At 73.6% G+C, this 53,864-nt stretch carries 52 protein-coding genes, 1 tRNA gene, 1 other RNA gene and 1 pseudogene (1 of these 55 running past the window's edge); 31 read left to right on the top strand and 24 right to left on the bottom strand.

The window, feature by feature from the left end; genetic code table 11:
- Together ACFVHB_RS29515 and ACFVHB_RS29510 are read right to left on the bottom strand one after the other, a co-directional pair.
- Window positions 1–396: the 5' portion of a LytR C-terminal domain-containing protein gene (locus tag ACFVHB_RS29515; protein WP_380328309.1), read on the bottom strand. Its footprint begins 267 nt before the window's first position; only the first 396 of its 663 coding nucleotides appear in the window; the start codon lies at window positions 394–396; its stop codon lies beyond the left edge, outside the window.
- 237 nt (window positions 397–633) lie between these two features.
- Complete coding sequence (locus ACFVHB_RS29510) at window positions 634–930, bottom strand: type II toxin-antitoxin system VapB family antitoxin (RefSeq protein WP_030061387.1); 297 nt, start codon at window positions 928–930, stop codon at window positions 634–636.
- Between the two features lie 156 nt (window positions 931–1,086).
- Here ACFVHB_RS29510 and ACFVHB_RS29505 point away from each other — a divergent pair, with 156 nt between their 5' ends.
- Window positions 1,087–2,769 (top strand): helicase HerA-like domain-containing protein, encoded by a 1,683-nt coding sequence (locus tag ACFVHB_RS29505; RefSeq protein ID WP_380328291.1) that lies wholly within the window; start codon window positions 1,087–1,089, stop codon window positions 2,767–2,769.
- 161 nt (window positions 2,770–2,930) lie between these two features.
- On the opposite strand, the gene ACFVHB_RS29500 is transcribed toward ACFVHB_RS29505, so the two are convergent.
- Complete coding sequence (locus ACFVHB_RS29500) at window positions 2,931–4,097, bottom strand: hypothetical protein (protein WP_380328289.1); 1,167 nt, start codon at window positions 4,095–4,097, stop codon at window positions 2,931–2,933.
- Between the two features lie 121 nt (window positions 4,098–4,218).
- Window positions 4,219–4,938: a rhomboid family intramembrane serine protease gene (locus ACFVHB_RS29495; protein WP_380328287.1), complete on the bottom strand. Its 720-nt coding sequence runs from the start codon at window positions 4,936–4,938 to the stop codon at window positions 4,219–4,221.
- 106 nt (window positions 4,939–5,044) lie between these two features.
- Here ACFVHB_RS29495 and ACFVHB_RS29490 point away from each other — a divergent pair, with 106 nt between their 5' ends.
- Window positions 5,045–5,563 carry a YbhB/YbcL family Raf kinase inhibitor-like protein gene (locus ACFVHB_RS29490; protein WP_380328285.1) on the top strand — a complete coding sequence of 173 codons (519 nt, stop codon included), beginning with the start codon at window positions 5,045–5,047 and terminating at the stop codon, window positions 5,561–5,563.
- Between the two features lie 159 nt (window positions 5,564–5,722).
- Here ACFVHB_RS29490 and ACFVHB_RS29485 read toward each other — a convergent pair whose 3' ends face one another.
- Complete coding sequence (locus ACFVHB_RS29485; RefSeq protein WP_380328283.1) at window positions 5,723–6,694, bottom strand: helix-turn-helix transcriptional regulator; 972 nt, start codon at window positions 6,692–6,694, stop codon at window positions 5,723–5,725.
- Window positions 6,695–6,787: 93 nt separating this feature from the next.
- On the opposite strand from ACFVHB_RS29485, the gene ACFVHB_RS29480 reads away from it, so the two are divergent.
- Together ACFVHB_RS29480 and ACFVHB_RS29475 are read left to right on the top strand one after the other, a co-directional pair.
- Window positions 6,788–8,284, top strand: coding sequence for an MFS transporter (locus ACFVHB_RS29480; protein ID WP_380328281.1), 1,497 nt, complete (start codon window positions 6,788–6,790; stop codon window positions 8,282–8,284).
- Between the two features lie 86 nt (window positions 8,285–8,370).
- Window positions 8,371–8,583, top strand: coding sequence for a KTSC domain-containing protein (locus tag ACFVHB_RS29475; protein ID WP_380328279.1), 213 nt, complete (start codon window positions 8,371–8,373; stop codon window positions 8,581–8,583).
- 16 nt (window positions 8,584–8,599) lie between these two features.
- Here ACFVHB_RS29475 and ACFVHB_RS29470 read toward each other — a convergent pair whose 3' ends face one another.
- The 3 genes and pseudogenes from ACFVHB_RS29470 to ACFVHB_RS29460 form a co-directional block, all read right to left on the bottom strand.
- On the bottom strand, window positions 8,600–8,875 hold the full coding sequence (locus tag ACFVHB_RS29470) for a DUF2087 domain-containing protein (protein ID WP_380328278.1): 276 nt from the start codon (window positions 8,873–8,875) through the stop codon (window positions 8,600–8,602).
- Between the two features lie 102 nt (window positions 8,876–8,977).
- A pseudogene (locus ACFVHB_RS29465) lies at window positions 8,978–9,121 on the bottom strand (TetR/AcrR family transcriptional regulator); the annotation flags it as partial.
- A gap of 145 nt (window positions 9,122–9,266) precedes the next feature.
- Window positions 9,267–9,857, bottom strand: a complete 591-nt coding sequence (locus ACFVHB_RS29460; protein WP_380328276.1) for an HhH-GPD-type base excision DNA repair protein — start codon at window positions 9,855–9,857, stop codon at window positions 9,267–9,269.
- A 318-nt stretch (window positions 9,858–10,175) separates the two neighbouring features.
- Between ACFVHB_RS29460 and ACFVHB_RS29455 the strand changes: the two genes are divergently transcribed.
- From ACFVHB_RS29455 to ACFVHB_RS29440, 4 genes are all read left to right on the top strand, one after another.
- A complete protein-coding gene (locus ACFVHB_RS29455; protein ID WP_380328274.1) occupies window positions 10,176–10,517 on the top strand; it encodes a DoxX family protein in 342 nt (113 codons plus the stop codon).
- Window positions 10,518–10,834: 317 nt separating this feature from the next.
- Window positions 10,835–13,483: a germacradienol/geosmin synthase gene (locus ACFVHB_RS29450; RefSeq protein ID WP_380328273.1), complete on the top strand. Its 2,649-nt coding sequence runs from the start codon at window positions 10,835–10,837 to the stop codon at window positions 13,481–13,483.
- A 233-nt stretch (window positions 13,484–13,716) separates the two neighbouring features.
- Window positions 13,717–14,523, top strand: coding sequence for a VOC family protein (locus ACFVHB_RS29445; RefSeq protein ID WP_380328271.1), 807 nt, complete (start codon window positions 13,717–13,719; stop codon window positions 14,521–14,523).
- Window positions 14,523–15,011, top strand: coding sequence for a DinB family protein (locus tag ACFVHB_RS29440; RefSeq protein WP_380328269.1), 489 nt, complete (start codon window positions 14,523–14,525; stop codon window positions 15,009–15,011). Before ACFVHB_RS29445 ends, ACFVHB_RS29440 begins: the two co-directional genes overlap by 1 nt.
- 93 nt (window positions 15,012–15,104) lie before the next feature.
- Here the strand turns inward: ACFVHB_RS29440 and ACFVHB_RS29435 are convergent, their stop codons facing one another.
- Window positions 15,105–15,800 (bottom strand): ArsR/SmtB family transcription factor, encoded by a 696-nt coding sequence (locus ACFVHB_RS29435; protein ID WP_380328267.1) that lies wholly within the window; start codon window positions 15,798–15,800, stop codon window positions 15,105–15,107.
- Between the two features lie 65 nt (window positions 15,801–15,865).
- Between ACFVHB_RS29435 and ACFVHB_RS29430 the strand changes: the two genes are divergently transcribed.
- Window positions 15,866–16,687, top strand: coding sequence for an isocitrate lyase/phosphoenolpyruvate mutase family protein (locus ACFVHB_RS29430; protein WP_380328265.1), 822 nt, complete (start codon window positions 15,866–15,868; stop codon window positions 16,685–16,687).
- A gap of 157 nt (window positions 16,688–16,844) precedes the next feature.
- Here the strand turns inward: ACFVHB_RS29430 and ACFVHB_RS29425 are convergent, their stop codons facing one another.
- A complete protein-coding gene (locus ACFVHB_RS29425) occupies window positions 16,845–17,390 on the bottom strand; it encodes a carboxymuconolactone decarboxylase family protein (protein WP_380328263.1) in 546 nt (181 codons plus the stop codon).
- A gap of 261 nt (window positions 17,391–17,651) precedes the next feature.
- Between ACFVHB_RS29425 and ACFVHB_RS29420 the strand changes: the two genes are divergently transcribed.
- Together ACFVHB_RS29420 and ACFVHB_RS29415 are read left to right on the top strand one after the other, a co-directional pair.
- Window positions 17,652–18,578 (top strand): NADP-dependent oxidoreductase, encoded by a 927-nt coding sequence (locus tag ACFVHB_RS29420; protein ID WP_380328262.1) that lies wholly within the window; start codon window positions 17,652–17,654, stop codon window positions 18,576–18,578.
- 55 nt (window positions 18,579–18,633) lie between these two features.
- Window positions 18,634–19,578 (top strand): AraC family transcriptional regulator, encoded by a 945-nt coding sequence (locus tag ACFVHB_RS29415; protein WP_380328260.1) that lies wholly within the window; start codon window positions 18,634–18,636, stop codon window positions 19,576–19,578.
- A gap of 230 nt (window positions 19,579–19,808) precedes the next feature.
- Here ACFVHB_RS29415 and ACFVHB_RS29410 read toward each other — a convergent pair whose 3' ends face one another.
- Window positions 19,809–21,122 carry an MFS transporter gene (locus ACFVHB_RS29410; protein WP_380328258.1) on the bottom strand — a complete coding sequence of 438 codons (1,314 nt, stop codon included), beginning with the start codon at window positions 21,120–21,122 and terminating at the stop codon, window positions 19,809–19,811.
- The gene (locus ACFVHB_RS29405) at window positions 21,119–22,354 is read right to left on the bottom strand and encodes an aminotransferase class V-fold PLP-dependent enzyme (protein ID WP_380328256.1); all 1,236 of its coding nucleotides are present in this window, start codon (window positions 22,352–22,354) and stop codon (window positions 21,119–21,121) included. The genes ACFVHB_RS29410 and ACFVHB_RS29405 overlap by 4 nt, the downstream gene beginning before the upstream one ends.
- On the opposite strand from ACFVHB_RS29405, the gene ACFVHB_RS29400 reads away from it, so the two are divergent.
- The 3 genes from ACFVHB_RS29400 to ACFVHB_RS29390 all read left to right on the top strand — a co-directional run bounded on the left by ACFVHB_RS29400 (window position 22,353) and on the right by ACFVHB_RS29390 (window position 25,945).
- Window positions 22,353–23,774, top strand: a complete 1,422-nt coding sequence (locus ACFVHB_RS29400; RefSeq protein WP_380328254.1) for a PLP-dependent aminotransferase family protein — start codon at window positions 22,353–22,355, stop codon at window positions 23,772–23,774. The two genes, ACFVHB_RS29405 and ACFVHB_RS29400, sit on opposite strands and share 2 nt — an antisense overlap.
- Window positions 23,775–23,870: 96 nt before the next feature.
- Window positions 23,871–24,833 (top strand): NAD-dependent epimerase/dehydratase family protein, encoded by a 963-nt coding sequence (locus ACFVHB_RS29395; protein ID WP_380328252.1) that lies wholly within the window; start codon window positions 23,871–23,873, stop codon window positions 24,831–24,833.
- Window positions 24,834–25,039: 206 nt separating this feature from the next.
- Window positions 25,040–25,945, top strand: coding sequence for an RNA polymerase sigma-70 factor (locus tag ACFVHB_RS29390; RefSeq protein WP_380328250.1), 906 nt, complete (start codon window positions 25,040–25,042; stop codon window positions 25,943–25,945).
- A gap of 53 nt (window positions 25,946–25,998) precedes the next feature.
- Here ACFVHB_RS29390 and ACFVHB_RS29385 read toward each other — a convergent pair whose 3' ends face one another.
- The gene (locus ACFVHB_RS29385) at window positions 25,999–26,331 is read right to left on the bottom strand and encodes a winged helix-turn-helix transcriptional regulator (RefSeq protein WP_380328307.1); all 333 of its coding nucleotides are present in this window, start codon (window positions 26,329–26,331) and stop codon (window positions 25,999–26,001) included.
- A gap of 262 nt (window positions 26,332–26,593) precedes the next feature.
- On the opposite strand from ACFVHB_RS29385, the gene ACFVHB_RS29380 reads away from it, so the two are divergent.
- Entirely contained in the window at window positions 26,594–27,466 is an 873-nt protein-coding gene (locus tag ACFVHB_RS29380) for a PhzF family phenazine biosynthesis isomerase (RefSeq protein ID WP_380328248.1), read from the top strand.
- Between the two features lie 28 nt (window positions 27,467–27,494).
- On the opposite strand, the gene ACFVHB_RS29375 is transcribed toward ACFVHB_RS29380, so the two are convergent.
- Window positions 27,495–28,622 carry an NADH:flavin oxidoreductase gene (locus tag ACFVHB_RS29375; protein WP_380328247.1) on the bottom strand — a complete coding sequence of 376 codons (1,128 nt, stop codon included), beginning with the start codon at window positions 28,620–28,622 and terminating at the stop codon, window positions 27,495–27,497.
- Between the two features lie 181 nt (window positions 28,623–28,803).
- Window positions 28,804–29,358 (bottom strand): hypothetical protein, encoded by a 555-nt coding sequence (locus tag ACFVHB_RS29370; protein ID WP_380328245.1) that lies wholly within the window; start codon window positions 29,356–29,358, stop codon window positions 28,804–28,806.
- 92 nt (window positions 29,359–29,450) lie between these two features.
- Here ACFVHB_RS29370 and ACFVHB_RS29365 point away from each other — a divergent pair, with 92 nt between their 5' ends.
- Window positions 29,451–29,963 carry a PadR family transcriptional regulator gene (locus ACFVHB_RS29365; protein ID WP_380328243.1) on the top strand — a complete coding sequence of 171 codons (513 nt, stop codon included), beginning with the start codon at window positions 29,451–29,453 and terminating at the stop codon, window positions 29,961–29,963.
- Window positions 29,964–30,069: 106 nt separating this feature from the next.
- Here the strand turns inward: ACFVHB_RS29365 and ACFVHB_RS29360 are convergent, their stop codons facing one another.
- On the bottom strand, window positions 30,070–30,381 hold the full coding sequence (locus tag ACFVHB_RS29360) for a hypothetical protein (RefSeq protein WP_380328241.1): 312 nt from the start codon (window positions 30,379–30,381) through the stop codon (window positions 30,070–30,072).
- Window positions 30,378–31,001, bottom strand: a complete 624-nt coding sequence (locus ACFVHB_RS29355; protein WP_380328239.1) for an RNA polymerase sigma factor — start codon at window positions 30,999–31,001, stop codon at window positions 30,378–30,380. The genes ACFVHB_RS29360 and ACFVHB_RS29355 overlap by 4 nt, the downstream gene beginning before the upstream one ends.
- A 470-nt stretch (window positions 31,002–31,471) precedes the next feature.
- On the opposite strand from ACFVHB_RS29355, the gene ACFVHB_RS29350 reads away from it, so the two are divergent.
- A complete protein-coding gene (locus ACFVHB_RS29350) occupies window positions 31,472–33,217 on the top strand; it encodes an RICIN domain-containing protein (RefSeq protein WP_380328237.1) in 1,746 nt (581 codons plus the stop codon).
- Between the two features lie 172 nt (window positions 33,218–33,389).
- On the opposite strand, the gene ACFVHB_RS29345 is transcribed toward ACFVHB_RS29350, so the two are convergent.
- Entirely contained in the window at window positions 33,390–34,166 is a 777-nt protein-coding gene (locus ACFVHB_RS29345) for a DUF72 domain-containing protein (RefSeq protein ID WP_380328235.1), read from the bottom strand.
- Between the two features lie 117 nt (window positions 34,167–34,283).
- Here ACFVHB_RS29345 and ACFVHB_RS29340 point away from each other — a divergent pair, with 117 nt between their 5' ends.
- Window positions 34,284–34,568 carry a hypothetical protein gene (locus ACFVHB_RS29340; protein ID WP_380328233.1) on the top strand — a complete coding sequence of 95 codons (285 nt, stop codon included), beginning with the start codon at window positions 34,284–34,286 and terminating at the stop codon, window positions 34,566–34,568.
- Entirely contained in the window at window positions 34,550–34,963 is a 414-nt protein-coding gene (locus ACFVHB_RS29335; RefSeq protein WP_380328231.1) for a PIN domain-containing protein, read from the top strand. The genes ACFVHB_RS29340 and ACFVHB_RS29335 overlap by 19 nt, the downstream gene beginning before the upstream one ends.
- 628 nt (window positions 34,964–35,591) lie before the next feature.
- Here ACFVHB_RS29335 and ACFVHB_RS29330 read toward each other — a convergent pair.
- Genes ACFVHB_RS29330 through ACFVHB_RS29320 form a run of 3 tightly spaced genes read right to left on the bottom strand, consistent with a single transcriptional unit; the run spans window position 35,592 to window position 37,946 of the window.
- Window positions 35,592–36,191: an LOG family protein gene (locus ACFVHB_RS29330; protein WP_380328229.1), complete on the bottom strand. Its 600-nt coding sequence runs from the start codon at window positions 36,189–36,191 to the stop codon at window positions 35,592–35,594.
- The gene (locus ACFVHB_RS29325; RefSeq protein WP_380328227.1) at window positions 36,188–37,060 is read right to left on the bottom strand and encodes a hypothetical protein; all 873 of its coding nucleotides are present in this window, start codon (window positions 37,058–37,060) and stop codon (window positions 36,188–36,190) included. Before ACFVHB_RS29325 ends, ACFVHB_RS29330 begins: the two co-directional genes overlap by 4 nt.
- Window positions 37,061–37,112: 52 nt before the next feature.
- Window positions 37,113–37,946: an aspartyl/asparaginyl beta-hydroxylase domain-containing protein gene (locus ACFVHB_RS29320; protein WP_380328225.1), complete on the bottom strand. Its 834-nt coding sequence runs from the start codon at window positions 37,944–37,946 to the stop codon at window positions 37,113–37,115.
- A gap of 352 nt (window positions 37,947–38,298) precedes the next feature.
- Between ACFVHB_RS29320 and ACFVHB_RS29315 the strand changes: the two genes are divergently transcribed.
- Both ACFVHB_RS29315 and ACFVHB_RS29310 read left to right on the top strand, forming a co-directional pair.
- Window positions 38,299–39,732 carry a hypothetical protein gene (locus tag ACFVHB_RS29315; RefSeq protein WP_380328223.1) on the top strand — a complete coding sequence of 478 codons (1,434 nt, stop codon included), beginning with the start codon at window positions 38,299–38,301 and terminating at the stop codon, window positions 39,730–39,732.
- A 23-nt stretch (window positions 39,733–39,755) separates the two neighbouring features.
- Entirely contained in the window at window positions 39,756–40,385 is a 630-nt protein-coding gene (locus tag ACFVHB_RS29310) for a GNAT family N-acetyltransferase (RefSeq protein WP_380328221.1), read from the top strand.
- Between the two features lie 350 nt (window positions 40,386–40,735).
- Here ACFVHB_RS29310 and ACFVHB_RS29305 read toward each other — a convergent pair.
- Window positions 40,736–40,820: transfer RNA gene (locus ACFVHB_RS29305), tRNA-Ser, on the bottom strand.
- Between the two features lie 120 nt (window positions 40,821–40,940).
- Between ACFVHB_RS29305 and ffs the strand changes: the two genes are divergently transcribed.
- From ffs to ACFVHB_RS29255, 10 genes are all read left to right on the top strand, one after another.
- Window positions 40,941–41,037, top strand: an RNA gene (gene ffs / locus ACFVHB_RS29300) — signal recognition particle sRNA small type.
- A 68-nt stretch (window positions 41,038–41,105) separates the two neighbouring features.
- Window positions 41,106–43,286 (top strand): DNA polymerase III subunit gamma and tau, encoded by a 2,181-nt coding sequence (locus ACFVHB_RS29295; protein WP_380328219.1) that lies wholly within the window; start codon window positions 41,106–41,108, stop codon window positions 43,284–43,286.
- A gap of 177 nt (window positions 43,287–43,463) precedes the next feature.
- Window positions 43,464–43,802: a YbaB/EbfC family nucleoid-associated protein gene (locus tag ACFVHB_RS29290; RefSeq protein ID WP_148644036.1), complete on the top strand. Its 339-nt coding sequence runs from the start codon at window positions 43,464–43,466 to the stop codon at window positions 43,800–43,802.
- Between the two features lie 215 nt (window positions 43,803–44,017).
- Window positions 44,018–44,617: a recombination mediator RecR gene (gene recR / locus ACFVHB_RS29285; RefSeq protein WP_350575393.1), complete on the top strand. Its 600-nt coding sequence runs from the start codon at window positions 44,018–44,020 to the stop codon at window positions 44,615–44,617.
- A complete protein-coding gene (locus ACFVHB_RS29280) occupies window positions 44,610–45,320 on the top strand; it encodes a DUF5063 domain-containing protein (RefSeq protein ID WP_380328216.1) in 711 nt (236 codons plus the stop codon). The genes recR and ACFVHB_RS29280 overlap by 8 nt, the downstream gene beginning before the upstream one ends.
- A 329-nt stretch (window positions 45,321–45,649) precedes the next feature.
- Window positions 45,650–46,930, top strand: coding sequence for an aspartate kinase (locus tag ACFVHB_RS29275; RefSeq protein WP_360181415.1), 1,281 nt, complete (start codon window positions 45,650–45,652; stop codon window positions 46,928–46,930).
- Entirely contained in the window at window positions 46,927–47,979 is a 1,053-nt protein-coding gene (locus tag ACFVHB_RS29270; protein WP_380328214.1) for an aspartate-semialdehyde dehydrogenase, read from the top strand. Before ACFVHB_RS29275 ends, ACFVHB_RS29270 begins: the two co-directional genes overlap by 4 nt.
- Before the next feature lie 253 nt (window positions 47,980–48,232).
- Window positions 48,233–48,778, top strand: a complete 546-nt coding sequence (locus ACFVHB_RS29265) for a SigE family RNA polymerase sigma factor (RefSeq protein ID WP_380328212.1) — start codon at window positions 48,233–48,235, stop codon at window positions 48,776–48,778.
- Window positions 48,771–50,093 carry a hypothetical protein gene (locus ACFVHB_RS29260; RefSeq protein WP_380328210.1) on the top strand — a complete coding sequence of 441 codons (1,323 nt, stop codon included), beginning with the start codon at window positions 48,771–48,773 and terminating at the stop codon, window positions 50,091–50,093. The genes ACFVHB_RS29265 and ACFVHB_RS29260 overlap by 8 nt, the downstream gene beginning before the upstream one ends.
- 323 nt (window positions 50,094–50,416) lie before the next feature.
- On the top strand, window positions 50,417–51,211 hold the full coding sequence (locus ACFVHB_RS29255) for an SURF1 family protein (RefSeq protein WP_380328209.1): 795 nt from the start codon (window positions 50,417–50,419) through the stop codon (window positions 51,209–51,211).
- A gap of 24 nt (window positions 51,212–51,235) precedes the next feature.
- On the opposite strand, the gene ACFVHB_RS29250 is transcribed toward ACFVHB_RS29255, so the two are convergent.
- Window positions 51,236–51,856 carry a hypothetical protein gene (locus tag ACFVHB_RS29250; protein WP_380328207.1) on the bottom strand — a complete coding sequence of 207 codons (621 nt, stop codon included), beginning with the start codon at window positions 51,854–51,856 and terminating at the stop codon, window positions 51,236–51,238.
- Entirely contained in the window at window positions 51,853–53,793 is a 1,941-nt protein-coding gene (locus tag ACFVHB_RS29245) for a S9 family peptidase (RefSeq protein WP_380328205.1), read from the bottom strand. The genes ACFVHB_RS29250 and ACFVHB_RS29245 overlap by 4 nt, the downstream gene beginning before the upstream one ends.
- Window positions 53,794–53,864: the final 71 nt, after the last annotated feature.

Below are 53,864 nucleotides of genomic sequence, written 5' to 3'. Positions count from 1 at the left end.
GTCCACGGTGAAGCCGCGCTTGGTGAACTCCTCGGCCGTCCGCCCGGCCAGCCCGGCCTTGGTGGTGGCGTTGAAGACGTTCACCTTGAAGGCGGCCGGCTGGGGGATGGCGTGCGGGTCCCCCGCGGGGGCGCCGGGGGACGCGTCAGGCGTGGGGGTGGGCGCGGCCAGCGGCTTGCCGGACGGGCTCGCGCAGGCCTGGGCCGAGGAGTCCTTGCCCCTGCCGGTGAAGATGTCGTAGAGCTGGACGCCGCCGAGGGCGATCAGTGCCAGCGCGAGCAGGGAGCCGATCAGGGCGAACACCTTGCGGCTCTTCTTGGGCGGCCGACCCAGCCGTGGATAGCTGTTGCCGGTGATGCGGTACTGCTTCCCCTTCAGGCCTTGGGGAGTCAACATGCTCACGGTTTGTCTCCCCCTCGTGCCAGGGCGGGGATCGGGTGACGGTTCGGCCGGGGTGGGCGGGGTTCGCCGTGGTCGCGGCCGTAGTCAGCAGACTAGTGCGGTACGGCTGCGAAGGTACTAAATGATCATCATCTGGAGTACGCCGGTACCCGAATGGGTGTACCCGGATACGAACGGACCGCCTCCCGGCCGGTCACCGGAAGGCGGTACGGGGTGCGCCGGAGCGGCCCGTCACTCCATTTCGAGGACGCGGGCGTGCAGCACCTGGCGCTGTTGCAGCGCGGCGCGCACGGCGCGGTGCAGCCCGTCCTCCAGGTAGAGGTCGCCGTGCCACTTCACGACGTGGGCGAACAGGTCGCCGTAGAAGGTGGAGTCCTCCGCGAGGAGGGTCTCCAGGTCGAGTTGGCCCTTGGTGGTCACCAGCTGGTCCAGCCGCACCGGACGCGGGGCGACGTCCGCCCACTGGCGGGTGCTGGTCCGGCCGTGATCCGGGTACGGCCGCCCATTGCCGATGCGCTTGAAGATCACACGGAAAGCCTACCGTTTGGGCGGCGGATGGCCCAGCAGCCGCGACGCCGCCACGCCCTCCGAGGTGAGCTGCGTGTGGGCGATTGCGACTGTTTCATGGGAAATGTCGTGAACGTCGTTCCTCAGTTCTTCCTCTGGAATCCGGAAGGTGACCCGATGTCCACCGCCGAGCCGCCGTCCACCGCCGCCGTCCCGCCGGCCGCCGCCGTCCCGCCCGGCGCGGTCGTCCCGCCCGGCGCGGTCGTCCCGCCCGGCGCGGTCGTCCCGCCCGCCGTGCGGGAGATCGCCGACGGGTACGCCTTCACCGGGCCCGCCCTCGACCTCGGCGCGGTGCTGCTGGACGGCACCGCCCACCCCGCCGCCCCGGTGCGGATCCCGCTCGGGGTGCTGAACCGGCACGGGCTGGTCGCGGGCGCCACCGGCACCGGCAAGACCAAGACCCTCCAGCTGATCGCCGAACAGCTCTCCGCGCAGGGCGTGCCGGTGTTCCTGGCCGACGTCAAGGGCGACGTCTCCGGCGTCTCCGCACCCGGCACGCCGGGCGGGCGGACGGCGGCCCGGGCCGCCGAGGTCGGGCAGGTCTGGACGCCGCGGGGCTGCCCGGCCGAGTTCTACGCGCTCGGCGGCCAGGGCACCGGCGTGCCGCTGCGGGCGACCGTCACCAGCTTCGGCCCGCTGCTGCTCGCGAAGGTGCTGGACCTGAACGAGACCCAGGAGTCCTCGCTCGGCCTGGTCTTCCACTACGCCGACCGGAACGGCCTGGAGCTGTACGACCTCAAGGACCTCACCGCCGTCATCACCTTCCTCACCTCGCCCGAGGGGAAGGAGGAGCTGAAGGGCGTCGGCGGACTGTCCGCGGCCACCGCCGGGGTGATCCTGCGCTCGCTCACCGTGCTGGAGAACGAGGGCGCGGGCGCGTTCTTCGGCGAGCCGGAGTTCGACACCGCCGAGCTGCTGCGGACCGCGGCGGACGGCAGGGGCGTCGTCTCGGTGCTGGAGCTGCCCGCGGTGCAGGACCGGCCGCGGCTCTTCTCCACCTTCCTGATGTGGCTGCTCGCCGACCTCTACCAGGAGCTGCCCGAGGTGGGGGACGTGGAGAAGCCCAAGCTGGTCTTCTTCTTCGACGAGGCGCACCTGCTCTTCAGGGGCGCGTCCAAGGCCTTCCTGGAGGCGATCACCCAGACCGTCCGGCTGATCCGCTCCAAGGGCGTCGGGATCTTCTTCGTCACCCAGACGCCGAAGGACGTCCCGGCGGAGGTGCTGGCGCAGCTGGGCAACCGGGTGCAGCACGCGCTGCGGGCCTTCACCCCGGACGACGCCAAGGCGCTCAGGGCGACGGTCTCCACCTTCCCGAAGTCGTCCGTGTACGACCTGGGCGAGGTGCTGACCTCGCTGGGCACCGGTGAGGCGGTCGTGACCGTGCTGTCCGAAAGAGGTGCCCCGACGCCGGTGGCCGCGACCAGGCTGCGGGCGCCGCAGTCGCTGATGGGCCCGGTCGAGCCGGCCGTGCTGCGGGCGGCGGTGGACGGCTCGCCGCTGACGGCCCGCTACCGGGACGCGGTCGACCGGGAGTCGGCGTACGAGAAGCTGGCGGCCCGGGCGGCGCGGCCGCCGGCGGAGCCGGTGCCCGCGGCCCCGGGCGGGCCGGAGCCGGGCGGGGAGCCGCGCCGGGCGCCGGGGGAGGAGCGGGACAAGGAGGAGCGGGACAAGGAGGGCGGCGGGCTGCTCGGGCAGCTGCTGAGCAACCCGGCGCTCAAGTCGTTCGCCCGCTCGGCGGGGACGCAGCTGGGGCGGGAGATCTCGCGCAGCCTGTTCGGGACCTCCCGGCGGCGCAGGTAGCGGCGGCCGGGTCCGGAGCTGGTGGCTCCCCCTCGTCGGATGACCACGACGAGGGGGAACGCGTGTCCGTATGTTGGCATGGTCAGGATTAATCGTGCAGACCAACGGCGATTTTCGGCCACCGGCCGTCCGGGTCTGTCCGCCGGGCCCGCCCGTCCGGGTCAGCCCGCCAGGGCGGCGCCGATCCGGTCCAGCGAGGAGAGCCGCATCAGGCCGTAGTGGTAGAACCCGACCTCCGGCACGCCCAGGTCGCGCAGGGCGGTGACCTTGGCCGCGAGGTTGGCCGGACCGTCGCAGTCCGAGGCCATCGGGCGCAGGATCACCGCCAGGTCCTGCGGGCGGACGCCGTGCAGGGCGAAGGCGGCGACCTTCTCCCGGACCGCCTCCGGCGTCCTGGCGTAGCCGAGCGTCTCGATCCGGTGGGCGGCCCCGGTGAGCGCGGGCAGGTCGATCCCGGCCAGCCAGCCCTTTCCCGGGCCGCCGCCGTCCATGAAGTTCAGCCGCATGCCGTGCCGGTGCGCCTCCGCGGTCACCTCGGCGGCCAGCGCGGTCACCGTCGCGGCGGAGGCGTCCACGTAGGCGGCGAGCGCGCCGCCCGCCAGCTCGTCCAGCGCGCCCGGCTCGGCGGCGGCCGCGTCGTCGGCCAGTCGGCGGCGCAGCTCGGTGCGGACGGCCGCGGCGACCTCGTCGGCCGGCACGCCCGCGCGGGTGGCGGCGGCGCGGCAGTGCGCGCAGAAGCAGATCCCGAGCAGCGCCTCGGCCACCGGGCCCAGTTCCTCGAAGTACCGCTCGTGGTGGTAGCCGTGGCGCAGGCCGTGGAAGTGCAGCGACTCGGCGCGGACGGTGTCCACCCCGTACCGGGCCAGCTCGCCGACCAGCGTCACCGCGTACTCCCGGACCTCCGGGGCGGCCGGGCAGAGCTCGGTGAGGTGGCGGTCGCCGAAGGCGTTGGCGGGCGCGCAGTCCGGGTGCTCGAAGCCGAGCCGGTCGTTGTGGCAGAAGACCGTCCAGGCGTGCAGCCGGAGGCCGCGGCGCCGGGCCTCGGTGGCGGCCTCGGCGAAGGGGTCGCGGTCGCCGATCGCGGTGGAGGGGGTGGGCCGCAGCCGCCGTCCGGCCCAGCGGGCCGGGTCGGGCCGGAAGTAGGCGGCGCCGGGCTCCAGGTGGCGGACCACCCGGCGCGGGTTGTGCGGGAAGACGTCCCGGGCCGCGTGGTAGACCGAGGCGAGGCTGACGCCGCCGACGCCGGCCCGGTCGGTGAGGTTGCCGAAGAAGGTGTCGGCGCCCTCGTCCAGCAGGTCGGTGGCGAAGGCGAGGACGGACGACTGCACGGTGCGGCTCCGGATCAGGGGGGCGGGTGCCCCCTCACGCTAGCCGGACGGGTGGAATTGGTCTATACCGCGCTGGGCCGGCCGGGTGCCCGGGCCGCCGGGCGTCGCCGGCCGGCGCGGGTCAGAGGCCGAAGTCGTCCAGCTCCTTGAGCAGGTCGGCCCGGGAGCCGGGGGCGCCGCCGGTGCCGACGGCACCGCCGCCGGCCGCCGCGGGCTTCGGGGCGGCCGCCCTCGGCCCCCGGTCGCGGAAGATCCAGGCGCCCGCCAGGCCGCCGACCAGGCCGCCCAGGTGCGCGGCCCAGCTGATGCCCGGCGCCACGCCCGGCAGGGCCCCGGTGACCATGTAGGCGTAGGAGGCGCCCAGGACGACGCCGATCAGGGTGTCGATCAGGTTGCGGTCGAAGACCCCGCGCAGCACCACGTAGCCGAAGTAGCCGAACACCACGCCGCTGGCGCCCACGCCGACGGAGTTCGGCTTGTCGAACACCCAGGCCGTCAGCTCGCTGGTCACCGCGACCAGCGCGGTCAGCCCCAGGAACTTCTTCACCCCGCGGTAGGCCGCGAGGAAGCCGAAGACGAACAGCGGGCCCGAATTGGCCTCCAGGTGCGCCCAGTTCCAGTGCAGCAGCGGCGAGGTGACGATGTTCGGCAGGGAGCCGAGCTCCTGCGGCCGCACCCCGTAGTCCCGGCTGAGGCCGTAGTCGTCGAGCCAGTTCACCAGCTGCAGCAGCCAGATGACGGCCATGACGCCGGCCATGGTGAAGAGCGCGCGACGGGCGTCGGCGATCATCCGGGCCGGGTCGAGGGCGGACGCGGAACCGCTGCGGTCGTTCAGGGCCATGACGGTGACTCTAGGACCGCCCCGATCGGGTGTGCACCCCACTACAGTGAATCGTGTCATTCAGCCAGGAGCCGGGCTGCCCGGTTCGTCGAGAGGTGACCCACTCATGACCGTTCGTCCGCCGCTGCCGTACGAGTTCCTGCCGCAGGTGCCGTCCTTCGAGCTGACCAGCGAGGACTTCACCGACGGCGGCAGGCTGGCCGACGAGTTCATCCACGCGGGCGGCAACCTCTCCCCGCAGCTGGCCTGGTCCGGCCTGCCGGAGGGCACCCGCTCGATCGCCGTCACCTGCTTCGACCCGGACGCGCCGACCGGCTCCGGCTGGTGGCACTGGCTCGCGGTCAACCTCCCCGCCGACACCACCGGCCTGGTGCGCGGCGCCGGTTCGTCGGACGCGGACCTGCCGGGCGAGCGCTCGTTCCACGGCCCCAACGACTTCCCCGGCCACAAGTACGACGGCGCCGCCCCGCCGCCCGGCGCCCCGCACCGGTACGTCTTCGCGGTGCACGCGCTGGACGTGGAGGCGCTGGACGTCGCCGCCGACACGCCGGCGGCGCAGATCGGCTTCAACCTCACCTTCCACACCCTGGCCCGCGCGGTGATCACGGCCGAGTACGGGGTCTGAGCCCGGGCCCGTCCGTCCGTCGATTCCGGATTGACGGACGGGCGATCCGGGGGCCCGGCGGTCGGCCGGGCCTCCGGGCGTGGCGGCGGGAAGTGCCGAGGGGAGGCCGCGACGGCCCCGGTTGCCGGACCTGCGGCCGCTCCGCCCCGGTTGCCGGGCCTACGGCCGCTCCGCCCCGGCCCCGGCCGCCCGGTCGGCGCGGGCGGCGAGGGCGCGCAGGTGGGCGTGCATCTCCGGCGGCTCGTGCACCTCGAACTCGCAGCCGAGCATGAGCAGGCGCATGGCCAGCCACTCCAGGGAGTCCGCCCGGGAGCGGAAGCGGCAGCTCCGCTCGTCGATCGGCTCGACCTCGGAGTCGCCGCCCACCCGCCGCCGGACCTCGGCGGCCGGGGTGTGCAGGGTGGCGACCAGGGTGTACGTCGGGGTGAGGCGGCGGAGCTTGCTCGCCACGTACGCGGCGGCGTCCTCGGCGGGGAGCGGGCGCGGGGTGAAGCGGGCACCGGTGGCGAACGGCCGGCTGATCCGGTCGACCCGGAACAGCCGCCAGTCGTCGCGGTCCAGGTCGTACCCGACGAGGTACCAGCGGCGGCCGGCCGAGACCAGGCGGTCGGGCTCGATCAGGCGGCGGGTCTCGGCGCCGTCCCCGGCCCGGTAGTCGAAGCGGAGCCGCTCCCGGTTGGTCACGGTGCCCGCGAGCACGGTGAGGTCCTCGGGGTCGACGGTCGGCCCGTCGCCGGTGAGCAGCGGCACGGTCGCCGTGTTCAGCGCGCCGACCCGGTGGCGCAGCCGGCCGGGCAGGACCTGCAGCAGCTTGCCGAGGGCGCGGACGGAGGCCTCCTCGATGCCGACCACCGCGTGCCCGGCCGCCGCCCGGAGGCCGACCGCGATGGCCACCGCCTCCTCGTCGTCCAGCAGCAGCGGCGGCATCGCCGTCCCGGCCACCAGTCGGTAGCCGCCGACGGCGCCCATCGTCGCCTCGACCGGGTAGCCGAGCGCGCGCAGCCGGTCGATGTCGCGGCGGATCGTCCGCGGGCTGACCTGGAGGCGCTCGGCCAGCTCGCTGCCGGGCCACTCGCGCGGGGTCTGGAGCAGGGACAGCAGGCTCAGCAGTCGTGCCGGGGTGTCGGTCATGGCGTCCAGGATGCCGGACAAGGCGGACAGGATCTGACCTACATGGCCCCTACTGTCGCAGACGTGCCGACGAGCGAGGTAGAGGAGAACGAGATGACGACGGACACCGCGACGGCGGACCGGCGGAGGTGGATCGCGCTGGCGATCGTGATGACCGCCTCCTTCATGGACCTGGTGGACGTCACCATCGTGAACATCGCCGTCCCGAGCATCCAGGCGGACACCGGCGCCTCGTTCAGCGCCGTCCAGTGGGTGACCGGCGGCTACGCGCTGGCGTTCGCGATCGGGCTGATCACCGGTGGCCGGCTGGGCGACATCTACGGCCGGAAGCGGCTGTTCCTGCTCGGCATCGGCGGGTTCACCGTCGCGTCCGCGCTCTGCGGGCTGGCGGGCGGCGCCGAGATGCTGGTCGCGACGCGGGTGCTGCAGGGGGCGACGGCGGCGCTGATGGTGCCGCAGGTGCTGTCGATCATCCACGCGACCTTCCCGGCGGAGGAGCGCGGCAAGGTGTTCGGCCTGTTCGGCGCGGTGGTCGGCCTGGGCGCGGTCTCCGGTCCGATGATCGGCGCGCTGCTGACCGAGGGGGACCTCTTCGGCCTGGCCTGGCGGCCGATCTTCCTGATCAACCTGCCGGTGGGTGTCGCCGGGCTGCTGCTGGGCCGGGCGTTCATCGGCGAGTCGAAGGCCGAGCGGGCGCTGAAGCTGGACCTGGTGGGCGTGCTGCTGGCGAGTGCGGGCCTGCTGATGCTGATCTACCCGCTGACCCACGGCCGGGAGGCCGGCTGGCCGCTCTGGGGCTACCTGTCGATGGCCGGGAGCCTGCCGGTGTTCGCGCTGTTCGTCGCGTACGAGCGGGTCAAGACGCGCAGGGACGGCTCGCCGCTGGTGGAGCTGTCGCTGTTCCGGGTGAAGAGCTTCGCGGCCGGCATCGGCGTGCAACTCACCTTCGGCGTCGTCACCGGGATCTTCTTCCTGGTCTGGACGCTCTACATGCAGCTGGGCCTGGGCTGGAGCCCGCTGAAGGCCGGCACGACCGGCATCCCCTTCTCGCTCGCGGTCTCGACGGCGGCCGGGCTCTCGGTGCAGAAGCTGGTGCCGCGGTTCGGGCGGAAGGTGCTCCAGGCGGGCGCGCTGGTGATGGCGGCGGGCGTGCTCACCTACATCTGGGAGGCCGACCGGTACGGGACGGCGATCGCGCCCTGGCAGATGGCGCTGCCGCTGGTGATCATGGGCCTGGGCATGGGCCTGATCGTCTCGCCGATCACGGACGCGATCCTGGCGGAGGTGCCGCGGGAGCACGCCGGTTCGGCGTCCGGGCTGATCAACACGGTCGGCCAGGTGGGGATGGCGCTGGGGCTGGGCCTGGTGTCGGTGGCGTTCTTCGGCGCGATGCCCGAGGTGGTCACGCCGGCGGAGGCCGGGACGGCGTTCGGCGACGCGTTCACGCACGCGATGTGGTGGGTCACGGGGGTGCTGGCGGTGGTGTTCCTGCTGATGTTCGCGCTGCCGAAGCGCAAGGACGCGGCGGTCGTCGCCAGCGCGGGCGCGGAGGCCGTGGAGGCGCGGGAGCAGGAGCCCGTACTGGTCTGACGCGGTGCCGGCCTGACGGTGTGCGGGTCGTGGGCCCCGGTCGCGGAATGCGCGGCCGGGGCCCGCGTGCGCACACTGGAAGGGCCATGAACCGTACGCCGGTGGACTCCTCGGCGCTGCGCTCGGTCGGGTACGACGCGGCGCTGCTCCTGCTGGAGCTGGAGTTCGTCCACGGGGGCGTCTACGTGTACGACGCCGTGCCCGGGCGGGTGCACCGGGAGCTGATGGCGGCGGAGAGCCACGGGCGGTACTTCGTCCGGGAGATCCGGGGGCGGTACGCGTACCGGCGGCTGGGGTGACGTCCCGCCGGGTGCGTCAGGCGGCGGCGCGGCGGTAGCTGCTGCCGTCCTGGGGGCGGGCGAGGTGGCCCGCCTCGACCAGGAAGCGCCGCAGGGCCGGGTAGTCGTCGTGCACCGCCCGCAGCGCGTCGTTGACCTCGTGCTCGGTGTAGGAGCGGTCCGGCTCGAAGAGGGTCCGGGCGAGGTGGGTCAGCAACTGCTCGCGGCGGGCCGCCTTGCGGGGGATCGTGGGCAGGCGCCCGTCGGCGGAGAAGAGCGCGGACACGCCGGGGGCGGCGGGGGTGTCGGTCATGGGTCGAGCCTCGCGCGACGGGCGGGGCCGGGCAACGGGTTTTCGGGCCGCGGACGCGGGCGCGGGCGCGTGCCGCGGATCGGGGGGCGCCGCGGGCCCGGCTCACCGGGGCCAGTCGGGGGCGGGGTCGGTGGCGAGGAGCGGGCGGATCGCGCCGATGACGGCGCCGACGCAGACGTCCCGCAGCTCGGTGCGGCAGCAGGTCTCCTTGGCGAGCCAGTCCACGCAGAGCACCTGGGCGAAGACGCGGCGCGGCGGGCGTAGCGCCTGTGCGGCCGGGCCTCGGCTCCCGTTCTGCGTGGGGCCCGGCGTGGGTGGGGCCGGTGTGCGGGGCCCGGCGTGCGACCGCCCGGCGCTCGCGGGGAGTGCCGGGCGGGCGGCGTGGTGGCGGTCAGGCCTTCGCCTTGGCCTCCTTCGCGGCGCGCTTCACCTCCTGTTTGTGGGCGCGCACCTTGTCGAGGGACTCCGGGCCGGTGATGTCCGCGACCGAGCGGTACACGCCCTCCTCGCCGTAGCCGCCCGCCGCCTCGCGCCAGCCCTCGGGCTGGACGCCGTACTGCTTGCCGAGCAGGGCGAGGAAGATCTGCGACTTCTGCTTCCCGAACCCGGGAAGGGCGTTGAGCCGGCTGAGCAGCTCCTTGCCGGTGCTGACGTTCCGCCAGAGGCCGGCCGCGTCGCCGTCGTACTGGGCCACCAGGAACTGGCAGAGCTGCTGCACCCGCTTCGCCATGGCGGCCGGGTAGCGGTGCACGGCCGGCTTCTCGGAGAGCAGGGCGACGAAGGCCTCGGGGTTGTACGTGGCGATCTCGTGCGCGTCGAGGTCGTTCCGCCCGAGCCGCTGCGCGATGGTCAGCGGTCCGGCGAACGCCCACTCCATGGGCACCTGCTGGTCGAGCAACATCCCGACGAGCGCGGCGAGCGCGCTGCGCCCGAGCAGTTCGTCGGCCTCAGGCTGCTGCGCGAGCCGGACGGTGACGTTCATGGGCAAGCCCTCCTCTGAGCTGGAGACTCGGGTCGCCGCCCAGTCTGGTGGACGGGCGAGGAGGGGAGGCGGGCAACACGCCCAGGGGGATGTCGCTCCTTGGGGTGACTGGTTGGTTCGTCGGCATAGTTGTTGCCGGCCGGGTTCTGCGCGCCGCCGCCGGGCTGGGTGTGGCGGTGCGGAGGGCCGGCCGGGGGCGCCGGTGACCGGGCGCCGGAACGCCTCGGAAAGTTTTTCCGGCGGGTCTGTCACACGTGGGCGGTGCGGCGGGTCAGAGGGGTGGAAGAGCGCGAGAGACCCCCGGTTGAGGAGAATCCCATGTCCGTCGCCCACATCGTCGTCACCGTCCTGGCCGCCGTCATGGCGGGCTTCTCGGGCGGGTCGGTCTTCGCCCGGGCCGCGTACGTCGTGCAGCCGCTGGCCGAGTACGGGGTGCCGCGGTCGTGGTGGAACTGGCTGGGCGCCGCCAAGGCCGCCGGGGCGCTCGGGCTGCTGGTGGGGCTGTTCGTGCCGGTGATCGGGGTGCTGGCGGCCGTCGGGCTGGTGCTGTACTTCGCGGGTGCCGCGGTGACCGTCGCCCGGGCACGCTCGTACGCGCACCTCCCGTTCCCGCTGATCTACCTGGCGCCGGCCGCGGCCTCGCTGGTGCTGTACGCCTGAGCGGCAGGCGCGGAAGGAGGGGGCGGGCGCGGTTCACGCGCCCGCCCCCTCCGGCGTTCGGCGTTCGGCGTCCGAGGCTCGGGGCTCGGGCCTCGGGGCGCGGCGGGACGGCCGTGCGTACAGGTGATCCAGTGCGGATCGTTTCCTCGGTCGGGCATTCGAATCAATGGGCTTGTTTCATATGACTGTTCCTGTTCCCCGGTGAGGGCCGCCGGCGAGGGGTAATGCTGAGCCGACCGGGTGGCGGGCCGTGCGGGACCGACGCCTGTCCCGTTGTGCCGGTCGGCTTCCTCGACGCGTCCAGAAAGGCTCGCCCGGTGACCCAGCCGTTCGAACTGCCGTCCTTCTACGTGCCGCACCCGGCACGTCTCAACCCCCATCTGGAGGAGGCCCGCACCCACTCCACCGGGTGGGCGCGGGAGATGGGGATGCTGGAGGGCTCGGGCATCTGGGACACCGCCGATCTGGAGGCCCACGACTACGGCCTGCTGTGTGCCTACACCCACCCCGACGCGTCCGCCGAGGCGCTGTCGCTGGTCACCGACTGGTACGTCTGGGTGTTCTTCTTCGACGACCACTTCCTGGAGGTCTACAAGCGCGCCAACGACCGGGAGGGCGGCAAGGCCTACCTGGACCGGTTGCCGCTGTTCATGCCGGCCGACCCGTCCACCCCGGTGCCCGAGCCCACCAACGCGGTCGAGGCGGGCCTGGCCGACCTCTGGCGGCGGACCGTCCCGTCGATGGGCGAGGACTGGCGGATCCGGTTCGCCGAGAGCACCCGGAACCTGCTGAACGAGTCGCTCTGGGAGCTCGCCAACATCAACGCGGGCCGGATCGCCAACCCGGTCGAGTACATCGAGATGCGCCGCAAGGTCGGCGGTGCGCCGTGGTCCGCCGGGCTGATCGAGTACGCGGCCAACGCCGAGGTGCCGAAGGAGGTTTCGGGCTCGCGCCCGCTGCGGGTGCTGATGGACGCCTTCGCGGACGGCGTCCACCTGCGCAACGACCTCTTCTCCTACCAGCGGGAGGTCGAGGACGAGGGCGAGCTGAGCAACGGCGTCCTCGTGCTGGAGACCTTCCTCGGCTGCACGACCCAGGAGGCCGCGGAGGCCGTCAACGACCTGCTCACCTCGCGGCTGCAGCAGTTCGAGAACACCGTGTTCACCGAACTCCCGCCGCTGTTCGCCGAGTCCGGGCTCGACCCGGAGGGCTGCGCCAAGGTCCTCGGGTACGTGAAGGGCCTGCAGGACTGGCAGTCGGGCGGCCACGAGTGGCACCTGCGGTCCAGTCGTTACATGAACGACGGTGGCGCGGCGGCGGGTTCGGCCGAACCCGCCGAGGCCAAGTGGTGGGACGCGTACGCGATCGGCGGCGTCGGGACGTCCGCGCTGGACGTGCTCCGGGCCGGCCCCGGTCGCGGTCTGCCCGGTGGCATGGGCGAGTTGGGCTCGCTGAGCCGTGCGGCCGGGATCGACGCGGCGACGGGGACTCCCGGCTCGCCGGGCGGCACCTCCCCCGGGGTGCGGCGGGCGCGCTCGCACAGCCACGTGCCGCACCAGCACGTCGGGCCGTCCCTGCTACCGGAGTTCGCGCTCCCGTTCGGCGTCGAGCCGAGCCCGCACCTGGACGCCGCGCGGCGCAACACGGTCGAGTGGGCCGAGCGGATGGGCATCCTGGAGGCGCAGCCGGGGGTGCCCGGCTCGCACGTCTGGACCGCCGAGAAGGCCTACGATTACGACCTGCCGCTCTGCGCGGCCGGCATCCACCCGGACGCCGACGCCGAGCAACTCGACCTCACGTCGGACTGGTTGACCTGGGGCACGTACGCGGACGACTACTTCCCGGCGGTGTTCGGGCGGACCAGGGACCTGGCCGGCGCCAAGCGACTGACCGCGCGGATGTCGGAGTTCATGCCGGTCGACGGCGGCGGCGCGACGCCGGAGCCGGAGAACGCGCTGGAGCGCGGCCTGGCGGACCTCTGGGAGCGGACCGCCGGGCCGATGACCGTCGAGGCCCGGCAGAAGTTCCGCACCGCCGTCGAGGCCATGCTGCAGAGCTGGGTGTGGGAGCTCCAGAACCAGGCGCAGCACCGGATCCCCGACCCCGTCGACTACATCGAGATGCGCCGGCAGACCTTCGGCTCCGACCTCACCATGAGCCTCTGCCGGCTGTCCCACGGCCGGGCCGTCCCCGAGGGGATCCACGAGAGCGGGCCGATGCGCTCGCTGGAGAACGCGGCCGCCGACTACGCGTGCATGATGAACGACCTGTTCTCGTACCAGAAGGAGATCGAGTACGAGGGCGAGGTGCACAACGCGGTGCTGGTGGTGCAGAACTTCTTCAACTGCGACTACCCGGCGGCGGTCCGCATCGTCGACGACCTGATGCGCTCGCGGCTGAGCCAGTTCCGGCACGTGGCGCGGAACGAGTTTCCGGTGCTCTACGAGGACTTCGGCCTGGACGCGGAGGGCCGGGCGGTGCTGGACGGCTACGTGAAGGAGCTGGAGAACTGGCTCGCCGGGATCCTGCGCTGGCACCGGGACTGCAAGCGGTACACCGAGGAGGACCTGAAGCGGCACTTCGGGTTCGAGGAGTTCTCGGTGGGCGCCGTGCCGAATTCGGCAGGGACTGTTTCGAAGGAGAGTGTTCCGATGGAGAGTGTTCCGGTGCAGAACGTTCCGGTGGCGGGCGGCGTTGCGGCGGCGTCGGTGGAGCGGGCGGCGGGCGAGGCCGTCGAGGCCCGGGAACCGGCGGGGATCGCGCCGGCCGGGGCGGCGTCCTGGGGCCCGACCGGGCTGGGGACGTCGGCGGCGCGGGTCGGGGCGGCGGCGGCCCCGGTGGGTGCGGCCGCGGGCGCGGCGGAGGAGGCCCCGCGGCCGGGGCTCGTGCCGTCCGGGCCGACCGGCCTGGGCACGGCGGGTGCGCGGGCGCCGTTCACCGGGGCGCTGCCGGAGGTCGCCGGCTGACGGCGGGTTTCCGCCCGTGACCGGGCCGCGACGGCCCGCCGGTGGCTGCACCGGCGGGCCGTCGTGCTGCCCGGGGCCGCTGCGGGCGCTCCCGGCCGCGCGGGGCTGCTCGGGGCCGCGCGAGGCTGCCCGGGGCTGCGCGGGGCTGCTCGGGGCGCGGGCGGGTGGGTGACTGGCTAGGGTGGCGAATCGGGGCGGGAAACCGGGACAGATCGTCACGAAAGGGATGAACCATGGCCGCGCTACCCGAGGGCACACCCTGTTGGGCCGACGCGATGTTCGCCGACGTGGAGGGCGCGAAGGCGTTCTACGGCGAGGTGCTCGGCTGGACCTTCGGCGAGGCCTCGTCGGAGTTCGGGAACTACACCCAGGCGTACTCCGACGGGAAGGCGGTGGCGGCCGTGGTGCCGCCGATGCCCGGCGAGGAGGGCGCGGAGGTGCGCTCCGCCTGGTGCCTGTACCTCGCCTCGCCGGACGCCGCCGCCACCGCCGAGCGGATCCGGGCCAACGGCGGCGAACTCGTGATGGGGCCGCTGCCGGTCGGCGACTTCGGCACCATGGTGCTCGCCAGGGACCCGGGCGGGGTCGCCTTCGGGGTCTGGCAGGCGGGCACCCACGAGGGCTTCGAGAAGCAGGGCGCGCCCGGCGCGTACACCTGGGCCGAGGTGCTCACCCGGGAGCCCGGCAAGGCGGACGCGTTCTTCCCCGCCGTCTTCCCGTACGGCACGCGGAAGATGGAGGGGGACGAGGTCGACTACAAGATCTTCGAGGCGGGCGGCCAGCCCGTGCTCGGCCGGATGGGCATGGGCCCGGAGGACCTGCCGCCCGGGGCGCCGTCCTACGTGAACGTCTTCTTCGCCGTGGACGACTGCGACGCGGCCGTCGCCAAGGTCACCGAGCGCGGCGGCAAGGTGCACCTCGGCCCGATGGACAGCCCGTTCGGCCGGTTCGCGGCCGTCGGCGACCCGCAGGGCGCGGCCTTCGGCGTCATCGACCTCGGGACGACCACCGGCGACGTGCCGGTGATGACGGACGCCTGATGAGCCGGGAGCGGGCCGACCTGGTGGAGACGCTGGACAAGCACCGCGGCTTCCTGCGCCACACCGTCCGCGACCTCACCGACGAGCAGGCCGCCCGGCGCACCACCGTGAGCGAACTGTGCCTGGGCGGCCTGATCAAGCACGTCACCGGCACCGAGGCGCGCTGGATGCGGTTCGCGGTCGGCGGAGCGGAGGCGATGGCGAGCGAGCCGGTCGACTGGGAGGGCCAGTTCCGGATGACGGACGGCGAGACCCTGACCTCGCTGCTCGCCGCGTACGAGCGGGTGGCGCGGGAGACCGACGAGCTGGTGTCGACCCTGCCCGACCTGGACCACGCGCACCCGCTGCCGGAGGCGCCGTGGTTCGAACCGGGCGCGAGCTGGTCGGTGCGGCGGGTGCTGCTGCACATCATCGCGGAGACCGCGCAGCACGCCGGGCACGCGGACATCATCCGGGAGTCGCTGGACGGCGCCAGGACGATGGGCTGAGCGGTGGTGCGTGCCGGGCGGGCGGTGCCGGGCGGGTGGTGCGTGCCGGACGGGCGGTGTCGGGCGGGCGGTCCGTGCCGGGGTGCTCCGTCCTCAGGCGGCCGGCTCCACGCCGAGCAGCTCGTGCAGTGCCCGGTCACCGTCGGGCGTCACCCGCAGGGCCCGGCCGGAGCCGATCCGCTCCACCCACGCCCGGTCCAGCGCCGTCCGGCAGAGCGCGGCGCCGAGCGCCCCGCCCAGGTGGGTGCGGCGCTCCGTCCAGTCCAGGCAGCTGCGGACCAGCGGTCGGCCGCCGGCCCGCCCGGCTCTGGCCGGCAGCTCGATGCCGAGGCCGGACAGCCAGGCCACCCCGTGCTCGGTGATCGCGAGCCCGGCCTCGTCCGTCACCAGGCCGCGGGCCAGGACGGCGTCGGTGACCGCCACCCCGAGACGGCCGGCCAGGTGGTCGTAGCAGGTCCGGGCGCGGGCCTCGGCGCTCAACCGGGTGGACTCGCGCAGGGTGCGGGGCGGCTCCGCGGGCCCGGCGGCCCCGGGGAAGGCGGCGAGGTCCTCGATCAGGGCCGCGGCCGCCGGGCCGGCCAGCCGGACGTACCGGTGCCGCCCCTGCCGCTCCTCGGCCAGCAGGCCGCCGGCGATCAGCCGGGAGAGGTGCTCGCTCGTGGTGGACGGCGCGACGCCCGCGTGCCGGGCCAACTCGCCGGCGGTCCAGGCCCGGCCGTCGAGCAGGGCGGTGCAGAAGGCGGCGCGGGTGGGGTCGGCGAGCAGACCGGCGAGTTGGGCGAGTGACATGCGCCCATGGTGCCCCGGTCACGTTTCGGTCGGGACCGAAACGTTCCGGGCCTAGCGTGACCGGCATGAGCACTTCCCGAGGAGGCCGCGGCATGACGCCGTTCGCCGCTCTGCACCACCGGCCAGGTGAGCCGCTGCTGCTCCCGAACGCCTGGGACCACGCCTCCGCCGCCGCCGTGGCCGAGCGGGGCTTCGCCGCGATCGGCACCACCAGCCTCGGCGTCGCCGCGGCCGCCGGGCTGCCCGACGGCGCCGCCGCCACCCGCGGCGAGACCGTCCGGCTCGCCCGCCGGCTCGGGCGCGGGCGGTTCCTGCTCTCCGTCGACATCGAGTCCGGGTTCTCCGACGATCCGGCCGAAGTTGCGGAGCTGGCCACGGAGTTGGCGGAGCTCGGAGTGGCCGGCATCAACCTGGAGGACGGGCGGGCGGACGGCACGCTCGGGTCCGTCGCCGGCCATGCGGCCAAGATCGCGGCGGTGAAGGCGGCCGCGCCCGGGCTCTTCGTCAACGCCCGCACCGATACCCACTGGGCGGGCGTCGCCGACCCCGGCCCGGAGACCGCGCGCCGCCTGGCGGCGTACCAGGAGGCGGGCGCGGACGGCCTGTTCGTGCCGTCCCTGACCGACCCGGCGGAGATCGAGGCGCTGGTCGGGTGGCTCTCGGTGCCGCTCAACATCCTGTACAGCCCGACGGGCCCGTCGCTCGCCCGGCTCGCGGAGCTCGGGGTGGCCCGGGTCAGCCTCGGCTCGCTGCTGTACCGGGCGGCGCTGGCCGCCGCGGTGGGGACGGCGGTGGCCGTCCGGGAGGGCCGGCCGGGGCCGGTGGCGGACGCGGTGCCGGGGTACGCGGCGGTCACCGGGCTGCACCTGGACGGTGCCGGCGGCTAGGTTCCGTCGGCGGCCTGACCGGCGGGATCCTCGGCGGCCTGTCCGGCGGCTCGTCCCGGCCGGCGGGCGGATGACCGCGCCGTCGCCGTCGCCGTCGGCGTCGCCGTTGCCATCGCCGTCCCGCCCGGCCTCGGAGCGCCGGCCGGGGTGCGGCGTTTCACCGGGCCACGCGCTCGTCGGTGCCGGGGACCTTCGCGGTGCTGAGGGCGATGCGGTTCCAGGTGTTGATGGTGAAGATCAGGGCCAGCAGCCGGGCCAGCTCCTCCTCCGGGAACACGGCGGCGGCGCGGGCGTAGACGTCGTCGGGGACGCCGGCCTGCCCGACCAGGGTGACGGCCTCGGTGAGGGCGAGCGCGGCGCGCTCCTGCTCGGTGTAGAAGTGGCCGGCGTCCTTCCAGACGGTGACCATGTGCAGGCGCTCCTCGCTCTCGCCGGCCTTGCGGGCGTCGGAGGTGTGCATGTGCAGGCAGTAGGCGCACCCGTTGAGCTGGGAGGCGCGGATCTGGACCAGCTCGACCAGGGCCGGGTCGAGCCCCTCGCGGGCGGCGGCGTCGAAGGCGATCAGCGCCTTGAAGGCCTTCGGGGCGGCCTTGGCGAAGTTGACCCGCGGGGCGGCGTGGCCGGTGTGGCCGGCGGTGGTGGTGACGGCGGCGGCGGTGGCGGTGGCGGTCGTGGTCTCGGTGACTGCGGTGGTGTTCGTCATGACCACGAATCTACGGGGTGATAGACCATCGAAGTAGTTCATTCTCGGGCCATCATCATGGGTCAATTCTGTTCAGCACAGCGGGTGTCGCCCCACCGCGCGGTGTCCGACGGCGGGTGGCCGAGGCGCTCGTGCGGTGAGACGACGGGACATCTTTCGAAGACTTGAGGATATTCATCGGCTCGTTCGACCTTCCTAGAGTTGAGGACATCAGGAGCCGCCCCGACGGGGGGCCGGCCGAGCCGGAAGGAACGAACTCCCATGCGCGCAGTCATCCAGAAGTCCTTCGGTGGTCCCGAGGTCCTCGAGGTCGTCGAGGCCGAGCGTCCCGCCCCGCGCGGCGGCGAGGTGCTCGTCCGGGTGCACGCCAGCGGCGTCAACCCGGTGGACCTGGCGGTCCGTTCGGGCGCCTATCCGCTGCTCGGCGAGCCGCCGTACGGGGTCGGCTGGGACATCTCCGGCGTGGTCGAGGAGGCCGGTCCGGGTGCCAGGTTCAAGCCGGGCGACGAGGTGTTCGGGATGCCGTTCTTCCCGCGCGCCGCCACCGGCTACGCCGACTACGTCGCCGTGCCGTCCCGCCAGGTGGCCCGGAAGCCCGCCGCGCTCGACCACGTGGAGGCCGCCGCGATCCCGCTGGCCGCCCTCACCGCCTGGCAGGGCCTGGTCGACGCCGCTCAACTGTCCGAGGGACAGCGGGTGCTGATCCACCGTGCGGCGGGCGGCGTCGGCCACTTCGCGGTGCAGATCGCGAAGGCGCGCGGTGCCCACGTGATCGCCCTCGCCAGCGAGGGCAAGCACGAGTTCCTGCGCGGCCTGGGCGCCGACGAGGTCATCGACTACCGGACCACCGACTACACCGAGGTGGTGCGCGACGTGGACGTCGTCTTCGACTCCTCCTCCGAGGGCACCCGCGCCCTGTCGGTGCTGCGGCCCGGCGGCACCCTGGTCAGCATCATGGAGCACTGGAACAAGGAGCTCGCCGCCGAGATCGAGGCGGCCGGCCGGCACTTCGCGGGCGTCTCGGTCGAGCCCGACTACGCCTCGCTGGAGGCGATCGCGGCCCTGGTCGACGCCGGCCGGATCCGCCCGCACATCGCCGAGACCTTCCCGCTCGCCGACGCCGGCAAGGCCCACGAGCTGCTCGGGTCCGGCCGGGTGCAGGGCAAGGTCGTCCTCACCGTCGCCTGAGCGGCGGGGTGAAGTGCCTAAGCTGGTGCCGGGATCCGGAGAACGGGGGAAGGCGTTGGACATCCTGACCGAGGCGCTGGGTTCGATGCGGACCGGGCATCCGACGTCCGTCCGCACCGAGGGCCGCGCCCCCTGGGGCCTGCGCCTCCCCCCGGTCGCCGGAGCCGGCTTCCACGTGGTGCTGCACGGCACGTGCTGGCTGATCCCGTTGGAGGGCGCCGCGCACCAGGAGGCGATCGCGCTGAGCCCCGGCGACGTGGTCTTCCTGCGGGACGGCCGGGGCCACATCCTCGCCGACCACCCCAGCACTCCGGCCGAGCCGGAGCGGCCCTCCCAGTACCGGCCGAGCACGCCGATCGGCACGGTCACCCTCGGCGGCGACGGCCCCCGGACCAGCCTGCTCTGCGGCAACTACCACCTGGACCAGGGCCGTCCGCACCCGCTGGTCCGGCAGCTGCCGGAGATCATCCACCTCTCCACCGGGCGGGGCCGGCACCCCGAGCTCACCGCGGCCGTCCAACTCCTGGGCGCCGAACTGGAGAACCCGCGGCTCGGCTCGACCGGCATCGTCCCGGCGCTGATCGACTCGCTGCTGCTCTACATCCTGCGGGCCTGGCTGGAGGACCAGCCCGCGGTGGCCGCGGTCGGCTGGGCCGCCGCGCTCGGCGACTGCGCGGTCGCCCCCGCGCTGGCGGCCATCCACGGGGCCCCCTCGGACCCGTGGACGGTCGAGTCCCTGGCCGCGCGAGTGGGCCTCTCCCGGGCCGCCTTCGCCCGGCGGTTCACCACCCTGGTCGGCGAACCGCCGATGGCCTACCTCACCCGCTGGCGCCTCACCACCGCCGCCCGCCTCCTGCGCGAGTCGGAGGCCCCGCTCACCACGATCGCCTCCCAGGCCGGCTACGGCTCCGAGTACGCCTTCGCCAAGGCCTTCAAGCGCGAGTACGGCCGGGCGCCCGGTGGCTACCGCCGCGAGACCCGCGAGGGCCGGGCCGCCTGAGCGGGGTGGGCCGGTTCGCGCCGGCCGGCCGAGGATCCGGTGAACGGCCCCACCCCGTAGGGCCGTTCACGCTCCACGGTGATTCCCGGCGTCGGTGGCGTTCGAGCCAGGAGGAACCCCGGCGGTGTCCACGGTGATCCACCGCCGGCGACCTTCACCCTTGCGAGCGGTTCGTCCACGGGTGGCGCCGCCGCGGCCCGGGGACCGACCGGCCCCGGGCCGCGGCCTGTTCACGGCCCGGCCGGCTCCGGCGCGGTGACGGGCAGGGCCTTCAGGCGGACGACCGGTGAGACGAGCAGCCCGAGGACGACGGCGGCGGAGCCGGCCGCGGCGACGGCGAGCGCGCCGTGGGCGCCGATGCGGCCGGCGAGCAGGCCGGCGCTCAGACCGCCGAGCGCGCCGCCGCCGAACAGCAGGGTGCGGAAGGCTGCCGTCATCCGGCCCATCATCGCCTGCGGGGTCAGGCTCTGCCGCAGGCTGACGATGACGACGCCCGCCACGCCCAGGCCCAGGTAGGTGGTGAAGAAGGAGAGCACGAACAGGGTGAGCACGGCCGGCCGCGGCCCGGCGGCGAGCGGGATCAGGGTCGGGCCGAGCAGCAGCGCCGACTGGGCCACCAGGTAGACCCGGCCGAGCGGGAACCGGGCGATGACCCGGCGGGAGATCAGCGCGCCGATCAGCCCGCCCACCGAGGCCGTCGCGAAGACCCCGCCGATCGCGGTCGAGCCGAGGTGGAGGTCGTTCGTGCCGTAGAGCAGGAACATCGTCCAGACGGTGACCATGGAGAAGTTGCAGCAGAAGCCGATCAGCGCCAGTGCCCGCAGCACCCCGTCGCGCAGGACCCAGCCGAGCCCGTCCCGGAGTTCGCGCAGCAGGTGGCGTTCGGCGACCGGTTCGGGAGGCGGCTCGGGTGTGCGGATCAGCAGCAGCGACACGACGGAGGCCGCGTACGAACAGGCGTCCACGACCAGCGCCACCGGTGCGGTGAGCGCCGACACCAGGAGACCCGCCAGCCCGGGCCCGGCGACGTCGGCGGCGGAGGAGCTGGTGCCCATCCGCGCGCTCGCCTCGACGTAGTGCTCGGGCCGGCGGACCAGGACCGGCACGTAGGACATCCAGCTGACGTCGAACACCACCGAGGCGATGCCGACCGCGCAGGCGATCACCAGCAGCGCGGTCAGGGCGAGGGCGTGCCACCAGTACAGCAGCGGGACCAGCCCGACCAGGGCGAGCCGGACGAGGTTGGCGCCCAGCATCACCGGCCGGCGCCGGGCCCGGTCGGTCCAGACGCCGATCAGCAGGGCCAGCCCGAGGTACGGGACGAGCTGCAGGAAGCGCAGCAGTCCGACCTGTTCGTCGGTGGCGTGGAAGGCGCGGATCGCGGTCAGCGGCAGGGCGAGGTTGGTGACCTGGGTGCCGAGCAGCGAGACGGTCTCGCCGAACCAGAAGACCAGGAAGTCCCGGTTGCGCCAGAGGCTCTCCGCCGGCTCCGGCGCGGTCGACGGCGGGGTGGCGGGGGCGGGCCCGGCCGGGGCCAGGCTCATCGGACGCTCCGGGCGAGCTCGGCGACCGCCGCGGCGACCGCGTCCACCTCGTCCTCGGTGTTGTAGTAGTGCGGCGAGAGCCGCAGGCACCACTCGACCTCCTTGTCGGCGAAGTCGAACTGGGCGAACTCCCGGAAGCTCAGCGCCGAGTTGACGCCGCGGGCGTCCATCGCCGCCTTGAACGGCTCCGGCCGCCACCCGTCGACCGCGACGGTGACCAGCGCGGCCGGGGCCGGCCCGCCGTCGAGCACCCGGACGCCGGGCAGGCCGGCCAGCCCGGTGCGCAGCCGCGCCGCCAGGGCGGGGGTGCGCCGGGCGACGGGAGGGAGCCCGACCCGCAGGGCGTAGCGGACGGCGGCCGCGCTGCCGAGCACGGTCGCGTACGGGAACTCCCACTCCTCGAACCGGGCCGCGGTGTCGACCGGGCGGTAGTAGCCGGGCGCGACCCAGCGGGCGCCGTGCATGTCGAGGAACAGCGGCTCGTAACCGGCCCCCAGGACGCGGTCGGAGACGAAGAGGAAGCCCGAACCGCGCGGCCCGCGCAGGAACTTGCGGCAGGTCGCGGTGAGCAGGTCGCAGCCGATCTCCTCGACGTCGATCTCGAACTGGCCGACCGACTGGCAGGCGTCGACCAGGTAGAGCAGGTCGAGCTCGCGGCAGTGCCGGCCGATCTCGGCCACCGGCTGGACCAGTCCGGAGTTGGTCGGCACGTGGGTGGCGGCGACCAGGCGCGGGCGGCGCGCGCGCATCAGGGCGGCCATCGCGGCCACGTCGACGCCGCTGCCGTCCGCGTGGTCGGGGGCGTGCACGATCTCGACGCCGTGGCGCCGGCGGAGCGAGAGGAAGGCGATCTGGTTGGAGATGAAGTCGTTGCGGGTGGTCAGGATGACGTCGCCGGGGCGGAAGTCGATCGCGGACAGGGCCTTGGAGTAGGCGTGGGTGGCGCTGCCGGCGAAGGCGATGTTGCCGGGCCGGGTGTTCAGCAGCTGGGCGACCGCGGCGTGGAAGTCGGCGACCTCGGCCGCCCGGGCCGCGGAGGCCTCGTAGCCGCCGATCGTGGCCTCCAGGTCGAGGTGGTCGACCATCGTGCGCAGAACCGGGCGGGCGAGCAGGCCGCAGCCGGCGTTGTTGAAGTGGATCACCGACTCGCAGCCGGGGGTGTCGGCCCGCAGGGCGGCGAGGTCGAGGAGCGGTTCCGGTGCTGGCGCGAAAGCGCTATCCTGGGTCTTCATGTATGACGGTAGCAGTACTGAGGCCCTGGTGGCGATCCTCCGCACGGAGATCGCCGGGCTCGCCCCGGGCGACCGGCTCCCCAGCAGCCGGGACCTGATCGCCCGGCACGGGGTCGGCCCGGTGACGGTCTCCCGGGCGATCGCCCTGCTGGCCGCCGAGGGCGTGGTGGTCACCCGCCCCGGCAGCGGCACGTACGTGGCCACCCGCCGCCCGGCGCGGTCCGACGAGGCGGCGGACACCTCCTGGCAGGCGGTCGCCCTGGCCGGCCGCGACCTGGGCGTCGGCGCCGACGAGGCCGACGGCGCCGACGGGGCGTCAGCGCCCCTGCCGGGCGGCGCGATCGCGCTCTCCGGCGGCTACCCGCACGAGAACCTCCAGCCCACCCGGGCGCTCGGCGCCGCGCTGGCCCGGGCCGCCCGCCGCCCCGACGCCTGGCACCGCGCCCCGGCGGCCGGCCTGGCTCCGCTGCGGGCGATCTTCGCCCGCCAGGTCGGCGGCGGGGCCGGACCGGAGGACGTGCTGGTCACCGGCGGCGGCCAGGGCGCGCTGTCGCTGCTGTTCCGGGCGATCGCGGCCCCCGGCAGTCCCGTCCTGGTGGAGTCGCCGACCTACCCCGGCGCGCTGGCGGCCGCCCGCGCCGCCGGCCTGCGCCCGGTGCCGCTCCCGATGGACGAGGACGGCATCCGCCCCGAACTGCTCGCCGACGCCTTCGCGATGACCGGGGCCCGGCTCCTCTACTGCCAGCCGACCTTCCAGAACCCCACCGGCACGGTGCTCGCGCCCGAGCGCCGCCGCCAGCTCGTCGACGTCGCCCGCGCCGCCGGGGCGTTCCTGATCGAGGACGACTTCGCCCGTCATCTCGGCCACGGCCGCCCGGTGCCGCGCCCGCTGGCGGCCGACGACCGCGACGGCACCGTCGTCCACCTGACCTCGCTGACCAAGCCGGCCTCGCCCAGCCTGCGGATCGGCGCGGTGGTCGCCCGCGGCCCGGTGATGCGGCGCCTGCAGGCGATGCGCCGGGTGGACGACTTCTTCATCGCCCGGCCGCTCCAGGAGGCCGCCGTCGAACTGCTCAGCACGCCCGCCTGGGACCGCCACCTGCGCACCCTGTCCGGCGCGCTCCGCGACCGCTGCGCGGTGCTGGCCGACGCGCTGGCCCGGGAGCTCCCCGAATGGACGCTCGCCCGCGTCCCGGCCGGCGGACTGCACCTCTGGCTGCGGCTGCCGTCCGGCCTCACCGACACCGCCGTCGCCGACGCCGCCCGGGCGCACGGCGTCGCCGTCAACGCGGGCCGCCGCTACTTCCCCGCCGAGCCGCCGGGCGCCTACCTGCGGCTCGGCTTCGCCGCGGCCGCCGAACCCGGCGACCTCCCCGAGGCGGCGCGCCGCCTGGCCGGCGCGGTGCGCTCCCTGGGCTGACGCTCCCCGTGTGACGCGGGTCACGCGCGGGGGGCGTCACGTCCGGGCCCGCCCGCTTGTCCCACGGGCGTCACCAAAACGAGGGGAGTCACCGACATGAAGGTTCTGCTGGCGGGTGCGAGCGGGGTGCTGGGCCGGAAGGCCGTCCGGGAGCTGACCGCGGCCGGGCACGAGGTGGCGGCGCTGGGCCGCGGGGCCGGGAACGCCGTCCGGGCCGACCTGCTGGACGGCGAGGCGGTCCTGCGGGCGGTCGACGGGCTGGCCTTCGACGTCGTCGTCCACGCGGCGACCGCGCTGCAGGGGAAGTCGATGATGCGCCACCAGGACATGGCGCCCACCAACGTCCTGCGCACCGAGGGCACCGCCAACCTGCTCGCCGCCGCCCGGGAGACCGGCGCCAGGCGCTTCGTCGTCGAGTCGATGATGTTCGGCTACGGGTACGGGGACCACGGCGACGAGAAGCTGACCGAGGACGGCGCCCCGTTCGGGCCGCAGGAGGCCGACCCGTGGCTGGAGCGGCACGTCGGCGCGATGCGCACCAAGGAGGAGCTGGCCTTCACCGCGGACGGCATCGAGGGGGTGAGCCTGCGCTTCGGGATGTTCTACGGCGCCGGGGTCACCGGGACCACCGTGCTGCCCATGCTCCGCAAGCGCGCGCTGCCCGTCGTGCCCGACCGCGGCCGGGCGCTGTCCTGGGTGGACGCCGACGACGCGGCCCGGGCGATCGTCCTCGCGGCCACCGTCGAGCGGGCCGCCGGGCAGGCCTACAACATCGTGGACGACACCCCGCTCGGCTTCGGCGGTCACGTCCGGGCCGTCGCCGGGGCCTTCGGCGCGCCGGCCCCGATGACCGTGCCGCTCTGGCTGCTCAAGCCGGCCCCGCTGGCGCACACCATCATGGCGACCAACCTGCGGCTCGCCAACGACAAGGCCCGGCGCGAGCTCGGCTGGGCGCCGGGCCACGCCGACTGCGTGGCGGGGCTGCGGGCGCTCGCCGCGCGGAGCGCCCCCGGGCAGGGCGTCGCCGCGGAGGGCGCCGCTGGGCAGAGCGCCGCGTAGGGCGTCGCCGCGTAGGCGCGGTCGCGTGGGGCGTCGTCGCGTGGGGCGTCGTCGCGTTGCGCGCCGTCGCGTGGGGCGTCGTCGCGGAAGGGGTCGCTGCGTGGGGGCCGGTCGCGTAGGGCCCGGGCGTGGGCGCGCGGGCCGGTGATGTTCCCGCTCCGGAGGGCCTTGCCGCCGGGCGCGTGACGCTGGCAGCCTGACGGTCCATGATCGAATCGACGCCCGCGGCCGCCGGGCAGGCCACGGCCACCCCACTGGACCTGTTCACCGAGCACCGCCGGCTGCTCTTCGCCACCGCCTACCGCATGCTCGGCAGCGTCGCCGACGCCGAGGACGTCCTGCAGGACGCCTGGCTCACCTGGGACCGCGTCGACCACGCGACGGTCGGCCACCCCAAGGCCTACCTGGTCCGCACGGTCACCAACCTCGCGCTGAACCGCCTGAGTTCGGCCCGGGCCACCCGGGAGTCGTACGTCGGCCCCTGGCTCCCCGAACCCCTGCTCACCACCCCCGACATCGCCGAGGAGGCGGAGTTGGCCGACACCGTCTCGATGGCGATGCTGGTGGTCCTCGAAACGCTCGGTCCGGTCGAGCGGGCCGTCTTCCTGCTGCGCGAGGTCTTCGGCTACTCGTACGCCGAGATCGCCGAGACCCTCGACCGGCCGGAGGCGACGGTCCGCCAGATCGCGCACCGCGCCCGCGCCCACGTCCAGGCGCGACGGCCGCGCTTCGACACCGACGGCGTCCGGCGTCAGGAGGTGACCGAGAGCTTCCTGGCCGCCTGCGCCGGCGGCGACCTCAACGCCGTCATGGCCCTGCTCGCCCCCGACGTCACCGCCTGGTCCGACGGCGGCGGCAAGGTCACCGCCGCCCGGCGCCCGCTGCACGGTCTGGACGCCGTGGCCCGCTGGATGCTCGGCGTGCTGGCCAAGCCCGAACTCCAGGGCATGGCCATGGAGTCCGCGCAGATCAACGGGGAGGAGGGCATCCTGTTCACGATGGGCGGTCACCCCGTCGGCGCGCTCTGCTACGACCTCTCCGAGGGGCGCATCCAGAACCTCCGCTTCCAGGTCAACCCCGACAAGCTGGCCGGGCTCGCGGCCTCGTCCTGACCGGTCTTCCGGCGGTGGGCCCCGGTCGCGCGGTGCGGCCGGGGCCTCGCCCCTCACGCCTCGCCGCGGCCGGGCTCCTGCTCCCGTTCGTCCTGATCGCCGGCCTGCTGCTCCCGTGCCTGCTGCTCCCGCGCCCAGGTGGTCGCCCACTCGTTGAACGGGCGGAGGGCCAGACCGAGGGACGCCCCCAGCGGGGTGAGTTCGTAGCCGTCGGCCGCGGGGGTGACGACGCCGTTCGCGGTGAGCTCGCGGAGCCGCTGGTAGAGGACGCTGGACGACAGCCCTTCGCAGCGGGCGAGCAGGGCGCGCGCGCCGAGCGGCCCCGCGCGCAGCTCCCAGAGGATCCGCAGCGCCCAGCGGCGGCCGAAGAGGTCCATGGCGGCCATCAGCGGCCGGCCGGTGGTCGAGCCGCGGACCGGCTTTCCGGGGCGCGGTGTCGGCACGGTTCCCCCTTGTGTTTCGTTATCCGAAACACTAGCATTCGGGCACTGTTTCGGATTCAGAAACACGCTCGGGGCACGGCAGGGGAGGACCGATGTCACGGACAGCGCCGCTGGAACCGCCGGAACCGCCGTACACCGGTCGGCCCGGGCGGATGCCGTACGAACCCGGCGCGCCACGCTTCACCGGCGTGCTGCCCGGCCGCCGGTGAGCCGCCGGACCGCGGCGTTCACGGTGGTGGACGCGTGCCTGCGCGACGGCCGCGGCGGCAGTCCGACCGCGGTCGTGGACGAGCCGGACGGCGCGCCCCTGACCGACGACGAGCGCCGGGCCGTGCCCGCCCTGGCCGGCACCTCGCACGCGGTCTTCCTCTCCGGCGGCCGGTCCGCGCCGGCCGTGCGCTTCTTCACCGCGGCGGGCGAACTGCCCGCGTGCGGTCACGGCACCGTGGCCGCCCTGGCCTACCTCGCCGAACGCGCCGGCGGCCCGGAGCACCGGGCCACCCTGCGCGCCGCCGGCCACGACCTCGTCGGCCGTACCGTCCGCGCGGCGTCAGGGCACCGGGTCGCCCTCACCACGGGCCCGGTCGGCCTGCGCGAGCCGACGGCGGCCGAACTCGCCCTGCTCCTGCCGGCGTTGGGGATTCCCGCCGACGCGCTCGCCCCCGGGGCCGGTGTCGCCACCCTGGGGCGCCCGCGCCTGCTCGTCCCCGTCGCCACGCCGTCCGCCCTCGCCGCCCTGGCCCCGGCCGCGGAACGCCTTCGCGCCGCCTGCGACCGCCTGGGCCTGCTCGGCTGCTACGTCCACACCCCGCCGTCGGTCGCCGGCCGGGTCGCGGCCCGCATGTTCGCCCCGTCGATCGGCGTCCCCGAGGACATCGCCAACGCCAACAGCACCGCCTGCCTGGCCGCCCACCTGTTCACCCGGCAGGGCACGACCCGGCTCACCGTCGACCTGGGCGACGCCCTGGCCGCCCCGGCCACCATCGCCACCCGCGCCCGCCCGGTGCCGTCCGGCCTGCCCGGGCCCGTCCGGGTCGAACTCACCGCCACCGCCCGCGTCCGGCCCGGGCCCCGGTGAGCCCCGGGCCCGGGCCGCCGCGCAGCCGCTAGCTCAGGGTCCGCACGGCCGCCGCGTCGTACGGCTTCAGCTCGTCGAAGCGGTCCCCCAGGACCTTCGCCGCCCACTCCGGGTCCTGGAGCAGGGCGCGGCCGACGGCCACCAGGTCGAACTCGTCGCGCTCCAGGCGGTCGAGGAGGTTGTCGATGCCCTGGACCGGGGCGCCCTCGCCCGCGAAGGCGCGGATGAAGTCGCCGTCGAGGCCGACCGACCCGACGGTGATGGTGGGCCTGCCGGTGAGCTTCTTGGTCCAGCCCGCGAGGTTGAGGTCCGAGCCCTCGAACTCCGGGAGCCAGTAGCGCCGGGTGGAGGCGTGGAAGGCGTCGACGCCGGCCGCGGCGAGCGGGGCCAGGATCGCCTCCAGCTCCTCCGGGGTCTCGGCGAGCCGCGCGTCGTAGGCCTCCTGCTTCCACTGCGAGTAGCGGAAGATCACGGGGAACTCGGGGGAGACCGCCTCGCGGACCGCGGCCACGATCTCGGCCGCGAACTTCGTCCGGGCCACGGCGTCGCCGCCGTACGCGTCGGTGCGGCGGTTGGTGCCCGCCCAGAGGAACTGGTCGACGAGGTAGCCGTGGGCGCCGTGCAGCTCGACCCCGTCGAAGCCGATCCGCTCGGCCGCGGCGGCGGCCTCGGCGAAGGCGCCGATGACGTCGTCCAGGTCACGCTGGGTCATCGCCTTGCCGGTGCCCTCGGTGCCGTCGACGCGGAGCCCGGAGGGGCCCATGGCGGGGGCGTCGGCGTAGGGCGGCTGCCCCTGCTCGCGGACCATCCCGATGTGCCACAGCTGCGGCACGATCCTGCCGCCGGCCGCGTGGACGGCCTCGGCGACCCCGGCCCACCCCGCCAGCTGCTCCTCGCCGTGGAACCGCGGCACCCGGTCGCTCTGCCCGGCCGACTCGTGGCCGACGTAGGTCCCCTCGGTGACGATCAGGCCGACACCGGCGGCGGCGCGGCGGGCGTAGTACGACCGGACGTCCTCGCCGGGGACGCCGCCCGGGGAGAACATGCGGGTCATCGGGGCCATCACGATGCGGTTGGGGACGGTCAGGCCGTTCAGTGCGACGGGCCGGGCGAGGACCTCGGCGGCGCGGGAGGCGGCGGATCCAGTCACGGTCATGCGTATTCCTCGGGGTGTCAGGCTGTACATGCACATGCATCGAACGCTGCAGGGGTCAACCGTTCCGGCGGCCGCGGCATTTCACCCCGGGGCGGCGCGGTGCTGTGATCCAGGACACCGAGGAGGCCCCGACCGTCCGCGCGGTCGGGGCCTCTCCTCGTTCAGCGGGGAGCCGGTGCGGTCAGTGGGAGCCGGCCTTGGCCTGGACCGCGGCGACGTACTTGACGGTGAACAGCATCGGCAGGGCGAAGCCGGCGACCTGGACGAGCGTGGCGGGCGTCGAGTGGGCGTTGCCGGCGTGGTCGATGACCGCGAGCACGGCGGCCGTCACGGCGAAGGCCGCGGTCCACACGGCGGTGATGACGACGTTGGTCCGGATGAACGGCTTGAGGCTCCAGACCTCGCGGGGGGTGCTGCGCTTGGCGATGCCCAGGGTGAACGGCTTGCCGATCAGCAGGGAGACTCCGGCGATCAGCGCCAGGGTGGCCGAGGAGAGCGCCGCCGAGTAGTCGTGGACGCCCGAGTCCGGGTTGGCGAAGGCGACCGCCGCGAGGACCGCGAAGAAGCCGGCCGAGCCCAGCTCGATGATCAGTGCGTCGAATCCCGCCCCGGCCGTCCGCTGCTGGGCGATCAGCGCCACCGCCACCAGCAGGGCGGCCACGGCGGACCACTGCCACTGCCCGGACGGAAGCACCGAGAAGACGATCCACGGAAGGAAGGTGCGCAGGTACGACATTGTCGAGTCCCCCTCGATATTCCACTTCTGACAGGTCTGAACTTACATATAGCGCTAGTGACATGTCAACAGTGGAAGGTAGGATCGTTCGCATGAGCCTTCGACACGCCCTGCTCGGCCTGCTGTCCGAGCGCCCGGCCAGCGGATACGACCTGCTCAAGAGCTTCGACACCGCGTTGGCCGACGTCTGGCCCGCCACCCAGAGCCAGATCTACACCGAGCTGTCCAAGCTCGCCGACGCCGGACTGATCAGTGTCACCGCGGAGGGTCCGCGCGGCCGCAAGGAGTACACCCTCACCCGCGAGGGGCTCGCCGAGCTGCAGCACTGGCTGACCGAGACCAAGCCCCAGCGGAACACCCGCAGCGACGTCCTGCTGCGGGTCTTCTTCCTCGGCGTGCTCACCCCCGAGCAGGCCCGCGGCTACCTCACCGGACTGATCGAGATGTCCGACCGGACCAGCGAGCAGCTCCGCGGCCTCGACGAATCCATCGACTGGGGCGGCGACCAGCTCTCCGTCTACGGCCGGATCGCCCTGGAGTACGGCCTGCGCTTCAACGCCATGCGCCGCGAATGGGCCGAGTGGGCGGCCGGCCAGATCCACTGACCCCGGGGGAGGGCACGACGGAGGCGGCACGACGGAGGCCCGGAGCGCGGCGGCACGACGGAGGCCCGGACCGATGAGCGGTCCGGGCCTCCGGTGGGGCGAACGCCTACGGCCGGGCCTCCGCGCCCGGACGCCGCGCCGTGGTGAGGGTGCACACCCCGTCCACGCACTCGCGCTTCAGCCGGCCACGGGAGATCGTCTGCGCCAGGCCGATCGTCCAGCAGGCGGGGCAGCCGCGCAGCGCGATCAGGCCGAACGGCGCCGCCAGCAGCGCGCCCGGGCCGATCACGGGGGTCAGGGCGATCGAACCGATGATCAGTCCGAAGCCGATGACGCCGCGCGCCAGGTGACGCGGAACGGACGTGCTGGCGAACCCCGTCTCGGGCGCGCGGGGAACCTTCGTGGGCGTCACGGTCATCGTCCTCCTCCTGCTTCTGCTTCTGCTCCTGCTCCTGCTCCTCCTCCGACTCCGACCGGCGGATCGACGACTTCCCCGGTCATGGCCAGGGACTCGCGCAGTGCCGCGCGGGCCCTGTGCAGCCGCGACTTCATCGCGGGCGTGCTCAGGCCGAGCGCACGGGCCACGGCCTTGCCGGGCAGGCCCTGCACGTCCCGCATCACCAGGACCTGCCGCTGGTCACGCGGCAGGGCACTGACCGCGGCCGCGATCCGCTCCGCCTCCAGCCCGCGCAGCACGGCCTCCTCGGCGGACGGTTCCGCGTCGGCCTCCGGTCCGGCGGACGCCTGGTCGGCGCGGGAGACGAGCAGCCGCACCTGCCGCAGGCATTCGTTGCGGACGATCCGGAACACCCAAGAGGCGAGCGCCCCGGTCGCCCGCAGGGTGCCGATCTTCCGGTAGAGGATGATCAGCGCCTCCTGCGCGGCGTCCTCGGCGTCCTGCGGTGAGGCGCACAGGGACAGGGCGAACCTGCGGACATGGGGCTGCGACTCCACGACGACGGCCGTGAGCGACGGGACGTCGCCGGCCCGGGCGGCTTCGATCAGCCGCTCGTCGGGCCAGGGGAGACGTCGGTTCATGTGCCCTCCTCGCGTCCGGAACGCACTCATCGGGTCCGGCTCTTCCGGCGCCTCGTCAGGTGCCAGGTGCACGCACCCACGAGCAGCGTGCCGATCACCGCGATGCCGACGACCATCATGGTTCCTCTCCTCCCGCGTCCACCGGCCCGTGCGGCCGGTCACGTGGATGAGAGGAAGGCGGGCCCGGAAAGGATTCGATCCTGAAAACTTTGCGGCCCGGGGCAACCCTTCCGGCGGCGGTGGCAACTGGGTGGTGTCCGGACAGGCGGTCTGGTCACGAACACCGGCTGAAAGAGAGCATCGACATGTTCCCTCGCCCCTCAACGTCACCGGACGAGGCGTCCAGCGGCGGCCGCGCCCGTCGTGGTCGCGCGTCGTCCAGCTCGGGTGTTCCGGGGCGGCGGCCGACGCATCGCGGCCGCCGGTTCTACCAGCGTCGGAGCTTCTGGGCGGCCGTCAGTCTGGCGGTCGTGGGCGGCTCCGTGGTCGTGGTCAACACGGCCTCGGCGGGAACCGTGGACACCAACGCCTGGTACGTGCTGGTCAACCGCAACACCGGCGAGGCGCTGGACGGCCTCCACTACGCCACCCAGGACGGTGCTTCGCTGGGGCAGTGGGGCCGTACCGGCGGGACCAACCAGCAGTGGAAGTTCATCGATTCGGGTGACGGGAACTACCGGCTGCAGAACCGGAACTCCGGCAAGGTGCTGGACGACTACAACTGGTCGAAGACCGAAGGCTCCGAGCTGGTGCAGTGGCGCGACCTGAACGGCGCCAACCAGCAGTTCCACCTGGAGAAGTCGTCGGACGGCTACGTGCGTCTGATCAACCGCTTCAGCGGCATGGCCGTTGAGGTCCCGCTCGGCTCCAAGCCCGACGGGGGCCACCTCGCCCAGTACCACGACTGGAACGGCCCCAACCAGCAGTGGCAGCTCGTCCCGGCCGGTAGCGGCAACGGCACGGGGAACACGGGGAACTCCGGCAGCACCACGCCCACCACGCCCACCATGCCCACCATGCCCACCACGCCCACGACGCCCATCACGCCGGGCGGCAGCGCTCCGACGAGCCAGGCGCCGAGCACCCGCCCGGCGTCGCCGCCGCCGTCGGCGTCCCCGACCGCCACCGGCGGCAGCTCGGCGACGCGTTTCCTGGGCAGTAGCACGGTGCTCATCGGCGGCAGCATGAACGACACCTCGGCGAAGGCCGCGCCGTTCGACGTGCGGTACGCCTACGTGCACAGCCAGCCCGCGCCCTCGTCGGACTACTACACGGCCTCGCGCTGCAACGCCGCGTGGTCGGGCTGGTGGGGCTGCTGGACCGGTGACACCACCGCGCCCGGCACCTACGTGACCTGGCGCGACAGCTACGTGGCCCAGGCGACGTACCAGGGCAAGCCGCGCCCGCAGAAGAACCTCTGGACCTGGTACTCGCTGCGCGACCTCGGAGACGCGGCGGGCCAGGGCGACGGTCCGGGCGAGGTCCAGGCCATCAACCGGACCGATCTGCTCACCCGCTACCTGAACGACTACCGCTTCTTCCTCCAGAAGATCGGCACCTCCCAGGACATGATCGACCTCGAGCCCGACTTCTGGGGCTACGTCCGGTCGCTCGGCAACCCGCACCAGGTCGCCGCGCAGGTCAAGGCCGCGAACCCGACGGACTGCGGATCCCAGGAGAACAGCGCCGCCGGCCTGGCCCAGTGCCTGATCTCGATGGCGCACAAGTACGCGCCGAACACCGGCGTGGGTCTGCACCTGTCCTGCTTCGACTGGCAGCAGAACACCCCGCAGTGCGTCAAGGACTACGCGGACCTCGGGGCGAAGAACGCCGACTTCCTGGTCACCGACGTGACGGACCGCGACGCGGGCTGGTACGCGCTGCCCGCCCACGGCAGCCGTGACACCTTCTGGAACGACCAGAAGGCCTATGCCGCACTCGGGTTCTACAAGACGATGGCCGAGTCGGTGGGCAAGCCGGTGGTCCTGTGGCAGGTGCCCCTGGGCAACATGGCGCAGAACAACACGCCCGACCACTACAAGGACGACAAGGTCGACTGGTTCTTCTCGCACCTGGACCAGGTGGCGAACGCACACGTCGCCGCCCTCCTGTTCGGCGCCGGCTGGCAGGAGCAGACCACGCCCGAGACCGACGGCGGAAACCTGATCAACAAGACGATCGCGTACCGCAACTCGGGCGGCACACCGCTCAAGTAGCCGCACCCAGCCGGTCGGCCCCCTGCCGAGCACTCCTCGGCCGGCGCCGACCGGCTGCCGCCGCCCAGGGACCCCGGCCGCAGCGCGCCGCCGGGGTCCCTCGCCGCGGTCCAGCAGGTGTCATGGAAGCGCCCGCTCCGGACTTCACCGGAGACGATCAGTCGACCGCGGATCATGCCTTCCGGCCCGTCAGGCTCTGCGGCGTCCGGCTCACCGTCCGATCGGCCTTGGCGGCCGCTCGCGCGAAGGCGACGGCGTCCAGGGGAGCCGCGCCGCCGGGGTCATTGTTGAAGTACGCGTACACGTCGGCCTCGTCCGGCCAGGCTTCGCCGACCCTCGCCACCCAGGTGGCCAGCGACTGCCGACCGTACCGGGGCGGCGGCTGCGCCAGACCGGCGTGGAAGCGCAGATAGCCCCAGCCGGCGGTCCGCCACAGCGGAGTGACCGGGCGGGCCCGCCGGTCCGCCCAGCAGAGGGCGGCGCCGCGCCGTTCGAGCACTGCCCGGATCTCCGGCACCCACCACGAATCGTGGCGGGGTTCGACGGCCACTCTCACCCCGGGCGGGAAGCAGCCCAGGCAGCTGTCGAGGGCGTCGACGTCCGCCCGCAGGGTGGGCGGGAGCTGGAGCAGGACCGGTCCGAGCCGCGGGCCCAGCCCTGCGGCGGCCGACAGGAGCCGCCGCACCGGCTCCTGCGGGTCGTGCAGCCGCCTGATGTGCGTGAGGTAGCGACTGGCCTTGACCGCCATCACGAACCCCTCCGGGGTCCGCTCCCGCCAGGCGGCGAAGGTCTCGGCCGTGGGCAGGCGGTAGAAGGCGTTGTTGTTCTCCACCGTGACGAACCGCTGGGCGTACTCCTCCAGCCAGAGCCGCCGCGGCATCCCCGGCGCGTACAGGACACCCCGCCAGTCGTCGTACTGCCAGCCCGAGGTGCCGACGTACAGAGGCACACATCCATGGAAGCACGAAGCGCCTGCTGACGGGCGTCCGTCCTGAGCCAGCTCGGTCTCCAGAGGACCCCGAACCGCCACCAGCCAGGATTCCTACTCCTTTGATAATCTGGGCTCATGACTGAGCTGCCCTACAGCATCGGCGAAGGACCGGCCACCAGGGTCAGCCTCTCCCTGCCCGAAGGTACGGCCGAGGCGATCCGCCAACGGGTGGGCAAGCGTGAGTTCTCGGCGTTCATCACTGCAGCCGTCGAACGGGAGCTGCGGGGACGGATCCTGGATGAGTACCTCGCCGACTATGAACGTCGGCAGGGGCCGATCTCGACAGCAGAGCAGGACCGGGCCCGGCAGGTCTTCGACGAGGTGTTCGCCGAGGAGGGCGGATGGCCCGTCGCAAGCTGAGCCATGAAGGCACTCTGGTGCTCGACTCCGAGGGCCTCTCGAAGCTGCTCAATGACCACGAGCCGGCCGTCGCGCTGGTCGCCGAGGCCCGCAAACGTGGCATGGAAGTCGTGATCAGTGCCTTGACCATCATCGAAGCCGCGCACAGCCGTATCGATCAGGCCCGCCTCCGGTGGATTCTGTCCGGGCTGAGAATCGTGCCGGTGGGCGACGAGGAGGCTCGTGCGGCTTCCGCGATGCTGATCGCCGCTGGCCTTCATGGCCACAAGTACGCGATCGACGCCGCTGTTGCCGAGATGGCTCTGCGGCAGCAGCGGCCGGTCGTCGTGCTGACGTCGGACATCGACGACATGGCGAAGCTCTGCGGAGATCGCGTCCGTCTCGTGGCTGTCTGACGGCTACCGTTCGACGACGTGGCCGGACGGGAGACAGGGCCACCAAGAGGGTCCGTGGAGACTGCGGATGGGACGGAGAACGACGAAGGCCCGGGCCGCGTGATGCGGTCCGGGCCTTCGTGAAGGCGGAGGATACGAGATTCGAACTCGTGAGGGGTTGCCCCCAACACGCTTTCCAAATGTTCGTCCGACTGTCCAGAGGCGACCGCAGGCGTCCTGACCTGCACCGGAGCAGGGCACTCGCCGACCTGTGGACGTAGCTGGACGGGAGTGAATGCAACCAAAGCTGCAACCACGCGCTGGAGTCGATCCGATGCCTCGATCTGGCGGCGGGAGCCGTAGCCCTTCGGGCGGCGGCGCAGGAAGACGGCGGGCAGGCCGGTGGCGGCCGACAGCGCGACGACGAGCGGCACGCCGCCCAGCTCGATGCCGGCCAGCGCTTGGGCGTCGTCGGGGATGAGGGCGGCCATCGCGCGAGCCGTGTCGCGCAGCAGCTCGGGGTCGGCGGCGAGGCGGTACTCGTCGAAGTAGGCGCTGAGTTGAGTCCCGTCGGCGAGCTTGAACGGGGCGTTCACGCAGGCGGCTTCGGCGAGGCGGGCGGCGAGGCCGGCCGGCGTCGGGCTGGTGGTCATGCTCCTCCGATCGGGTTGGTGTCGAGCGTTGCCAGGTGGGTGCGGAATTCCTCGGCGGTCTCGGCGGCGCGCAGGAAGCCGAGGGGCCGGGTGGGGGTCTCGAAGAGCCACTTCTCCTCGTGAAGGAAGGTGAGGAGGCGAAGGGCGGCCGGTCCGGCGACGCAGACCGGTACGGGGCGGAGGGTGGTCGCGTAGTAGAGCGCGGCGGTCAGCTCGTGGAGGGTGCCGACGCCGCCGCCCATGGCGACGATCACGTTTGCGTGGTCCAAGTAGTGGTTGAGTCGGGCGCCGAGGTCGGGCAGGTGGACGGACATGGTGGTGTACGGGTTGAACGCGCCCCACTCGTCGTGTTTGCCGATCAGGGTTACCGCGGTGACGGTCGCGCCCTCGGAGGCGGCTCCGCGTGCGGCGGCCTCCATCAGGCCGTTGTAGCCGCCGTGCAGCAGCTGGTACCCGGCCTGGGCCAGGCTCCGGCCGATCTCCTCTGCCAGGATCTCCTCCTCGGCGGAGGCGGGGACGACGCCGCCGAAGAAGACGGCGGTCAGGCCCTCGCGGGCCCGGGTGGCGGCCGGGCCCGCGAGGTGGAGTGCGTTCACACCAGCTCCTGGTAGGTGCGGTAGGCGGTGATGGCGTCGTGCAGGCCGTCGAGCGCCTGCGGGCAGGCCCGCTCCACGAGGGCGAGCACCCGCTCGATCGCCGCGTTGACGTCGGTTGCCGCCGGGATCGCGGGGCCGCTGATCGCCGCGTCCAGGTCGCCCAGGCAGGCCCGGCCGATCGGGGTGACGGCGATCTCCTCGCGCAGCTGGTACCAGCCCCAGAACTGCGAGGCCGGCGCGAGGGCGGTCTTGATGAGGTCCTTCGTCGCGGTGTGCAGCCGGTGCCACTCCGAGTACGCGATGAACCGCTGGCCGCGCTTGATCCGCTTGTGCAGGAGCACGGCCAGGACCAGGTGCTCGATCAGCAGCTCGGTGCACGTGCGCGGCCGGGCGAGGAAGGCGGCGGCGAAGCTCTCGGCCACAGCGATGTCCGGCGTGGCCGCCGGCGTGGGCTTCCGGTCGAGGATGACAGCGGTGCTGACCGTCTCTCGCAGGCGCGGGATGCGGGAGGCGGGCGCGAGGTAGAGGTCGACCTGGCGGAGTCGGCCGTCGTCGGGGACGAGGAAGACCGTCCCGACTCCGCCGAGGTCGGCGACGATCGTGTCGCGCCATCCGGGCAGCAGCGCCCCGGCCTCGATGGACATCAGGGCGTCCAGGGCCTCGATGAAGGCCGGCAGCTGGGCGTCGTGCACGCCGACGACGAAGTCGACGTCGGAGAGGCGGTCGGCGGTGCCATGGGCCAGCGACCCACGGACCATCAGGTGGGTGACGGCCGGGGAGGTGGCCAGGATGTCGGCGAGCATGGACAGCAGCGGCAGCTGGGCGGGCCGGTTGGCGTGGGTGATCTCTGCCAGTTGCAGGGTGGGCATGCGCTTCTCCCTTCGGAGTGTGGGAATCGCGGGTGCGGGCTCCTGGGGCCGGTCAGGCCGTGAGGGCGAGCAGGCGGCGCTTGGCGGTGCCCCAGCGCGTCGCGGCCTCCATGTCGCCGAGGGAGGTGTGCAGTTCGGTGATCAGGTCGTAGGCCGTGCCCTCGGGCAGGGCGTAGGTGTAGAAGAGCCGCAGCAGCATCCGCTCGGCCGCCTTGGTGTAGCCCAGGGTGGCCATGCTGCGGGCGGTCTCCAGCTGTTCGGCCAGCACCGTCTGATCGGCGGTGGGCAGCGGCTCGGCGACCGCCGGGTGGAGCGCGGGGCGGCGAGCGAGGCGCCGGTACGCGTCGTCGGCGTACACGTCGGCGATCAGGTGGATCCGGTCCGGGCCGAGCAGGTTGCACACCCCGTGCGCGTAGGTCGGGGTGAGCCGCCAGATCCGGCCGCCGGCCATGTGGACCTTGGTGCCGCCGGTGACCAGGAAGGCGGAGCTGTTGGTGTGGAGCGGGATGTGCAGCCGGTGCCGCTCGACCTGGTCGAGCTCGTCGTAGTCGCGGTGTTCCCAGAGGAAGGCGTTGCCCTCCAGGCGGGCGAGCCGCACCCACATGAAGTTCAGGCCGAGGTCCGCCAGGAACGCGGCGGTGGCCGGCATCTGCCCGAGCAGGCCGGTCGGGCGGGCGGTGCAGTCGCCGATCGTCACGTCGGCGGCGTCGCCGGAGGCGTTCATGAGCGAGGTGGTCCACCAGCCACCGGACTGGTAGGCGCCGTACTCCGCCTTCCAGGGCGCCTGGGCGGTCAGGGCTTCGTGGCGCATCCGCTCCATCTGGGCGGAGTCCACGGCGTCCAGCTGGGCGATCTGCCCGGCCAGAGCGGTCAAGGTGCTGTCCATCGGTTCCCTCCCGTTGCCGGCCCCGAGCGGAGCCGGTGTGCACGTAGTGCTGGATGGTGTGGTTCGGACGGCGCTGCCGTTCGCAGCTACCGATCTCACGCTTCGCTGTCGAATATTCACGGAAAGCGAAGTGCCGTTCAGCATGGCCTTGGAGCCTGCGGCACCGATACGACGTGGCTGCCGTCGCGAACGCGCCGTCATCTCCGGCGCTGAGGAGCGGTCGACGACACCGTGCGTCATGACTGCCGTCATGGCTGCCGTCATCTGGGCCGCAAGGCCGCCGAAGGGGTTTCCTGCCGAACGCTCGTGGCTATCGTCGAATCAGACGAACGGGGACCGGAGAGGATCTGCCGTGGCTGAAACTCCCACGCTCTTACGGGTCTTGACGCTGGAGCGGCACTGGCAGGTCTATGAGACCTTCAGGATCCGATTCGAAGGCGCCGCGGCCCGGCTCGCCGAGGCTGAGACCGACCCGCGCCTTGCAGGGCTGTCGGTATCCAAGCGGCAGTTCGAGCGCTGGTACGGCGGTGCCGTGAAGACCAGGCCTTACCCGGACCAGTGCCGGGTCCTGGAAGCCATGTTCGGCGTCAGCGTCGACCAGCTGCTCGGACCCGCGCCCGCACGGCCCGACGTCCGTGTGGCGTCCCCGCTCGTCGTCGTTCCGCCGCCACGGCCGGTCCCTGTCCTCCTCCCACCCGAGCAGGCGCAGGTCCTGCCTGCTGGTGGCCCGTTCAGCAGCGAGACCCGCCTCGACGCGGGCACCACGGAATTGGAAAGGCAGGTCGCGATGGCGGCTCGTCGTGCGCTTCGCTTCACCGCGATGGCGGAAGGAAGCAGTGTCGGCCCGGAAACCCTGGGCCAGATCCAGGACGAGGTACGGCGACTCACGGTCGCCTACCCCAAACTCGCCCTGCCGACTCTGCTCGGCGACCTCGTCGAGGTCCAGGACCTGACCTTCCGCCTCCTGGAGCACGGCCGCGTCAAGCCCCTGCAAGCGCGCGAGCTGTATCTGCTCGCCGGCATCACCTCCGGCATGCTCGCCAAGGCCAGCCACGACCTGGGCAACCCGAGCGCCGCCATGATGCAGGCCCGTACCGCCTTCGTCTGTGCGGACAATGCCGACCACCACGCCATGCGCGGCTGGGTCCGTTCACTGCAGTCGCTCATCTCCTACTGGGCTGGCCGCCCGGCCGAGGCCGCCGACTACGCCGACCTCGGACAGGCCGCCGCCGGCAACGTCCGGGGCACCACGAGCGTCTGGCTCGCCTGTCTCTCCGCCCGCGCCCACGCCCTGCTCGGCGACGGCGAGGCGACTCGCGCCGCCATCCAGCGTGCCGAGGACGCCCGTGCCGTGGCCCAACCAGACGACCTGGACGCGTTCGGCGGCATCATGACCTTCCCGGTGCCGCGGCAGCTCTACTACGTCGCCGAGGCCACCGTGCACCTCGGCGAGGATCCCGCGCTCGGCGAGAGCCAGGCCGAGGCCGCAGTCACCGCCTACCGCACCGCCTCCGAGGACGAGTGGGCCTTCGGCGACGAGGCCGGCGCCCAGACTGACCTCGCGCTCGCCCGCCTCGCCCGAGGAGAGGTCGACGGCGCGGCCGAGGCCGTCCGCCCCGTGCTCGACCTGCCCATCGAGCAGCGGAACTTCGGCATCACCAGCAGTGCCCAGCGTGTCTACGCGGCCCTGCCGTCCGGCGGGCGACGCGCCGGCGGAGCGGAGGCCGATCTGCGCGAGGAGATCGAGGCGTTCACCGCCACCCCGACATCGGTCCTTATCCGGTGACCGCGCAGATAGGCTCCGCGGCCATGACCCCAGTCCACCTGGCCGGCCCCCGCCTGGCACTGCGCGAGATCGAGCACGAGGACACCGACGCTCTCCTGGCCATCTACGGCGACCCCGTGGCCACCCGGCACCTCAGCTTCGAGCCCCGCACCCGAGAACAGGTCCAGGCGATCGTCGACCGCTCGATGAACTCGGCGAAGGACAGCCCGAGGACCGAGTACGGCCTCGCGGTAACCCATCTCGACGACCACCGGCTGATCGGGTACGCCCGCCTGGCCACCGAACCCCAGCAGGCCGCCACCATCGGCTTCGCCCTCCACCAGGCGGAGTGGGGCAAGGGACTCGGCACCGAGACCGTGCATCTCCTGTGCGAGCTCGGGTTCAACATCCTCGGCCTGCACCGCATCTGGGCCGCTCGCTCACCGCTCAATGAGGCGTCCGCGCGGACGCTCCTCCGTGCCGGTATGACCGAGGACGGCCGCATCCGCGACCACGTCTTCGTACATGGCGCATGGCGCGACTCGATCACCTACTCGATCCTGGAGCACGAGTGGACCCCGATCGAGGGATGGCCCCCGACTCGGTCGTTCCCGATGTCACGAAAGGCACTCTCCCCGGCGGACCCGCCTGACGGCGTGTCGCACGGCAGGTGAAGCCGTGCTGACCGAGCTAGCTCCTTGCCCGGCCGCTCCACGGTGTCCATCAGCCAGTCGGTGGGGACGTTTGCCAGGTGCGCTTCCCAAATTGACCGGCTGAGGGCGTCGACGTCTGGAAGTTGCTCGGTGATCTTCCAGCCGTCAACCGGCGGAAGACCGGCCAGCAGGTCCTCCCAGCACGTACGAGGTCGTCGTACTCCGGTTCGGACCGCTTTGTCGAGTCCGGGGTGGGCATGAACGTTGCGGCTCGCTCAGGTCCACAGGGGAAGCCTCGCACGCGGCGGTAACTGCAACCACGAGACGACGAAGGCCCGGGCCGCGTGATGCGGTCCGGGCCTTCGTGAAGGCGGAGGATACGAGATTCGAACTCGTGAGGGATTGCTCCCAACACGCTTTCCAAGCGTGCGCCCTAGGCCTCTAGGCGAATCCTCCGTGGGAGAGCTTAGTACATGTTCAGGGGTGCTCGCGACCACGTATCTCGCAGGTGGGGGAGGCGCGTGACCTGCGGATCGGGGAGGTGGAGGTGTGGGGTGGGAATCCGGTACTGTGGGGAGCAGCCCCTCGTGTGGCGTTATCTCTCTGAACCCCCCCAGGGCCGGAAGGCAGCAAGGGTAGGAGGGCTCTGGCGGGTGCGCGGGGGGTCTTTGCGTTCCCGGGGGCCGGTGGGCCGGTCGAGGGGCGACGCGTTTGTCGGTCCGTCCCGATATCGTCGGTGGTGTGTCCCTAGCCCTGTACCGCCGCTATCGCCCCGAGACTTTCGCCGAGGTCATCGGGCAGGAGCACGTGACCGCTCCGCTCCAGCAGGCCCTGCGCAACAACAGGGTCAACCACGCGTACCTGTTCAGCGGCCCGCGCGGCTGCGGCAAGACGACGAGCGCGCGCATCCTGGCCCGCTGTCTGAACTGCGAGCAGGGGCCGACGCCGACGCCGTGCGGGGAGTGCCAGTCCTGCCGGGACCTCGCGACCGGCGGGCCCGGGTCGATCGACGTGATCGAGATCGACGCCGCCTCGCACGGTGGTGTGGACGACGCGCGTGAGCTGCGCGAGCGGGCGTTCTTCGCGCCGGTGCACAGCCGGTACAAGATCTTCATCCTGGACGAGGCGCACATGGTGACCTCGGCCGGCTTCAACGCGCTGCTGAAGGTGGTGGAGGAGCCGCCGGAGCACCTCAAGTTCATCTTCGCGACCACGGAGCCGGAGAAGGTGATCGGGACGATCCGCTCCCGGACGCACCACTACCCGTTCCGGCTGGTGCCGCCGGGCACGCTGCGCGACTACCTGGCGGAGGTCTGCGGGCGCGAGCGGATCCAGGTCGAGGACGCCGTCTTCCCGCTGGTGGTGCGGGCCGGTGCCGGGTCGGTGCGCGACTCGATGTCGGTGATGGACCAGCTGCTGGCCGGCGCCGGCGAGTCCGGTGTGACGTACCAGATGGCCACCGCGCTGCTCGGCTACACCGACTCGGCGCTGCTGGACGAGGTGGTGGACGCGTTCGCCGCGCACGACGGGGCGACGGTGTTCCAGGTGATCGACCGGGTGGTCGAGGGCGGGCACGACCCGCGCCGGTTCGTGACGGACCTGCTGGAGCGCCTGCGGGACCTGGTCATCCTGGCCACCGTGCCGGACGCCGGCGAGAAGGGGCTGATCGACGCCCCGGCGGACCGGGTCGCGATCATGCAGGCGCAGGCGGACGCGTTCGGGGCGGCCGAGCTGAGCCGGGCGGCCGACATCGTCAACACCGGGCTGACCGAGATGCGGGGGAACGCGGCGCCGAGGCTCCAGCTGGAGCTGATCTGCGCCCGGGTGATGCTGCCCGGCGCGTACAGCGACGAGCTGTCCCTGCAGGCGCGACTGGACAAGCTGGAGCGTCGCGCGGCGGCCGGCGGGTTCGCCGCCCCGATGGGCGCGGTGCCGCAGCTGGGCGCGGTGCCGCCGGTGGCCCCGGCCGCACCGATGGCCGCGGCGGCCCCGGTGGCGGCCGCCCCGGGGCCGGTGGAGGCCGTGCCGGCGCCCCCGGTCCAGGCCGCGCCGGTCCAGCAGGCGCCCGCGCCCGCTCCCGCGCCGTCCGGGCCAGCGCCCGGGGCGTGGCCGATCCCGCGCAGCTTCCCGCCGGCCGGCGGTGCGCCCGCGCAGCCGGCTCCGGCGGCACCGGCGCAGCCCGCGCCGGTGCAGGCACCGCCGGTCCAGGCGCAGCCCGTCCAGCAGGCTCCCGCCCCGGCCCAGCCCGCTCCGGCGGCGCCGGGCGGCGGCCAGCCGTCGGGCGCGGCGCAGCAGGGGGCCGCGCAGGTCCGGCAGCTGTGGCCGCAGATCCTGGAGGCGGTGAAGAACCGCCGCCGTTTCACGTGGATCCTGCTCAGCCAGAACGGGCAGGTGGCCGGGTTCGACGGCAGCGTGCTCCAGGTGTCGTTCATCAACGCGGGCGCCCGGGACAGCTTCGTCGGCAGCAACAGTGACGACGTGCTGCGGCAGGCGCTGTCGGACGCGCTCGGGGTGGACTGGCGGATCGAGTGCATCGTCGACCCGTCGGGCGGCTCGGCCGGCGGGGGCGGTGGTGGTCCGGCCCCGGCGGCGGGCGGAAACTTCGGCGGTGGCGGCGGTTGGGGTGCACCCCCGGCGCGTCCGGCGGCGTCCGCGCCCCCGATGCAGCCCGCCGCACCGGCGCCCGTGCCTGCTCCCGCGCCCGCTCCGATGGCCCCGCCGCCGTCGGCCCCGGTCGCCCCGGTGGCTCCGCCGCCGGTGCGGACGCCGTCCGCACCGGCGGGCCCGGCGGTCGCCCCGGAGGACGACATCCCGGAGGAGGACGACCCGGATCTCAACGAGGAGGCGTTCTCCGGCCAGGAGCTGATCATCCGCGAGCTGGGGGCGACCGTCCTGGAGGAGATCCGCCACAGCGGAGGCTGACGGCCACGGCGGCCGGCGACCGGCGGCCCGCAGCCGACGGGCGGCCACGGCGCCGACCGCCCGAGCCGACCGCCGGGGCCGACCCGCCGGGGCCGGCGCCGCCAGCACGTAGGCTCGTGACGACGAAGCAAGGCAAGCAGAGCAAGCAAGACGAACCCGAACGCAAGGGAGTGAGCCGTGTTCCCCGGTGGTGGCCAGCCCAACATGCAGCAGCTGCTCAAGCAGGCGCAGAAGATGCAGCAGGACCTCGCCAAGGCGCAGCAGGAGCTGGCCGAGGCGAAGGTGAACGGTTCGGCGGGCGGCGGCCTGGTCGAGGCCACGGTGACCGGTGCCGGTGAGCTGGTGGCGCTGACCATCGCCCCGGCCGCCGTCGACCCGGAGGACACCGAGACCCTGGCCGACCTGATCCTGGCGGCGGTCCGGGACGCGAACCAGACCGCGCAGAAGATGCAGGCCGAGCGGATGGGCCCGCTGACCCAGGGCCTGGGCGGCGGCATCCCGGGTCTGCCGTTCTGACGTCGTTCTGACGTCGCCCCGACGTCGTCGCGGTCCGACGCCGGCCCGGTCGGTCCGGGCTTCGGGCGTCATCACGGTCTGGAGTTCAACCGACGGACCTGTGTGATTTATGCGGGAGTCGGGCGTCGGGCGGTGTGCCCGGCGCCCGATTCGTTGGATGATGGCACCGGAGCACCCCGAGCGGTGCCCACCGACCACCCGAGGGAAGGCGCGACGTGTACGAGGGCGTGGTTCAGGACCTGATCGACGAACTGGGCAGGCTGCCCGGCGTCGGGCCCAAGAGCGCGCAGCGGATCGCCTTCCACGTCCTGCAGGCCGACCCCACCGACGTGCGCCGGCTGGCGCACGCGCTGCTGGAGGTCAAGGACAAGGTCCGGTTCTGCGTCGTCTGCGGCAACGTCGCGGAGGCCGAGCAGTGCCGGGTCTGCCTCGACCCGCGCCGCGATCTCGCGGTGATCTGCGTGGTCGAGGAGCCCAAGGACGTCGTCGCGATCGAGCGCACCCGCGAGTTCCGCGGCCGCTACCACGTGCTGGGCGGCGCGATCAGCCCGATCGAGGGCGTCGGACCGGACGACCTGCGGATCCGCGAGCTGCTGTCGCGGCTCGCGGACGGCACGGTCACCGAGCTGATCCTGGCCACCGACCCCAACCTGGAGGGGGAGGCGACCGCCACCTACCTGGCCCGGCTCTGCAAGCCGATGGGCCTGAAGGTGACCCGGCTGGCGAGCGGACTGCCCGTCGGCGGGGATCTGGAGTACGCGGACGAGGTCACCCTCGGTCGCGCCTTCGAAGGGAGACGACTGCTCGATGTCTGACCGGACGATCAACCAGCAGCCCCACACGCCCCACCAGGCCGGTCCGGAGCAGGACCGGCACGCCCCGCACACCCACGCGCACGGCTCGGAGCCGGACGACTTCGCGGTGCAGATCGCGGACTCGGTGGAGAGCTTCGTCCTCGCCGTCACCGAGGTCGCCAAGGGCGACGAGCCGGGCAGCGCCGTCTCGCTGCTCCTCCTGGAGGTCTCGCAGCTGCTGCTGGCCGGCGGCCGGCTCGGCGCCATCGAGGACGTCGTCCCGGAGGACCGGTTCGAGCCCGACACCGGCCCGGAGCCGGACGGCGAGCAGCTGCGCGAGCGGCTGGCCGAGCTGCTCGCGCCGATCGACGTCTACCACGAGGTCTTCGACCCGTACGGGCCGCCGGAGAAGCCGAACGCCTTCCGGATCTCGGACGACCTGGCCGGCGTGGTCAGCGAGCTGCAGCACGGGCTCACCCACTACCGGGAGGGGCGGGTCAGCGAGGCGCTCTGGTGGTGGCAGTTCTCGTACCTCTCCAACTGGGGCACGACCTGCACGGCGGTGCTCCGGGCGCTGCAGTCGCTGATCGCCCACGTCCGGCTGGACAGCCCGATCGGCGCGGTCCCGGACGGTGCGGACACCGACGACGACGGGCTCACCGACGAGCAGCTGGAGCAGCAGGCCGGCGATCTGATGGCGGCCGAACTGGGGCTCGGACGGTAGTCCGGGCGGGCCGCGGCCGTGGTTCCGGCCGCGGGCGCGGGGTGGTCCCGGGATTGTGACGGAAACCTCAGGGATCTCCGCCGAAGGGAAAACCCCGGGGTCCCCGTCCGTTCGTCCGCCGATTCTTCGGAGTGACGGCGGCCCGCCCGCAGACCTGCCGGTGGCCACCCCCGCACCGCCGCCCACCTGCTGAAACGGTCGTCTCATCATGTGGAAGGCGGCGGGCGCGGCACCCCTGCTCGGTAGACTGGCGCGGACCGCACAACCCCCGCCACCCGGGGGTGCGGGGGCCCCGGGCCCCCGGAAACGACACGAGTCGAGGAGCGCACGTGGGCCTTGTCGTGCAGAAGTACGGCGGCTCATCCGTTGCGGATGCCGAGGGCATCAAGCGCGTGGCCCGTCGAATCGTTGACGCCAAGAAGGCCGGCCATGAGGTCGTCGTCGTGGTGTCCGCGATGGGCGACACGACGGACGAGCTCATCGAACTCGCGGAGCAGGTGTCACCCCTCCCTGCCGGCCGCGAGTTCGACATGCTGCTGACCGCTGGAGAGCGCATCTCCATGGCCCTGCTGGCCATGGCGATCAAATCCCTGGGTCACGAGGCCCAGTCGTTCACGGGCAGCCAGGCCGGTGTGATCACCGACTCCGTCCACAACAAGGCGCGCATCATCGACGTGACGCCGGGCCGCATCCGCACCGCCCTGGACGAGGGCAACATCGCGATCGTGGCCGGCTTCCAGGGCGTCTCGCAGTCCAGCAAGGACATCACCACGCTCGGCCGCGGCGGCTCGGACACGACCGCCGTCGCCCTCGCCGCGGCCCTCAAGGCCGAGGTGTGCGAGATCTACACCGACGTGGACGGCGTGTTCACCGCCGACCCGCGCGTGGTGAAGAAGGCCCGCAAGATCGACTGGATCGCGTACGAGGACATGCTGGAGCTGGCCTCGTCCGGTTCCAAGGTGCTGCTCGACCGCTGCGTGGAGTACGCGCGGCGCTACAACATCCCGATTCACGTACGCTCGTCCTTCTCGGGCCTTCCCGGGACGATCGTCAGCAACGACAACCCGAACCAGCCCGAAGGGGGCGAGATGGAGCAGGCCATCATCTCCGGAGTCGCCCACGACACTTCGGAGGCCAAGGTCACCGTCGTCGGCGTGCCGGACAAGCCGGGCGAGGCCGCGCGCATCTTCCGCGCCATCGCCGACGCCGAGGTCAACATCGACATGGTGGTGCAGAACGTCTCCGCCGCGTCCACCGGGCTGACCGACATCTCCTTCACCCTGCCGAAGACCGAGGGCCAGAAGGCCATCGACGCGCTCGGCCGGGTCAAGGAGGGCATCGGCTACGAGTCGCTGCGCTACGACGACGCGATCGGCAAGATCTCCCTGGTCGGCGCCGGGATGCGCTCCAACCCGGGCGTCACCGCGACCTTCTTCGAGGCGCTCTCCGGGGCCGGCGTCAACATCGAGCTGATCTCCACCTCGGAGATCCGCATCTCGGTCGTCACCCGCGCCGAGGACGTGCCGGAGGCCGTGCGCGCCGTGCACACCGCCTTCGGGCTGGACAGCGAGTCGGACGAGGCGGTCGTCTACGGAGGCACCGGGCGATGACCCGGCGGCCGAACCTCGCCGTCGTCGGCGCCACCGGCGCGGTCGGCGAGGTACTGCTCGGCCTGCTCTCCCTCCGCCAGGACATCTGGGGCGAGGTGCGTCTCGTCGCCTCCCCGCGCTCGGCCGGCCGCAAGCTGACCGTGCGCGGGGAGCCGACCGAGGTGCTCCCGCTCGCCGAGGAGGCCTTCGACGGGATCGACGTCGCGGTGTTCGACGTCCCCGACGAGGTCTCCGCCCGCTGGGCGCCGGTCGCGGCCGCCAAGGGCGTCGTCGTGGTGGACGACTCCGCGGCGTTCCGGCTGGACGAGTCCGTCCCGCTGGTCGTCCCCGAGGTCAACGCGGCCGCGGCGCGGATCCGCCCGCGCGGCATCGTGGCCGGCCCCAACTGCGCCACCCTCGCGATGATCGCGGCGATCGGCGCGCTGCACGCCGAGTACGGGCTCAGCGAGCTCGTCGTCGCCTCCTACCAGGCGGCCTCCGGCGAGGGCCGGGCCGGCGTGGACGCCCTGCGCGAGCAGGTCGCGCTGGTGGCCGGCACCGAGGTCGGCGAACAGACCGGCGACCTGCGCGCGGTGATCGCCGACCAGGGCCCGTTCGCCGCCCCGCTGGCGCTGAACGCGGTGCCGTGGGCCGGCTCGCTGATGGACGGCGGCTGGTCCTCCGAGGAGCTGAAGCTCCGTGACGAGTCGCGCAAGATCCTCGGCCTGGCGGCGCTGAAGGTCTCCGCGACCTGCGTCCGCATCCCGGTGGTCCGCACCCACGCGCTGGCCGTGCACGCGGTCTTCGAACGCGAGGTCACCCAGGAGCACGCCCAGGAGATCCTCCGCGACGCCCCCGGCGTGGTGCTCTACGACGACCCGGCGGCGGGCGAGTTCCCCACCCCGAACGACGTGGTCGGCACCGACCCGGTCTGGGTCGGGCGGGTCCGCCGGGCGCTGGACGACCCGGCCGCGCTGGACCTCTTCCTCTGCGGCGACAACCTGCGCAAGGGCGCGGCGCTGAACGCGCTGCAGATCGCCGAGCTGGTGGCGGGCGAGCTGTCCGGCTGACGCCCCGTCGACGGCGCCCGTGCCCCCGGTGCCGAACGGACGGCCGCGGACCGGTTCCCTCCGAATCCCCTGGAGGCGGCTGCGGCCCATGCGGGAGAATGTCCCCCGGGCTGGGCAACCATGACAGGGGATCGAGTGTCCAACGGGCGTGGCGAACGTATTGGTGGGGGCAGGGGCGGGCATCTCGGCATCGGCCGTGGTGACGTTCCCGCCGCGCGCCCAGCGGCCTGCGGATAGGCCGGAAGCGAAACAGATGACGGCGGTCGCACCCGGCCCGGCGGACCCCGGTGCCGGCACCAGCGCGGGCACCAGCGAGGACCTGCTCACCGAGACCTACCAAGCCCACTACCGTTCGCTGCTGCGACTGGCGGCGCTGCTCCTGGACGACCTCTCGACCTGCGAGGACGTGGTCCAGGAGGCGTTCATCCGGGTGCACGCGGCCCGGCGCCGGGTGCGCGAGCCCGAGAAGACGCTCGCCTACCTGCGGCAGACCGTGGTCAACCTGTCCCGCTCCACGCTGCGACGGCGGATCCTCGGCCTGCGGCTGCTGCCGAAGCCCATGCCTGACATGGCCAGTGCAGAAGAAGGGGCCTACGATGCGCTGGAGCGCGATCAGTTGAAGGCCGCGTTGCGGGGTCTGCAACGCCGTCAGCGGGAGGTTCTGGTGCTGCGTTACTTCGTGGACATGACGGAGGCGCAGGTCGCGGAGACCCTGGGCATCTCGCTGGGCTCGGTGAAGGCGTACGGCTCACGGGGGCTCGCCGCGCTGCGGGTCCAGATGGAGGCCGGGCATGGCTGACGACAGGCGAGGACCCGGCGGCGGCCGGGACGGTGACGGTTTCCACGGTGGTGGCCTCGGCGGCACCGGCCTCCGCAGCGGGGCGCCCGCCGACCGGGGCCGGGGCGGTGCGGACGGGCTCAGCACGGAGGAGCTGCTGCTCCGTGAACTGATGCGGCGCGCGGTGGCCGAAGTCCAGCCCGACCCCACCGGACTGCACCGGATCCGCCGCGCGGTACCCCGGCGGCGGGCCGCCGTCCGCGGCGCCTGGACCGGTGCCGCCGCGCTGGTGCTCGCCGTCGCCATCGCACTGCCCGCCCTGCACGACGCCGACCACCTGGGCCTCTCCGGCGACCCCGGCTCGCCCAGCGCGCACGGCGGGACGGCCTCGGTCCCCGACGACGACGGCACGTCCGGCACCGACCCGCGCGGCGCGAACCAGTCCCCGCACCCCGACCCGGGGGCCCCCGGCGGCACCGGAAGCCCCTCCGGCCCCGCCAGCTCCTCGCCCAGCCCCTGGGCGAGCACCCTCAGCACCGGGCCCGGCTCGTCCGCGCCGGTCCCCGCGGCCAGCACCGGCGACGGCGACGGCACGCTGGTGCCGCTCTGCTCCCGGAGCGACCTCGGGCAGGGCTCCGCCCTGGTCGGCACCGCCGACGGGGAGGGGCGGATCTACGGGTACTTCACGGTGGTCAACACCTCCGCACACGCCTGTCGGCTCGGCGGGCCGGGCTCGGTCGCGGTCACCGGCACCACCGGGACGGACCCCGGCCGGATCCGGGTCACCGACCACACCGCCGGTGGCCCGGCCACCGGGCTGCCGTCCCCGGGCGCCGCGTCCGCCGCGGACACGACCGGCCCGGGGCTGCTGCTCGCGCCGCGGGCCGGCTACCGGGTGGACTTCGGCTGGGTGCCGGACGCCGCGGGCTGCCCGGCCAACGGCGGCGCCGCGCCCAGCACCACGGCGGGCCGGGGCAGCCTGGCCGGGTCGGGCACGGGCAGCACCTCGGGCACCCAGGCGGGCGGCCCGGGCGGGTCCGGTGGCGCGGCTCCGGCGATCGGCCCCTCGGCGGCGGCAGCCACCGGGGCGCCCCCGGCCTCCGCCTCGCCGACGGCCGGCCCGACCGGCGCCCCGAGCCCCACGGCCACCCCGAGCACCGGCCCCAGCACGCCGGCGGCCACCGTCACCCTCGCCCACACCCCGGCCCCGGGCAGCCCGTCCGCCGCGACCGCCGTCCTGCCGGGCGCCTGCTCGGGCACCGTCTACCGCACCGCCCCCCAGCCCCTCCAGGCCCCCTCGGCCCCCACGGCGTCCGCCTCACCGTCGGCGGGCTGAGCGCCGGAGCGGGGAGTCGGCGGGGCCGACTTCTGGTGTGCGGTCTCGTTCTCCGGTGCGGCCGGGCGCGTGTGGGTTCGCCTGGTGACGTGCACAGCAAGTCGGCGGGGCCGACTTCTGGTGCGGCGCTGTTGTCCGGTGCGGCCCGGGGGTGGGGGCGGGGTTCGTACGGTGGCTCGGACTGGCGCTGTCCTTCCGTGCGGCCCGGGCTCCTGTGAGGTCCGCGCCGTGGCCCGTACAGGAGGTCGGCGGGGCCGACTTTTCGTGCCCGGGGTCGACCCCTGTGGTCGGGAGGCGTGTGAGGAGTGGTTACCGTGGGGGGTGTGTACCGGTTCCTCCTCACCCCGCGCTGGCTGAGCGGCACCGCGCTGGCCGTGGTGGCCGTGGCGGTGTGCGTCTGGCTGGGCTCCTGGCAGCTCGGCCGGTTCGAGGACAAGGTCTCCTCGCACCAGGAGATCGGCACGTCGGTGGACGACGCCGGTGCGGCCAGGCCGCTCGGCGAGCTGCTCAGCAGCGCGCGGCCGCAGGTCACCACCGAAACCGTCGGCCGGGCCGTGACGGTGTCCGGCACCTTCGACCAGGACCACCAACTGCTCGTCCCCAACCGGGTGCTGGACGGCAAGCAGGGCTACTACGTGCTCACCCCGCTGCGCACCGGGGACGGCCGGGCCGTCGCCGTCGTCCGCGGTTGGGCGCCGGGCACGCCCGCCGAGGCCGGCACGGCCGCCGCCACCGCGGCGCCCGCGGGCGAGGTGACGGTGACCGGGCGGCTGCAGGCCGGCGAGACCGCGGGCAGCGGCGGCGCGGTGGCCGGCGGGCTCCCGGCCGGACAGCTCGGCACGATCAACCAGGCCGCGCTGGTCAACAAGCTCTCCTACGACGGCTGGTACGACGGCTGGGTCTCCGCGGACGCGGCGCCGGCCGGCCTGACCCCGGTGCCGACCGTGCAGCCCCAGGGCGGCAACGGGCTGAGCCTGCGGGCGTTCCAGAACCTCGGGTACACCCTGGAGTGGTTCGTCTTCGGCGGCTTCGTCGTCTTCATGTGGTTCCGCCTGGTGCGCCGCGAGGCGGAGGCCGAGCAGGACCGGGCCCTCGGGCTGGACCCGGTCCTGGAGTAGCCGTTCCGGCAGCGGCTCAGCGGGTCAGCGGGTCGGCTTCGCCGCCGGAACGCCGGGCACGGTCGGCAGCGTCGGGACGGACGGCGTCGGCGGCTTGCCGGACGTTCCCGGCAGGGCCGGGGACGACGGGGACACCGGGGAGGACGGAGCCGGGGAGGACACGGTCGGCGACGGCGCGTTCGACGGCGGCGGGCTGCCGCAGCGGCTGCCGTTCCCGCTGCCGTAGTCGTCGTCGTCATCGTCGTCGTAGTCGGTGTGGTGACGCACCTTGCGTCCGCTCTTGGAGCCCTTCGACCCGGACGACTTGGAGCCGGACGACTTCGACCCGGACCCGGACTTGGCGAGCACGACGACCCCGTCCTCCTCCTGGTCCGTGCCGTCGGTGCCGTCGGTGCCGTCCGTGCGGTCCGTGCCGTCCGTGCCGTCCGTGCGGACGAAGGCCGCCCGCACGGCGAGCGTCCCGCCGGAAGCGCTCGCCTTCACCGGAGCCGACGCCGAAGCGGTGGCCGAAGGCGAGGCCGTCGGCTGGGTCGACGGCGACGCCGGCGGCGGGCAGGCCGCCCCGGTGTCGTCCTGACCGGAGCAGCCGGTGAGCACCAGGACCCCGGCCACCCCCACCCCCACGATCGCGGCCAGACGTCTCACGCGGTCCCCCTGTTCTCCCGGTTCTCCTCGGCCGCCCGATTCTCCCCGACGCCGGCCGCGCCGGTGCCACCCGTACCGCCGCCACCCGTGGAGCCGCCCGTACCGAGGTGCCGCCGGACGAAGTCGATCTCCAGCCGGAGCTGCTTGATCCGCTCCTCCACCACCAGCGAGCCGTGCCCGGCGTCGTAGCGGTAGACCTCGTGCGGCTTGCCGAGCTGCTCCAGCCGCTCGACGTAGTTCTCGATCTGCCGGATCGGGCAGCGCGGGTCGTTGACCCCGGCGCTGATGTAGACCGGCACCCGCACCTGCTCGACGTAGGTGAGCGGGGAGGAGGCGGTCCAGCGCTCGGGCACCTCCTCGGGCGTGCCGCCGAAGAGCGTGCGGTCGAGCGACTTCAGCGCCTCCATCTCGTCGTCGTACGCGGTCAGGTAGTCCGCGACGGGGACGGCGGCGACGCCGAGCGCCCACTTCTCCGGCTGCACGCCGAGGCCGAGCAGCGTGAGGTAGCCGCCCCACGAGCCGCCGGTGAGGACCAGCCGGTCCGGGTCGGCGAGGCCGCTCGCCACCGCCCAGTCCCGGACGGCGCCGATGTCCTCCAGCTCGATCAGGCCGACCCGCTCGCGCAGCGCGTCCGTCCAGGCCTGGCCGTAGCCGGTGGAGCCGCGGTAGTTGACCCGGACCACCGCGAAGCCGTGGTCGAGCCAGGCGGCCGGGCCGGCGGCGAAGGAGTCGCTGTCGTGGTGGGTCGGCCCGCCGTGGATCTCGAAGACGGTCGGGAACGGGCCGTCGCCCTCCCCGGCACCGCCCGGCCGCTGGACCAGCGCGTGCACCGGCCCGCCGGGGCCGTCCACCCAGACGTCCTCGACCGGTACCGAGCCCGGCGGCACCGCGCCGGGCGCCCGCAGCACCACCGTGCCGGCGGTGGACCGCACGGCGGACGGCTCGGCGGCGGAGGACCAGAGGAACTCCACGGTGCCGTCCGGGCGGGCGGTCGCGCCGCCGACCGTGCCGCGCGGGGTGTCCAGCCGGGTGAGCACGCCCGTCTCCAGCGCGTACGAGAACAGCTCGCTGCGCGCCTCGTACTCGTGCTCGACCAGCAGCTCGGCCGCCCCCGGCCGCCACTGCGCGGAGACGTCGCCGGGCAGTTCGCGGCCCTGCTCGTCGCGGAGCGGCAACGCGGTCTCGACGCCGGTGGCGACGTCCCAGATCATCGGTTCCCAGCGGCCGGTGCGCTGGTGGGCGACCAGCAGCCGGGTGTCGCCCTCGACCGGGGCGAAGCCCAGGCAGGCGACGCCACGCGGCTCGGCGCGCCCGGTGACCTCGTCCAGCTCGGCGACGGTCGCGCCGTCCGAGAGCCGGACGATCCGGATCGCCGAGTGCATCGCGTCGCCGTGCTCGGTGTGGTCGATGGCGAGCAGCGTGCTGTCGTAGCTCAGGTCGCCGACGCCGCCGTACTCCTCGTGCCGGTAGATCTCCACGGCCTCGGCCGCGCCCGCACGAAGCAGGTGCAGCGTGGTGCCGTGCTCGTCGGTGGAGCGGCCGACCACCACCGTGCCGTCCCGGCCGAGGGCCAGGCCCGCCGAGTAGGAGGGGGCCAGGCCGGGCACGGCCTCCTCGTCGGGGCCCTCGGCGCCGTCCGGCCGGCCGGCGAAGGGCTGGCGGCGCCAGACGCCGAACTCGTCGCCGTCGTTGTCGTCGAACCACCAGACCCAGGCGCCGTCCGGGGACAGCTCGGCGTCGGTGGTGCCGTTCGGGCGGTCGGTGACCCGGCGGTGGGTGTCGTCGGCGCGGTCCCAGGCGTACACCTCGTAGGTGCCGGTGGCGTTGGACACGTACAGCGCCCGGTCGGGGGCGTCCTCCGCCCAGTCCGGCAGCGAAACGCGTGCCGCCCGGAACCGCTGCTCCCACGCCGGTACGGCGCTCTTCTCCTCGCTCATCCACCCATCCAACCCGATCGGGGGGAGCGAGCGGAACGGGCGGGTGGGGCCGACCGCCCACCCGCCCGTTC

The sequence above is a fragment of the Kitasatospora sp. NPDC127111 genome, from assembly GCF_042677465.1.
In the GTDB taxonomy this organism is placed as follows: domain Bacteria; phylum Actinomycetota; class Actinomycetes; order Streptomycetales; family Streptomycetaceae; genus Kitasatospora.
The sequence above is the reverse complement of the archived record's forward strand: the minus strand, read 5'-3'. Positions and strand labels throughout refer to the sequence as shown.

What these genes read in the sequence shown, in the direction of transcription:
- ACFVHB_RS29505 (WP_380328291.1), top strand. Translation starts at nt 1,087, where the DNA reads ATGTCCACCGCCGAGCCGCCGTCCACCGCCGCCGTCCCGCCGGCCGCC.
- ACFVHB_RS29495 (WP_380328287.1), bottom strand. Translation starts at nt 4,938, where the DNA reads ATGGCCCTGAACGACCGCAGCGGTTCCGCGTCCGCCCTCGACCCGGCC.
- ACFVHB_RS29490 (WP_380328285.1), top strand. Translation starts at nt 5,045, where the DNA reads ATGACCGTTCGTCCGCCGCTGCCGTACGAGTTCCTGCCGCAGGTGCCG.
- ACFVHB_RS29485 (WP_380328283.1), bottom strand. Translation starts at nt 6,694, where the DNA reads ATGACCGACACCCCGGCACGACTGCTGAGCCTGCTGTCCCTGCTCCAG.
- ACFVHB_RS29480 (WP_380328281.1), top strand. Translation starts at nt 6,788, where the DNA reads ATGACGACGGACACCGCGACGGCGGACCGGCGGAGGTGGATCGCGCTG.
- ACFVHB_RS29475 (WP_380328279.1), top strand. Translation starts at nt 8,371, where the DNA reads ATGAACCGTACGCCGGTGGACTCCTCGGCGCTGCGCTCGGTCGGGTAC.
- ACFVHB_RS29470 (WP_380328278.1), bottom strand. Translation starts at nt 8,875, where the DNA reads ATGACCGACACCCCCGCCGCCCCCGGCGTGTCCGCGCTCTTCTCCGCC.
- ACFVHB_RS29460 (WP_380328276.1), bottom strand. Translation starts at nt 9,857, where the DNA reads ATGAACGTCACCGTCCGGCTCGCGCAGCAGCCTGAGGCCGACGAACTG.
- ACFVHB_RS29455 (WP_380328274.1), top strand. Translation starts at nt 10,176, where the DNA reads ATGTCCGTCGCCCACATCGTCGTCACCGTCCTGGCCGCCGTCATGGCG.
- ACFVHB_RS29445 (WP_380328271.1), top strand. Translation starts at nt 13,717, where the DNA reads ATGGCCGCGCTACCCGAGGGCACACCCTGTTGGGCCGACGCGATGTTC.
- ACFVHB_RS29440 (WP_380328269.1), top strand. Translation starts at nt 14,523, where the DNA reads ATGAGCCGGGAGCGGGCCGACCTGGTGGAGACGCTGGACAAGCACCGC.
- ACFVHB_RS29435 (WP_380328267.1), bottom strand. Translation starts at nt 15,800, where the DNA reads ATGTCACTCGCCCAACTCGCCGGTCTGCTCGCCGACCCCACCCGCGCC.
- ACFVHB_RS29430 (WP_380328265.1), top strand. Translation starts at nt 15,866, where the DNA reads ATGAGCACTTCCCGAGGAGGCCGCGGCATGACGCCGTTCGCCGCTCTG.
- ACFVHB_RS29425 (WP_380328263.1), bottom strand. Translation starts at nt 17,390, where the DNA reads ATGACGAACACCACCGCAGTCACCGAGACCACGACCGCCACCGCCACC.
- ACFVHB_RS29420 (WP_380328262.1), top strand. Translation starts at nt 17,652, where the DNA reads ATGCGCGCAGTCATCCAGAAGTCCTTCGGTGGTCCCGAGGTCCTCGAG.
- ACFVHB_RS29410 (WP_380328258.1), bottom strand. Translation starts at nt 21,122, where the DNA reads ATGAGCCTGGCCCCGGCCGGGCCCGCCCCCGCCACCCCGCCGTCGACC.
- ACFVHB_RS29400 (WP_380328254.1), top strand. Translation starts at nt 22,353, where the DNA reads ATGTATGACGGTAGCAGTACTGAGGCCCTGGTGGCGATCCTCCGCACG.
- ACFVHB_RS29405 (WP_380328256.1), bottom strand. Translation starts at nt 22,354, where the DNA reads ATGAAGACCCAGGATAGCGCTTTCGCGCCAGCACCGGAACCGCTCCTC.
- ACFVHB_RS29395 (WP_380328252.1), top strand. Translation starts at nt 23,871, where the DNA reads ATGAAGGTTCTGCTGGCGGGTGCGAGCGGGGTGCTGGGCCGGAAGGCC.
- ACFVHB_RS29390 (WP_380328250.1), top strand. Translation starts at nt 25,040, where the DNA reads ATGATCGAATCGACGCCCGCGGCCGCCGGGCAGGCCACGGCCACCCCA.
- ACFVHB_RS29385 (WP_380328307.1), bottom strand. Translation starts at nt 26,331, where the DNA reads ATGGCCGCCATGGACCTCTTCGGCCGCCGCTGGGCGCTGCGGATCCTC.
- ACFVHB_RS29375 (WP_380328247.1), bottom strand. Translation starts at nt 28,622, where the DNA reads ATGACCGTGACTGGATCCGCCGCCTCCCGCGCCGCCGAGGTCCTCGCC.
- ACFVHB_RS29370 (WP_380328245.1), bottom strand. Translation starts at nt 29,358, where the DNA reads ATGTCGTACCTGCGCACCTTCCTTCCGTGGATCGTCTTCTCGGTGCTT.
- ACFVHB_RS29365 (WP_380328243.1), top strand. Translation starts at nt 29,451, where the DNA reads ATGAGCCTTCGACACGCCCTGCTCGGCCTGCTGTCCGAGCGCCCGGCC.
- ACFVHB_RS29360 (WP_380328241.1), bottom strand. Translation starts at nt 30,381, where the DNA reads ATGACCGTGACGCCCACGAAGGTTCCCCGCGCGCCCGAGACGGGGTTC.
- ACFVHB_RS29355 (WP_380328239.1), bottom strand. Translation starts at nt 31,001, where the DNA reads ATGAACCGACGTCTCCCCTGGCCCGACGAGCGGCTGATCGAAGCCGCC.
- ACFVHB_RS29340 (WP_380328233.1), top strand. Translation starts at nt 34,284, where the DNA reads ATGACTGAGCTGCCCTACAGCATCGGCGAAGGACCGGCCACCAGGGTC.
- ACFVHB_RS29335 (WP_380328231.1), top strand. Translation starts at nt 34,550, where the DNA reads ATGGCCCGTCGCAAGCTGAGCCATGAAGGCACTCTGGTGCTCGACTCC.
- ACFVHB_RS29325 (WP_380328227.1), bottom strand. Translation starts at nt 37,060, where the DNA reads ATGCCCACCCTGCAACTGGCAGAGATCACCCACGCCAACCGGCCCGCC.
- ACFVHB_RS29320 (WP_380328225.1), bottom strand. Translation starts at nt 37,946, where the DNA reads ATGGACAGCACCTTGACCGCTCTGGCCGGGCAGATCGCCCAGCTGGAC.
- ACFVHB_RS29310 (WP_380328221.1), top strand. Translation starts at nt 39,756, where the DNA reads ATGACCCCAGTCCACCTGGCCGGCCCCCGCCTGGCACTGCGCGAGATC.
- ACFVHB_RS29280 (WP_380328216.1), top strand. Translation starts at nt 44,610, where the DNA reads ATGTCTGACCGGACGATCAACCAGCAGCCCCACACGCCCCACCAGGCC.
- ACFVHB_RS29270 (WP_380328214.1), top strand. Translation starts at nt 46,927, where the DNA reads ATGACCCGGCGGCCGAACCTCGCCGTCGTCGGCGCCACCGGCGCGGTC.
- ACFVHB_RS29265 (WP_380328212.1), top strand. Translation starts at nt 48,233, where the DNA reads ATGACGGCGGTCGCACCCGGCCCGGCGGACCCCGGTGCCGGCACCAGC.
- ACFVHB_RS29260 (WP_380328210.1), top strand. Translation starts at nt 48,771, where the DNA reads ATGGCTGACGACAGGCGAGGACCCGGCGGCGGCCGGGACGGTGACGGT.
- ACFVHB_RS29245 (WP_380328205.1), bottom strand. Translation starts at nt 53,793, where the DNA reads ATGAGCGAGGAGAAGAGCGCCGTACCGGCGTGGGAGCAGCGGTTCCGG.